This window comes from Paludisphaera rhizosphaerae, from assembly GCF_011065895.1.
Lineage (GTDB): Bacteria > Planctomycetota > Planctomycetia > Isosphaerales > Isosphaeraceae > Paludisphaera > Paludisphaera rhizosphaerae.
Genome location: NZ_JAALCR010000015.1, coordinates 1 through 56349 on the forward strand (window position 1 = coordinate 1; position 56349 = coordinate 56349).

General features: G+C 65.5%; 55 protein-coding genes and 1 pseudogene (1 of these 56 only partly in view). 35 read left to right on the plus strand and 21 right to left on the minus strand.

Annotation, left to right across the window (positions count from 1 at the left end; genetic code table 11):
* The 5 genes from G5C50_RS19225 to G5C50_RS19245 all read left to right on the plus strand — a co-directional run.
* Positions 1-1180 (plus strand): DUF3987 domain-containing protein (locus G5C50_RS19225; RefSeq protein WP_165071960.1); only part of this gene is annotated, 1180 nt, incomplete at its 5' end.
* A gap of 58 nt (positions 1181-1238) precedes the next feature.
* The gene (locus G5C50_RS19230) at positions 1239-1556 is read left to right on the plus strand and encodes a hypothetical protein (RefSeq protein WP_165071962.1); all 318 of its coding nucleotides are present in this window, start codon (positions 1239-1241) and stop codon (positions 1554-1556) included.
* 62 nt (positions 1557-1618) lie between these two features.
* The gene (locus G5C50_RS19235) at positions 1619-2164 is read left to right on the plus strand and encodes an NUMOD4 motif-containing HNH endonuclease (RefSeq protein ID WP_165071964.1); all 546 of its coding nucleotides are present in this window, start codon (positions 1619-1621) and stop codon (positions 2162-2164) included.
* Positions 2165-2971: 807 nt separating this feature from the next.
* Positions 2972-3514 carry a hypothetical protein gene (locus tag G5C50_RS19240; protein WP_165071966.1) on the plus strand — a complete coding sequence of 181 codons (543 nt, stop codon included), beginning with the start codon at positions 2972-2974 and terminating at the stop codon, positions 3512-3514.
* A gap of 244 nt (positions 3515-3758) precedes the next feature.
* On the plus strand, positions 3759-4037 hold the full coding sequence (locus G5C50_RS19245) for a hypothetical protein (RefSeq protein WP_165071968.1): 279 nt from the start codon (positions 3759-3761) through the stop codon (positions 4035-4037).
* On the opposite strand, the gene G5C50_RS19250 is transcribed toward G5C50_RS19245, so the two are convergent.
* Entirely contained in the window at positions 4000-5223 is a 1224-nt protein-coding gene (locus tag G5C50_RS19250; RefSeq protein WP_165071970.1) for a tyrosine-type recombinase/integrase, read from the minus strand. The two genes, G5C50_RS19245 and G5C50_RS19250, sit on opposite strands and share 38 nt — an antisense overlap.
* Before the next feature lie 388 nt (positions 5224-5611).
* Between G5C50_RS19250 and G5C50_RS19255 the strand changes: the two genes are divergently transcribed.
* From G5C50_RS19255 to G5C50_RS19285, 7 genes are all read left to right on the plus strand, one after another.
* Positions 5612-6172 (plus strand): hypothetical protein, encoded by a 561-nt coding sequence (locus G5C50_RS19255; protein WP_165071971.1) that lies wholly within the window; start codon positions 5612-5614, stop codon positions 6170-6172.
* Between the two features lie 23 nt (positions 6173-6195).
* On the plus strand, positions 6196-6687 hold the full coding sequence (locus tag G5C50_RS19260; RefSeq protein WP_165071973.1) for a YpsA SLOG family protein: 492 nt from the start codon (positions 6196-6198) through the stop codon (positions 6685-6687).
* Between the two features lie 87 nt (positions 6688-6774).
* The gene (locus G5C50_RS19265; protein WP_165071975.1) at positions 6775-8532 is read left to right on the plus strand and encodes a S26 family signal peptidase; all 1758 of its coding nucleotides are present in this window, start codon (positions 6775-6777) and stop codon (positions 8530-8532) included.
* 93 nt (positions 8533-8625) lie between these two features.
* Positions 8626-9270, plus strand: coding sequence for an RNA polymerase sigma factor (locus G5C50_RS19270; RefSeq protein WP_165071977.1), 645 nt, complete (start codon positions 8626-8628; stop codon positions 9268-9270).
* A 4-nt stretch (positions 9271-9274) separates the two neighbouring features.
* A complete protein-coding gene (locus tag G5C50_RS19275) occupies positions 9275-10243 on the plus strand; it encodes a hypothetical protein (protein ID WP_165071979.1) in 969 nt (322 codons plus the stop codon).
* 4 nt (positions 10244-10247) lie between these two features.
* Positions 10248-11678 (plus strand): arylsulfatase, encoded by a 1431-nt coding sequence (locus tag G5C50_RS19280; RefSeq protein ID WP_240907248.1) that lies wholly within the window; start codon positions 10248-10250, stop codon positions 11676-11678.
* A 123-nt stretch (positions 11679-11801) separates the two neighbouring features.
* Positions 11802-12377, plus strand: a complete 576-nt coding sequence (locus G5C50_RS19285; RefSeq protein WP_165071980.1) for a hypothetical protein — start codon at positions 11802-11804, stop codon at positions 12375-12377.
* A gap of 19 nt (positions 12378-12396) precedes the next feature.
* On the opposite strand, the gene G5C50_RS19290 is transcribed toward G5C50_RS19285, so the two are convergent.
* From G5C50_RS19290 to lysS, 6 genes are all read right to left on the minus strand, one after another.
* Positions 12397-12954, minus strand: coding sequence for an NUDIX hydrolase (locus G5C50_RS19290; protein ID WP_165071982.1), 558 nt, complete (start codon positions 12952-12954; stop codon positions 12397-12399).
* Position 12955: 1 nt separating this feature from the next.
* Entirely contained in the window at positions 12956-13417 is a 462-nt protein-coding gene (locus G5C50_RS19295) for a universal stress protein (protein WP_165071984.1), read from the minus strand.
* Positions 13418-13483: 66 nt separating this feature from the next.
* Entirely contained in the window at positions 13484-14386 is a 903-nt protein-coding gene (gene ilvE, locus G5C50_RS19300) for a branched-chain-amino-acid transaminase (RefSeq protein ID WP_165071986.1), read from the minus strand.
* 66 nt (positions 14387-14452) lie between these two features.
* Complete coding sequence (locus G5C50_RS19305) at positions 14453-15163, minus strand: ABC transporter ATP-binding protein (RefSeq protein ID WP_165071988.1); 711 nt, start codon at positions 15161-15163, stop codon at positions 14453-14455.
* Between the two features lie 56 nt (positions 15164-15219).
* Positions 15220-16641: an ABC transporter permease gene (locus tag G5C50_RS19310; RefSeq protein WP_165071990.1), complete on the minus strand. Its 1422-nt coding sequence runs from the start codon at positions 16639-16641 to the stop codon at positions 15220-15222.
* A 57-nt stretch (positions 16642-16698) separates the two neighbouring features.
* Positions 16699-18273 (minus strand): lysine--tRNA ligase, encoded by a 1575-nt coding sequence (lysS, locus tag G5C50_RS19315; RefSeq protein ID WP_165071992.1) that lies wholly within the window; start codon positions 18271-18273, stop codon positions 16699-16701.
* A 902-nt stretch (positions 18274-19175) separates the two neighbouring features.
* On the opposite strand from lysS, the gene G5C50_RS19320 reads away from it, so the two are divergent.
* The 7 genes and pseudogenes from G5C50_RS19320 (at position 19176) to G5C50_RS19345 (ending at position 25290) form a co-directional block, all read left to right on the plus strand.
* Positions 19176-20306 carry a metallophosphoesterase family protein gene (locus G5C50_RS19320; protein WP_165071994.1) on the plus strand — a complete coding sequence of 377 codons (1131 nt, stop codon included), beginning with the start codon at positions 19176-19178 and terminating at the stop codon, positions 20304-20306.
* A 51-nt stretch (positions 20307-20357) separates the two neighbouring features.
* Positions 20358-20411: pseudogene (locus tag G5C50_RS32975) on the plus strand (prepilin-type N-terminal cleavage/methylation domain-containing protein); the annotation flags it as partial.
* A complete protein-coding gene (locus G5C50_RS19325; RefSeq protein WP_255487506.1) occupies positions 20406-21416 on the plus strand; it encodes a DUF1559 family PulG-like putative transporter in 1011 nt (336 codons plus the stop codon). The pseudogene G5C50_RS32975 and the gene G5C50_RS19325, both read left to right, overlap by 6 nt.
* An 80-nt stretch (positions 21417-21496) precedes the next feature.
* Positions 21497-21691: a hypothetical protein gene (locus G5C50_RS19330; protein ID WP_165071996.1), complete on the plus strand. Its 195-nt coding sequence runs from the start codon at positions 21497-21499 to the stop codon at positions 21689-21691.
* Positions 21692-21786: 95 nt separating this feature from the next.
* Positions 21787-22716, plus strand: a complete 930-nt coding sequence (locus G5C50_RS19335; RefSeq protein ID WP_165071997.1) for a leucine-rich repeat domain-containing protein — start codon at positions 21787-21789, stop codon at positions 22714-22716.
* Positions 22717-22922: 206 nt separating this feature from the next.
* A complete protein-coding gene (locus G5C50_RS19340; RefSeq protein WP_165071999.1) occupies positions 22923-24260 on the plus strand; it encodes a di-heme oxidoredictase family protein in 1338 nt (445 codons plus the stop codon).
* A 193-nt stretch (positions 24261-24453) separates the two neighbouring features.
* A complete protein-coding gene (locus G5C50_RS19345) occupies positions 24454-25290 on the plus strand; it encodes a hypothetical protein (protein ID WP_165072001.1) in 837 nt (278 codons plus the stop codon).
* Positions 25291-25316: 26 nt separating this feature from the next.
* On the opposite strand, the gene G5C50_RS19350 is transcribed toward G5C50_RS19345, so the two are convergent.
* The 4 genes from G5C50_RS19350 to G5C50_RS19365 form a co-directional block, all read right to left on the minus strand.
* Positions 25317-26531, minus strand: coding sequence for a type III polyketide synthase (locus G5C50_RS19350; RefSeq protein WP_206107770.1), 1215 nt, complete (start codon positions 26529-26531; stop codon positions 25317-25319).
* Complete coding sequence (locus G5C50_RS19355) at positions 26468-27601, minus strand: NAD(P)/FAD-dependent oxidoreductase (protein WP_165072003.1); 1134 nt, start codon at positions 27599-27601, stop codon at positions 26468-26470. Before G5C50_RS19355 ends, G5C50_RS19350 begins: the two co-directional genes overlap by 64 nt.
* On the minus strand, positions 27601-28323 hold the full coding sequence (locus tag G5C50_RS19360) for a methyltransferase domain-containing protein (RefSeq protein ID WP_206107771.1): 723 nt from the start codon (positions 28321-28323) through the stop codon (positions 27601-27603). The genes G5C50_RS19355 and G5C50_RS19360 overlap by 1 nt, the downstream gene beginning before the upstream one ends.
* A gap of 169 nt (positions 28324-28492) precedes the next feature.
* Complete coding sequence (locus tag G5C50_RS19365; protein WP_165072005.1) at positions 28493-29041, minus strand: DUF2867 domain-containing protein; 549 nt, start codon at positions 29039-29041, stop codon at positions 28493-28495.
* Between the two features lie 291 nt (positions 29042-29332).
* Between G5C50_RS19365 and G5C50_RS19370 the strand changes: the two genes are divergently transcribed.
* Both G5C50_RS19370 and G5C50_RS19375 read left to right on the plus strand, forming a co-directional pair.
* On the plus strand, positions 29333-32389 hold the full coding sequence (locus G5C50_RS19370) for a PVC-type heme-binding CxxCH protein (RefSeq protein WP_240907255.1): 3057 nt from the start codon (positions 29333-29335) through the stop codon (positions 32387-32389).
* A 157-nt stretch (positions 32390-32546) separates the two neighbouring features.
* Entirely contained in the window at positions 32547-33554 is a 1008-nt protein-coding gene (locus tag G5C50_RS19375) for an aldo/keto reductase (RefSeq protein ID WP_165072007.1), read from the plus strand.
* A 27-nt stretch (positions 33555-33581) separates the two neighbouring features.
* On the opposite strand, the gene G5C50_RS19380 is transcribed toward G5C50_RS19375, so the two are convergent.
* The 3 genes from G5C50_RS19380 to G5C50_RS19390 are packed head-to-tail and all read right to left on the minus strand — an operon-like array spanning position 33582 to position 38040.
* Positions 33582-35030: a DUF1501 domain-containing protein gene (locus G5C50_RS19380; protein WP_165072009.1), complete on the minus strand. Its 1449-nt coding sequence runs from the start codon at positions 35028-35030 to the stop codon at positions 33582-33584.
* A gap of 38 nt (positions 35031-35068) precedes the next feature.
* Positions 35069-35743, minus strand: coding sequence for a Uma2 family endonuclease (locus G5C50_RS19385; protein ID WP_165072011.1), 675 nt, complete (start codon positions 35741-35743; stop codon positions 35069-35071).
* A 44-nt stretch (positions 35744-35787) separates the two neighbouring features.
* Positions 35788-38040 (minus strand): DUF1549 and DUF1553 domain-containing protein, encoded by a 2253-nt coding sequence (locus G5C50_RS19390; RefSeq protein WP_165072013.1) that lies wholly within the window; start codon positions 38038-38040, stop codon positions 35788-35790.
* A gap of 124 nt (positions 38041-38164) precedes the next feature.
* On the opposite strand from G5C50_RS19390, the gene G5C50_RS19395 reads away from it, so the two are divergent.
* Positions 38165-39253 (plus strand): ABC transporter ATP-binding protein, encoded by a 1089-nt coding sequence (locus tag G5C50_RS19395; protein ID WP_165072015.1) that lies wholly within the window; start codon positions 38165-38167, stop codon positions 39251-39253.
* Between the two features lie 11 nt (positions 39254-39264).
* Here the strand turns inward: G5C50_RS19395 and G5C50_RS19400 are convergent, their stop codons facing one another.
* From G5C50_RS19400 to G5C50_RS19410, 3 genes are read right to left on the minus strand one after another with little or no spacing between them, the layout of a single operon-like run.
* Positions 39265-40368, minus strand: coding sequence for a glycoside hydrolase family 18 protein (locus G5C50_RS19400; protein WP_165072017.1), 1104 nt, complete (start codon positions 40366-40368; stop codon positions 39265-39267).
* Positions 40369-40395: 27 nt separating this feature from the next.
* Positions 40396-41217: a rhomboid family intramembrane serine protease gene (locus tag G5C50_RS19405; RefSeq protein WP_165072019.1), complete on the minus strand. Its 822-nt coding sequence runs from the start codon at positions 41215-41217 to the stop codon at positions 40396-40398.
* 20 nt (positions 41218-41237) lie between these two features.
* Positions 41238-42185 (minus strand): hypothetical protein, encoded by a 948-nt coding sequence (locus G5C50_RS19410; protein ID WP_165072021.1) that lies wholly within the window; start codon positions 42183-42185, stop codon positions 41238-41240.
* Positions 42186-42405: 220 nt separating this feature from the next.
* Between G5C50_RS19410 and G5C50_RS19415 the strand changes: the two genes are divergently transcribed.
* The 4 genes from G5C50_RS19415 (at position 42406) to moaA (ending at position 46073) form a co-directional block, all read left to right on the plus strand.
* Positions 42406-43203: a hypothetical protein gene (locus tag G5C50_RS19415; protein WP_165072023.1), complete on the plus strand. Its 798-nt coding sequence runs from the start codon at positions 42406-42408 to the stop codon at positions 43201-43203.
* 511 nt (positions 43204-43714) lie between these two features.
* Positions 43715-44560 (plus strand): NTP transferase domain-containing protein, encoded by an 846-nt coding sequence (locus tag G5C50_RS19420; protein WP_206107772.1) that lies wholly within the window; start codon positions 43715-43717, stop codon positions 44558-44560.
* A gap of 21 nt (positions 44561-44581) precedes the next feature.
* The gene (locus G5C50_RS19425) at positions 44582-44998 is read left to right on the plus strand and encodes a molybdenum cofactor biosynthesis protein MoaE (RefSeq protein WP_165072027.1); all 417 of its coding nucleotides are present in this window, start codon (positions 44582-44584) and stop codon (positions 44996-44998) included.
* Positions 44999-45074: 76 nt separating this feature from the next.
* The gene (gene moaA, locus G5C50_RS19430) at positions 45075-46073 is read left to right on the plus strand and encodes a GTP 3',8-cyclase MoaA (RefSeq protein ID WP_165072029.1); all 999 of its coding nucleotides are present in this window, start codon (positions 45075-45077) and stop codon (positions 46071-46073) included.
* An 8-nt stretch (positions 46074-46081) separates the two neighbouring features.
* On the opposite strand, the gene G5C50_RS19435 is transcribed toward moaA, so the two are convergent.
* Positions 46082-47005, minus strand: coding sequence for an amidohydrolase family protein (locus G5C50_RS19435; RefSeq protein ID WP_165072030.1), 924 nt, complete (start codon positions 47003-47005; stop codon positions 46082-46084).
* Between the two features lie 20 nt (positions 47006-47025).
* Positions 47026-48165 (minus strand): o-succinylbenzoate synthase, encoded by a 1140-nt coding sequence (gene menC, locus G5C50_RS19440; RefSeq protein ID WP_240907259.1) that lies wholly within the window; start codon positions 48163-48165, stop codon positions 47026-47028.
* A gap of 188 nt (positions 48166-48353) precedes the next feature.
* On the opposite strand from menC, the gene G5C50_RS19445 reads away from it, so the two are divergent.
* The 4 genes from G5C50_RS19445 to G5C50_RS19460 all read left to right on the plus strand — a co-directional run bounded on the left by G5C50_RS19445 (position 48354) and on the right by G5C50_RS19460 (position 50295).
* Positions 48354-48779: a YkgJ family cysteine cluster protein gene (locus G5C50_RS19445; RefSeq protein WP_165072031.1), complete on the plus strand. Its 426-nt coding sequence runs from the start codon at positions 48354-48356 to the stop codon at positions 48777-48779.
* The gene (locus G5C50_RS19450; protein WP_165072032.1) at positions 48776-49273 is read left to right on the plus strand and encodes a hypothetical protein; all 498 of its coding nucleotides are present in this window, start codon (positions 48776-48778) and stop codon (positions 49271-49273) included. Before G5C50_RS19445 ends, G5C50_RS19450 begins: the two co-directional genes overlap by 4 nt.
* A gap of 140 nt (positions 49274-49413) precedes the next feature.
* Positions 49414-49797, plus strand: a complete 384-nt coding sequence (locus G5C50_RS19455) for an HU family DNA-binding protein (protein ID WP_165072312.1) — start codon at positions 49414-49416, stop codon at positions 49795-49797.
* Between the two features lie 264 nt (positions 49798-50061).
* Positions 50062-50295 carry a hypothetical protein gene (locus tag G5C50_RS19460; protein WP_165072034.1) on the plus strand — a complete coding sequence of 78 codons (234 nt, stop codon included), beginning with the start codon at positions 50062-50064 and terminating at the stop codon, positions 50293-50295.
* 83 nt (positions 50296-50378) lie between these two features.
* Here G5C50_RS19460 and G5C50_RS19465 read toward each other — a convergent pair whose 3' ends face one another.
* Entirely contained in the window at positions 50379-51284 is a 906-nt protein-coding gene (locus tag G5C50_RS19465; RefSeq protein WP_165072036.1) for an alpha/beta hydrolase, read from the minus strand.
* A gap of 295 nt (positions 51285-51579) precedes the next feature.
* Here G5C50_RS19465 and lpxA point away from each other — a divergent pair, with 295 nt between their 5' ends.
* Positions 51580-52404, plus strand: a complete 825-nt coding sequence (gene lpxA, locus G5C50_RS19470) for an acyl-ACP--UDP-N-acetylglucosamine O-acyltransferase (protein ID WP_165072038.1) — start codon at positions 51580-51582, stop codon at positions 52402-52404.
* Here the strand turns inward: lpxA and G5C50_RS19475 are convergent.
* Complete coding sequence (locus G5C50_RS19475; protein WP_165072040.1) at positions 52397-52711, minus strand: hypothetical protein; 315 nt, start codon at positions 52709-52711, stop codon at positions 52397-52399. The two genes, lpxA and G5C50_RS19475, sit on opposite strands and share 8 nt — an antisense overlap.
* 240 nt (positions 52712-52951) lie before the next feature.
* Here G5C50_RS19475 and G5C50_RS19480 point away from each other — a divergent pair, with 240 nt between their 5' ends.
* The 4 genes in view from G5C50_RS19480 to ribD are tightly spaced (at most 48 nt apart) and all read left to right on the plus strand, a layout consistent with a single transcriptional unit that may run on beyond the window.
* Positions 52952-53551, plus strand: coding sequence for a hypothetical protein (locus tag G5C50_RS19480; protein ID WP_165072042.1), 600 nt, complete (start codon positions 52952-52954; stop codon positions 53549-53551).
* Positions 53552-53599: 48 nt separating this feature from the next.
* Positions 53600-54112: an anti-sigma factor family protein gene (locus G5C50_RS19485; RefSeq protein WP_165072044.1), complete on the plus strand. Its 513-nt coding sequence runs from the start codon at positions 53600-53602 to the stop codon at positions 54110-54112.
* Positions 54109-55173: a hypothetical protein gene (locus tag G5C50_RS19490; protein WP_165072046.1), complete on the plus strand. Its 1065-nt coding sequence runs from the start codon at positions 54109-54111 to the stop codon at positions 55171-55173. The genes G5C50_RS19485 and G5C50_RS19490 overlap by 4 nt, the downstream gene beginning before the upstream one ends.
* Before the next feature lie 4 nt (positions 55174-55177).
* Positions 55178-56349: the 5' portion of a bifunctional diaminohydroxyphosphoribosylaminopyrimidine deaminase/5-amino-6-(5-phosphoribosylamino)uracil reductase RibD gene (gene ribD, locus G5C50_RS19495; protein ID WP_240907269.1), read on the plus strand. It continues 4 nt past the right edge of the window; only the first 1172 of its 1176 coding nucleotides appear in the window; the start codon lies at positions 55178-55180; its stop codon lies off the right edge, out of view.

The window sequence follows — 56349 nt, forward strand, 5'->3', positions numbered from 1 at the left end:
ACCAGGCCCCCTCGCGAGTCTCGTCGCCGATGCCCGGAACGGCGTCGGAGCGGACGGCCTCCTGGCTCGGGTCCAACTGCTCGTCTGGCCCGACGCCGTGCCGTACAAGCCTTGCGAGCGCTGGCCCGACCATGAAGCCAAACAGGAGGTCAGGAGGATCTTCCGCAAGATCGCCGAGGCCGACTACTCGTCTCGCGGCGGCCACGTCGACCAGTTCGGCGGCCCCCCCGCCTTCAGGTTCGACGCCGCAGCCCAGGCAATCTTCGACTCCTGGTTCGAGGCCCTGGAGGTCCGGCTTCGGAGCGGGGATATCGAAGATCCGGCGCTGAAGTCGGCCCTCAGCAAGTACCGCAGCCTGGTCCCGTCGCTGGCGTTGGTTTACCACCTGGTATCCCACGTCGACTCCGAGAAGATCCCGCCCGTCGACGTCGCCGCCGTCGAATCCGCGATCGGCTGGGCGGTTTACCTGGAAGCCCATGCTCGTCGCGTCTATGGCTGCTCCGGCGGCGCGTCGGTTTCGCCGGGAGCCAGGCTGGCCCGTCGCCTTTCGGAGCTCCCCGCCGGCTTCACGCGCCGGGACCTGCAGCGCAAGGGCTGGTCCGGCCTGCGGGGGCCGGAGGAGCTTGACAGAGCGATCCATGCCGCCTGCGAACGGCGTTGGATTCTCGCCTATCAGGCGGAATCGGGGACAGGAGGAGGCCGGCCGACCGTCCGCTACTGGCGCAACCCGCTCGAGTCGGTCTCCGCGGCATCGGCGGGCCCCCTGTTGGTCGCCTCCGACTTAGTCGGGGTCATGGCCGAGTGGGCAGCAGCCTCCGACGACCGGTCGGCCCAGATCACTCCGAAGGCAGCCGGCCTCTACCAGCTGCAGGCCTCCTCAGCCAAGTGCCATCAGGTTCACCACGATTTCCCGCTTGGGATGCCCGAGACCGAGCTACTTGCGTTGCTCGCCGATATGGAGGCCGAGTCGCGACGGCTCGGCCCTCGTGACGTGCAGGCGGAACTGGCTGAGGTCCGACGACGGGGGGACGCCGCTTTCGCCGCCGCCTGCGCCGAGGCCGAGGCCCGAATGGACGCCCTGAAGGCGGCGGCGGTCGCCAGCGCGGCCGCTGGCGTCGTCGTCGTCTGCCCGCCGCCTCCTCCGCCACCGCCCCCTCCGGCACCCGTTCCCGTCGTTTGACCCTCTTCACGTTCTCGGGCCGCCCGAAGGCGGCCCACCTCTAGGAAGGAGCAACAAGATGAGCCCGTCCGAAGCCTATGAAGCTGAAGCCGCCGTGGTCTGGCGCCGCGTCGTCGACGAGATCTCCACGCGCTACCCCGACGTCGAAATCTACGCCGGGATCGACGATCACAATGGCGTAAAGGGTTACGCCCGCATTATTTACCGCTCCGGACCGACGCCGATCCGGTCCGAAGTCGAGGTCGGTTGCGGCTGCACTCGGGACTGGATGGTCCGGATCATGACCAAGGCCGTCGAGGATCTGCGGCGGCAGCCTATCGAGGTTCAGCCTCCCACGACCTCGACCAAGGCGATCCGCCGGCAACAACCCTTCTGATCTGCTCCGAGTTCCCAGCCGCCCCAGGACGGGGCGGCCCCTACCGCACGGAGGCTATCCCAGTGATTTCCACGACTCGACTCCTGCCCACGACGTTCACCTTCCCCAAGCCCGCCGACGTCGAGACCTGGAAGCCGATCCCATCGGCCCCCGGCTACAGCGCCAGCAGCGAGGGCCAAATCCGCAATGACAAGAGCGGCCGCCTGCTCAAGCAGACCCTCCGAAAGGACGGGTACGTGCATCTCGGCCTGCGGGTCGATGGAGTCACGCGCCTGGTCCTGGTCCATCGGGCCGTCGCCGAGGCGTTCATCGGCCCCTGCCCGGAGCGTCAGGAGGTGGATCATCACAACGGCAACAAGGCCAACAACCGGCCCGACAATCTCAGCTACTGCACCCACAAGACCAACTTGAGACGGGCCGCCGCTCGGGGGCAACTCGCCCGTGGCGCCGAGAACCCTCGGTCCAAGCTGACCCCGGATGCCGCCCGGGAGATCAAGGCCGCCGCGATCTCTCCCGGCGACCTCACCAGGTTCGCCAACAAGTACGGGGTCACGGTTACGGCCGTCCGGGCTGTGAGGGCCAATAAGACCTGGGCCTGGGTGGGTTGATCCAGCTGTCATTTTCCCCCCGGCAATCGGGCCGGGGGATGATTAGCGGCAATCATCCTAACAGGATCCAAAGGTGAAAGCGCATGGCTTTCAATCCGTTGTTCCTCGGTTGCTGGCTTAGTCGTCAACCTGGCAAAGCACCAAGGTGACGATGTGAAGTTAGCGTCTTTAAAATTGCTAATGCTCCCGAATTTATATGGACATGACGCCTTAGGAGGTTCAATATCATCGACCGGTGTTCGCAAACGCCACTTAAAGTGGGTTCGCGGCGGCACTGTTGATTCGCAAGTCGTTTACAAACAGGGGAAAGCATCATGCTTGCAACAACCCGGCCTGCGATCCTTCAGCACGTATTCGGTTTGGCGCTTGGGCTTGCCGTGGGTACTATGAGCGGCCCCGTCGCGTTGGCCTTCTACCCTGACTGTCCGGGCTCAGTCGGCGACCTTGATGCTGATACCACTTTCGATGCCACAAATGTTAAGTGTAAAAGTACTGCAAAGCTGACATGTCCTGCTGGGGACGGGGAACAGTGCTGCTTCTTCTTCAGGACCGCACTCCAGGGTCCTTTCGGTGCGGGCTATCCTATAGAGGACGACAACATCGACTTGTATTGCAATGAGGGGACCGACGCGACACCACGCACAATTCGCGAAGTGTCGACCGCGAGAGTTTCCGGCAAATGGGAAGGACGTGTCCACTACTATACGGTCGACTGCACGAGTTACGACAAATCTTGGGAGTTCTCGGATAGCTCCGAGGTGACCATTCCGTGATCGGATTACGGACAGCAACACAGGAGGTTACACAATGCGTCGATTCTCGAAGTCGTTGATGGTCACAGTTGCCGTCGGCCTAGTCATGGGGCTGGCGATTCACAGTACAATCCTTGCCGAGAAGCAACCTGCGGCGAAAGCCCTACACCGAAAGGTGACTTTCGACGTAACCAATTCGAACTCGGAAGAAGGTCGGACGCCTGCCGTGAGCGGCAAGGGGAAATTCCCGATCCGACTCGAGGTCAAGGACATCGGGAAGTCGGACCGAGCACGGAGGTTGCAGGTCTTCGTCCAGATTTCTACCCCTGGCGGCGGCAAGCTTGCGTCGAAGGTCGGCGAGACGTTCTTTGTCGATGCCAACCCAAAGATCATGACGACGGGGCCGGATGAGGATCAAACCGCCCCTTTCGAATGGGACATTCCAATGTTGCCGGGCGACTATGTAGCCCGGGTATTCCTATGCGATCCTGACACGCCTTATGAAGGTCGAGAGCACGACGAGACTTTCCCAGATCCTGCCCTCTTCCCTGGCGCGCTCAAGGCGGGGAAAGCGGTCCTCGTCCACGTGGCTCCTTGATCGACTCTGCGCGGTATACGCTGTACCCGTAGCTTGGTTTTCGGAATCGATCCACAGGACCAACTCGCTAGTGCTGAATCAACAGCCCGGCCCCTCACCACGCGAGGAAGCCGGGCCTTTTCATGCGCCGATCCTGTGTCCCGTTCGACGGTGAGGCGAAGCAAATCGTGGGGGCCTGAGCGCGCAATCGGGCCGCAGGCAGATAGTTTGGTAATGGAGAGTAATCACCTAGGAGGAGTAAGAGGTGGCGAACGACTTGCTACGGATCGAGGACCTGGCCAAACGCTGGGAGGTGACCATCCGGCAGGCCCGTCGGACTGTATTGGAGGGGGCGGTCCCGATGATCGAGTTGCGTCGGACGGGCCGTAACGTCAGTTGGTCGACGACCCGATTCGACGCACGCGATGTTACGGCCTGGGAGGAGGCCCGGAAGAGGGCCAGGACGGCCGAGGTGGTCGAGGGCCCTCCCCCGCGTCGGGGCGTCGTCACTCGGCCCGCCCGTCGGTTCCTCGGCGACTATTGACCTTGAGGCGCTGGACCCTCGCCCCTCGCGCCGCCTCCGCCGCCGCCGCGAGGTGGTCCGTCGAAAGATGCAGGTAAGTCCTCGAGAGCATGGCCACGGACGTCCCCAACATTTCGGCTGCGGTCGCCGACTCCACTCCTCGTTCAATCAATCGGGTCGCGGCCAGATGCCGAAGCTGGTAGGCCCGTAACCTTCCCACCCCCTCCGCCGGGATCCGCCAGCCGGCCGCGATCGCGGCCCTCCGTAGATCCTTACCCGAGCAGACCAACCGGTTCGACGTCCAGGGCCGGCCGCCCAGCGACGTAAATATCAGGTCCCCCGGCTCGGGTTGAACTCGGTCGAACAACCTTCGCAATGGGCGGAGCAGGGCGGGCCCCAGGACGATCCTCCTGGCCTTGCCGGTCTTCCCGGAGTTCTTCCACTTCCTACGGACCAACAGCCCGTAGGAGGCTCCGGAAGGCGTTTTGCCGACCGACCAGGCCACCTCTCCCCAGGTCGCGGTCGCGATCTCCGAGGGCCTGGCCCCGGTCGCCGCGATCAGACGCTGGAGGAGCAGGTAGTTGCGACGTTCAGGGCTTGTCGCCGTGGACCTGAGGTAGCGCAGCCAGTCGGCGACGGTTTTGACTGGCGGGATCTCGACCTCCGGCTCGACGACTTTGGGGCCACTGTAGTCTTCGAATGGGAACGACCGAATCAGGCCCGTCCTCTTGGCCCAGCGCCACGCGGTTTTGACCCGCCGGACGGCCGTCCCGACGTAGGAGGTCGAGGCCGGGCCGCGACCGTTGGGAGCGCCTCGACGAAGCCATTGCTCGGCGACCGACCGGAGATCTTGTTCCCTGGCCTGGTCCGCGAGCAAGTCCCCGAACTTGGCTCCGCACGCCCGGAATCCACAAGCCGTCGTCAGTAAGCGCGTCGTGACGTCGAGGGTGACCGAGTCCATCGTCCCGACCGCGACCCGCTCCTGACAGTCGCCGAGGTACGCGTCGAACAGGTCGGCGACCGACGGCCCCCGAGAGACCGCCGCAAGCCCCTCCTCGATCCGTTTGACCTCGGCCTCGTACCAGGTCCAGGCCGCCGCCCGTTCTTTGGGGCCAATCTCTCGAGGGGCGGTCAACTTGCTCCCCTGAATGTTGGCCGCCCACCTCGATCGAGCCGTCCACCAGTAGGGTCCTCCAGGTCTCGCCATGTTATCTATCTTTCCAGGAATTCAGGAACAGAATTCAGGAACAGACAGTCTGTTTCCCTGCAAAAACAGCGTATCACGCGACCCTCCGAAGGTTGAAGACCAGGTTCGATTCCTGGCGAGGGCATGGGCGCACTCGCGCCCGGATTGCAGACGTCCCCGGGGTGTGACGGATTCGCACGCGACTTTGCGAAGGTCGTAGACCAGGTTCGACTCCTGGCGAGGACGCTTTCCTGGGCAGCGAAATCGCCGCATGGTGTTCGTCACGGGAGGTCGTCGGACTGTGTCTTCGCGTTCTCACCTCGTTCGATTTGACGCTTGACCTCGGCTGCGACGCGAATCATCCTTGGGGGCGGCTGAACCGTCCCTATCAAGAGGAGAGGGGTGTCCCTTGCCGATCCGTCCTGCGATCCTGTTCGTGGTTGGCCTGATCTTAGTTCCGATCGTGGTTGATGGTCAGGACGGGGATAAAAAGCCTCCGCCGCAACGCAAGGTCTACAGCCGTCACGTCGATCTCAAATTCAGGAATTCGCCAGGCGATTTGGCTCCACACGCCGTCACCGGCAAGGGGGGATTCCCCGTTCGCCTTGAGATTAACGACGAAGGTCGTTCGCCGGCAGCCCGCCGACTTCAGGTTCTCGTGACCGTCTTCAAGAAGGCCGATCCCACGCCCCTCAGAGCCAAGACTGGTGAGCGGATTCTGATCAAGGCCGACCCCCGCATCCTGACGACGCCCCCAGATCAGGACAGAAAGCATTCATTCGACCTCGACCTCCCCCTACCTCCAGGCGACTATGTCGCCCACGTCTTCATCTGCGATCCGGACCGACCTTATCGCGGTGGGAGAACCCATAAGACTTTTCCTGCCCCGGAGGAATTTCCGGGTGAGCTTCTGCACGCTACGTCGGTTGTGCTTCACGTCGACCCCGCCGACGAAGCGGCAAAGAAGTAACGACCTCCTTCAGCGGACGAGCCATGCCGACGCCCAGGCTCGAACGAGTGGTCTCCGGCGGCCAGACCGGCGTCGACCAGGCCGCCCTGCGCGCGGCGAAGGCGGCTGGGTTGGCGACGGGGGGTTGGATGCCGCTGGGCTTCCTCACGGAGGATGGACGCCGACCTGACATGGCGGACGCATACGGGATGAAGGCGGCGCGGACGCCGGATTCGCCGACACGGACGCGGATGAATGCGAAGGACTCCTCGGCCACGATCTGGCTGGGGCCGACGGGCTGCGCCGGGTGGGTGGCCACGGCGGCGGCGGTTCGTCGATATGGAAGGCCGATGCTCGTGGTCGAGCCCGGGGTGACGACGCCGAGGATGGTCGCCGACTTCCTGACAGCGAATCGCGTCCGGACTCTGAACATCGCCGGGCCTCGGGAGTCCACGAGTCCCGGCATCGGCGAGCGAGCCGAGGCGTTCCTGGCGCGACTGTTCCGGATGCTCGCCCAAGAGCCGACGTCGCTCTGACGCATCATGTCGCATATCCGAGTCCGACGCAGGCTGGTATCCTGTCGAGTACACGCAATCTCGATGACGATCCGGCGAAGGACTCACATGGGGCATGCAACAACCGCGACATCCCCCCAGGGGACGCCGCGCAATCAGGTTGAGGACGCCGCCGCGGCGGCCCGCCGGGAACGTCGGCGCAACCGTCGCGAGACGATCGAGTCGTTCGTCGTCGTCGTCGTGGGCTTCCTGGTCTGGAGCATCGAGGCCGAGGGCTTCGTGATCCCGACCGGCTCCATGGCCCCGACGCTCATGGGCCGACACAAGGAGGTCGTCTGCCCGGAATGCGGCTGGACCTATCGCGTCAACGCCGACTGCGAGGTCGACGCCTCGGGGAGCGGCGGCAAGACCGGCATCCGCGTGAACTGGGGAGTCTGTGAAAACTGTCGACGACCGACGAAGGTCGACGACCAGCCCAGCTTCGCCGGCGACCGGATCTACACGCTCAAGACCGATGCCTCGGTCCCCTTCCTGCCGATGCTCGGGCGTCTTGAGCCGCAGAGGTGGGACGTCACCGTCTTCCGGCTTCCCGAAGACCCCTCCGTCCGCTACATCAAGCGGCTCGTGGGGATGCCCGGCGAGGTCCTACGCATTCAGCGGGGCAACCTGTGGCGGAGTGATACCGAAGACGGTCCGTTCGAGATCCTGCGCCGTCCCCCCGCGCAGTCGTTGCAGGTGAACATCCCCGTCTACGACGACGCGTTCCGCTCTCGGACGACGGCCGCCGACCCGACATGGCGACGGTGGACGGGCTGGGACGAACCCTCGCCGGGCTCCTACCGTGCAGAGGCGGGGCCCGACGTCTGGCAAGACCTCCGATACCACCATCTCGTCCCCTCGCCCGAACAGTGGGAAGCTCTCGCCGAGGGGCGTCGACTGGATGCGCCTCCTCGCCCGACGCTGATCACCGACTTCTGCTCGTTCAACACCGACCTCGCTCCCGAGAAGCTTCAGCAGGTCCGAATGGCCTCGCGGCCCTGGTTTCAGCCCCACTGGGTGGGCGACCTGGCCCTCTCGCTCCGGCTTCAGGCCTCGCGGCCGTCCGGCTCGTTCCGAATCGAGCTGATCGAGGGGGGCGTCTCGAATCGCTGCGAGATCGACCTGGAGACGGGGCAGGCCCAGATCTTCCGGGACGACGATCCGCTCGGACCTGCCGTGGAAACGGCCGTGAAGGGGGCGGGGGCTCACGACCTGACTTTCGCCAACATCGACGATCGACTGACCCTGTGGGTCGACGGCTCCCGTCCTTTCGGCGACGGACTGGCGTATGATTCGGGAGGAGCGGAAGCCCTGCCAGCGCCGACCGCCGCCGACCTGGAGCCGGCGCGCGTGGCCGTTCGGGGCTCGGAAGTCGCTGTCAGTCGATTGGTCCTGAAACGAGACGTGTATTACACCCAGGACCCTCGCGACCCGGACTCGGACGAGTTGGCGAGCTATCGGCTCCGTCCTCCCGTGGAATTGTTCGACCTCCTGGCCGATCCGGATCGCTACGCGACCCTCAAGTGGCGGAAGCCGCGCGAGTATCCGATCGAGGAGGGGAGGTACATGATGCTGGGGGACAACAGCCCCTGGAGCGCGGACGGCCGAGTCTGGACGCGGTCCGATCAGACGACGCCGACGGCTCCCAACCGCGGCTGGGACTCTTCAGGGCGTGAAAGCTGGGAAGTCCCGCGGTCGCTGGTTCTGGGACGGGCGTTCAGCGTTTACTGGCCGCATCTTCAGCCCATGTGGCCCAGGCTCCGGTTCAACCCCGACCTCATCCTGCCGGCGAGGCCTAACGTGGAGGCCGTTCGCTGGATATACTGACGACGCCCAGCCGGCGAGGACGGTCCCTCCAAATTGAGAAGCTGGACGCCATCGGAAGTTCCTTCGAACCAACGCTCGCGGCGGTGCGTAACCATGGTTAAGGTCATCGGCATGGATACCACGCAGGGGCTCGCCCATCAAACGGACGAGGACCTGATGCGCCGGTATCGCGACACCGGTGACGAGAAGGTCTACAACGAACTGGTCCATCGTTACGAACGCGAGCTCTACCGCTATCTGGCCCGCTACACGGGCGACCCGTCGACGGCGGAGGACGTGTTTCAGAACACGTTCCTCCAGATCCATTTAAAACGCGGATTATACGAAGACGATCGTCCGTTCCGCCCCTGGCTTTATGCGATCGCCACGCATCAGGCCGTGGACGCCCTCCGGAAAGCGGGCCGACGCCCGACCGTAAGCCTGGATCAGAAGCTGTCTCCCTCTCAGGGGGAGTCGGACGCCGGTTCGTTGCTGGACATGCTCGTCAACGACGATACCGGGCCCCTGGCGGACCTGCAGGAACAGGAACGACGCGAATGGGTGCGGGAGAGTGTGGAAAAGCTTCCCGACGCGTTGCGGCAGACCCTGATCCTCGCCTACCATCAAGATCTGAAGTATCGGGAAATCGCCGGTATCCTCAAGATTCCCGTGGGCACCGTGAAATCGCGGCTCCACGCGGCTCTCGCCAAGCTCCAGCAGATGGCGAAGGTCGCGCAGCGGGACGGGAAAGAAGATTGACCCCATGAACTCCGACGAACTGCTCGATTTCGCCCTCGGCCAGCTCGAAGACCCGCGGCGGAGGGCCTGCGAAGAGGCCTGCCGATGCGACCCGGACCTGGCGGCCCGGGTGCAGAAAACCCGCCGAGCCCTCGACCTGCTGGCCGATGACGGGGCGATGTTCAGCCCGCCTCCCGGGTTGGCGAACCGGACGCTGGCGTTCGTCGCGCAAAGCCCGTCGACTCACTCGATCCTGGACTACGTCCCGGCTCGCGTCCCTTTTCGCTGGGCCGACTTCGCCGTGGCCGCCAGCATCTTCATCGCCGGCCTGCTGACGCTGATGCCGGCCGTGCAGCGGTCTCGCGAGCGGATGAACCAGGCTGGGTGCGTGTTCAACCTCCAGCAGATCGGCAGCAGCCTGGCCCAGTACGCCACGCTGCACCCGTCGTATCCCGCTCCCCCAAGTCATCGCGCCGACGCTCAAAGCGGCCTGTTCGTCGCCCTTCTGCGCGACGCCGGCGTCCTGCCGGACGTTTCCGTGCTCGACTGCCCCTACAACGGCAAGTGCGACCTTCAGCACGCCCGCGGGCTCGCCTCGTTCGAGAAGGCCGACGACCTTCGCAAGACAGACCCCGCGGCGTACGCCAAGGCGGTTTGCTGGGACTACGGATACAACCCGGGCTACCGCCACGCCTCCGGCCAGTACGGCCCGATCGACGCGCGGCCAGCCTCCATGATTCCGGTGGTGGCCGATCAGCCTCCCGACGACGCTCTGCTGGGCGACGTGGACCACAACAGCCCGAACCACTACGGCGCGGGTCAGAACGTGCTGTACAGCGACGGCGCCGTCCGGTGGCATCGCAGCCGACTCGTTGGGCCGCACGACCATGACGTCTTCCTGAACAACAACCGCAAGATGGAGCCGGGCCTCGACGAGCGCGACTCCGTCATCCTTCCCCGCGAAGTCCCCTTCAACAACTCCGAGGCACGTTGACGCCATGACGATCCGGCGATGGGTCCTCCTCCTCATGTGGGCGGCGGCCCTCGCCCCCTCGTCCCGGTTCGCGGCGACGTCCGCCTCGGCCGCGCCGCCGAACATCGTGATCGTCATGCCCGACGACGTCGGGTATGGCGATTTCAGCGTTAATGGCAGTCCGATCGTCAAGACGCCGCACGTCGACGCCTTCGCCCGCGAGGCTCTGCGGTTCCAGAGTTTTCACGTCAGCCCCACCTGCGCGCCGACTCGCGCCGCGTTGATGACCGGCCGCCACGAGTTCAAGTCGGGCGTGACCCACACGATCAACGAACGCGAGCGGCTCAACCTGGGTGCGACGACGCTCGCCCAGGTTTTGAAGACGAACGGCTACGCGACGGGGATCTTCGGCAAGTGGCACCTCGGCGATGAGGCCGACCACCAGCCCGAGCGCCGCGGCTTCGATGAGGTCTTCATCCACGGCGCGGGCGGAATCGGTCAGAGCTATCCCGGCAGTTGCGGCGACGCCCCGGGCAACAGCTACTTCAGCCCGGCCATCCGCCACAACGGCGTCTTCGAGAAGACCCAGGGCTACTGCACCGACGTCTTCTTCAACCACGCGATCGAGTGGATCGACGCCCGGCGCAAGGCTGGGCCCTTCTTCGCCTACATCACCCCCAACGCCGCTCACGTCCCGCTCCAGTGCCCCGAGGGCTACGCCAATCGCCACGCCGGCGAAGTGCCGGAGGACGTCGCCAAGTTCTACGGGATGATCGAGAACATCGATGACAACTTCGGCCGACTCCTCGACGCCTTGAAGCGGTGGGATCTCGAACGCGACACGCTCGTCCTGTTCCTGACCGACAACGGGGGAACGCTGGGTGTGAAGACCTTCAACGCCGGCATGCGGGGTCAGAAGGTCACGCCGTACGATGGCGGCACCCGCGTACCCGCCTTCTGGCGATGGCCCGCCGGCATTCAGGGGAACCGCGTCGTCCCGGCCCTCGCGGCGCACGTCGACGTCTTCCCGACCCTGGCCGAAGTCATCGGCGCGAAGCTCAACGAGCCCGTAAAGGACCAGGTCGAGGGCCGCAGCCTGGTCACGTTCTTCCGCGAGCAGCCCGTCGAATGGCCGAACCGCGTGCTCGTCACGCACGTCGGCCGCTGGCCTCACGGTCAACGAGACGCCTTCAAGTACAAGGGCGTCTCGATCCGCGACGAGCGTTTCGCCCTGGTTAACAACGCCGAGCTGTTCGACCTCCAGGCCGACCCCGGCCAAAAGACCAACGTCATCGCCGCCCACCCCGACGTCGTCGACCGGCTCCGTCGCGAATACGAGGCGTGGTGGCAGTCGATCCTGCCCGCTCTTCCCGAGAACGAGGACGCCATCGGTCCCAAGGTGAACCCGTACCACGAGTGGTACTGGAAGCAGTTCGGAGGCGGGCCGCAGGGCTAACGTTCCTCGGTATGTCGACTTCAACTGGAAATCTTCGTAGAACGGCAGAACCTTCTCCATATCGTCCTTGTCTCTGTCATGTGGTCCAAGTGGACGATTGAATAGAGGTGGGATGTGGATAGTTTGAAGAAGCGACTCGAATACCTTGGTATGGCCGATTTCGACTATCTGGCTGCCCGCTTGCTTATGATTCACGGGCTTGTGACGGTGGCTTTACCGAAGGCTGCTGAGGCAGTCGAGAAGCTCATGAAATTGTTCCTCGTTCTTGAGGCCAAAATTAGCCGCAACGAAAACCTGACGGCTAAGGATTTGAAGGGATATGGGCACGACCTCGAGCGGCTTTTTGCTCAGTTCAAGACCAAAGTCCCAGTTACCTTCGGTGGCGAATGGGACGATTATGTCAAGTGTCTCCAGGAGTCCTATACATATCGGTATCCGGAGCACTGGACTCAGTATCGAGCGGAACTAGACCTCGACAAGCTCGATTTTGTGTATGTACACATGAGAAACAATATTATTCTTAATTTCCCATTAGAGGAGCGTCAGAGGGTGCGTCACTTCGGCACCTTCCTCTACGACGCTTACACCGCTGAAGCTTTCGACCTTATAGGTCGCCTTGGCGGCAAGAATCCTGGTGAGATCCTTCGTCTATCCAATCAACAGTTCGCGTTATTGGATATTGATGCTAGCAGGATTTAGAATTGTCTCGTGAGCTAACCTATCTTCGATATGTCCGTCGCAGGTGGTCGCAGAAGAGGATCGACAGCATCGATTTGGCGTCGCGGATGTGGCCGTCGTGGACCATGGCGACGGCGTCCTTCCAGGGGACGATCTTGGTTTCCAGGCGTTCGTCGGGCTGGTGGTCGGTGGGGCCGGGGGTGAGTTCCTCGCAGAGGTAGAGGAACATCCGCTCGGTCATGACGCCGGGGGTGACGTGCCACCAGCGGAGGAAGGTGATCCTGCCGGCGCGGAAGCCGGTTTCCTCGGCCAGTTCGCGAGGGGCGGTCTGGTCGGGGGTCTCGCCCTCGTCGATCGTGCCGGCGGGGACCTCCAGCAGCGTCTCGCCGATGGCGTGGCGGTAGTTGTAGACCAGGCAGACGTGATCGGCGTCGACCATCGGCACGAGCGCCACCGCGCCCCGATGGAGGACGACCTCGCGCTCGGAAAGCCCGCCATCCGAGAGGCGGACGGGCTGCATGGCCAGGTCGAGCTTGGTCCCGCGATAGATGACCCGTCGCGGGGGGAGCGGCTCGGCGTCGTCGGCTGCTTCCGACATGTCAGGAGGACTCCGCCGGGGCGGATCGTATCGAGAGCACGGGGCAGGGGGCTTCCCGGACGATCCGTTCGGCCACCGAGCCGAGCAGGACGTGGCTTAACCCCGTCCGGCCGTGGGTTGCGATGACGATCAGGTCGACCTGGTTCTCGGCCGCGTAGTCGACGACGGCCTCGGCCGGCGCTCCCCAGCAGACGGCGGTCGTGACGCTCTTGGGCGTTCCCCACTCCGGCTTGATCTGATTCTTGAGCGTCTCCGCCGCCCGCTTCTCGTCTTCCTCGTAGAACTGGGGAGGCATGACGGGCATCAGGAGCGGGTCGGGCCCGGTGGGGACGATCTCGGAGAGGACGTGGATGACGTGCAACTCCGCCCCGAAGCGCTCCGCCAGCCCGCAGGCGTACCGTAAGGCTTCATGAGAGTGGGAGCTGAAGTCAGACGGCGCAAGGATGCGGGTGAAGCCGATCATGCGACGGTTTCCGGCGAGGATTGACCGAGCGCCGCCCCCCTCCGTAGAGGGGCGGCCGTCGGTGATTCAAACGCGGCCGGCGCCGTTGCCGACCTCGACGTACTGGTCTCGCCCCTCGTGGACGAGGCTGACGAACCGCTGGCGAAGCTCGCGGAAGACGGGGCCGGGCTTGCCCGTGCCGATCGGGCGGGCGTCGCACTCGACGACGGGGATCAGCTCGGCGGCGGTTCCGGTCAGGAAGCACTCATCGGCCGTGTAGACGTCGTATCGGTCCATCGTCCGTTCGACGACCCGATAGCCAGCCTGACGGGCCAGCTCGATGACGGCCTCGCGGGTGATCCCTTCAAGGATGCCGGAGTCGACCGAGGGCGTGTGGATCTCAGCGTTTCGGACGACGAAGATGTTGTCGCCCGTGCACTCGGCGACCTCGCCCTTGTGGTTGAGCATCAGGGCTTCCAGGCAGCCGGCCTGGGCGCCCTCCATCTTGGCGAGGATGTTGTTCAGATAGTTGAGCGACTTCACCCGCGGATTGACCGTGTTCGGGTGGCTGCGGATGGTCGCCGCGGTGACGATCTTCAGCCCATGCTCGTAGAGCTCCTCCGGGTACAGGCTGATGGCGTCGGTGATGATGATGATCTGGGGATCCGTCGTCTTGCGCGGGTCCAGACCGAGGCTGCCGGAGCCCCGGGTGACGACGACCCGGATATAGGCGTCGGTCAGCTTGTTCGCAGCCAGCGTATCGACGATGGCTGCGGCCATCGCCTCGCGACTCATCGGGATCCGTAGGTGGATCGCCGTCGCCGAGGCGTAGAGCCGATCGACGTGGTCCTTGAGCCGGAAGACGCGACCGGAATAGGACCGGATCCCCTCGAACACGCCGTCGCCGTAGAGGAGACCGTGATCGAAGACGCTGATCTTCGCGTCTGCCTTATCGTATAGCTTGCCGCCGATGTAAACCTTGGGGCTCATACGGCCCTCCGCACCCGCGCCGCGTCGGGGCCGCGACAACCACGCACCCTGGTATCGGTTTTGGTCTCAGACCAGCGCGGGAACCCACTCCTCGATGCGCCCCTCGGCAAGCCTCACGACCCGGTCGGCCTGGTGGGCGATCTGTTGATCATGCGTGACCAATATCATAGTCAGCCCCCGCTCTCGGTTCAAGTCGCGGAGGAGTTCCAACACGCCGTGACCGGTGGCGGCGTCAAGATTGCCGGTCGGCTCGTCCGCGAGGAGGACCTCGGGTTTGCCGACGAGCGCCCGGGCGATGGCCGCACGCTGCATTTCGCCGCCGGAAAGCTCGGTCGGCTTGTGGGTTAGGCGATGGCCCAGGCCCACTCGCTCAAGCATTTCCTGCGCGTCGCGGCGGATCGTTTTCCGTTGCCGAAAGTATGCTAGCACACCATTCCTGATGAGGTGCGGCATCATCACATTTTCGAGGGCCGAAAGCTCGGGCAGCAGGTGGTAGAACTGGAAGATGAACCCGAACGTCCGGTTGCGGAGCTGGTCGCGCTCGCGGTCGGGGCGATCGTCGATCCGGCGGCCGTCCAGAACGACCTCGCCGGCGTCGGGCTGGTCGAGCAGGCCGAGCAGGTGCAGCATGGTGCTCTTGCCCGAGCCGCTGGCCCCGATCACCGCCACAAGCTCCCCGCGCTCCGCCTCGACGTCGACGCCGTGGAGAACGGGGACCTCCAACTTGCCCTTCCGATAGCTCTTGGACAGGCCGTAAGCCGCGATATGAGTCGTCATCGTCCGGGTCTTCCGTGTGGGACGTGAAGGGTCGGGTAAGGGACGCCTCGAACGGGTCACTCGTAGCGGAGGGCTCGGACGGGGTGCATCTTCGCCGCTCGTCGGGCCGGCCAGATGCTCGCGCCGACGGCGATCAGCATGGCCCCGGCGACGATCGCGGCGACGGTGTGGGGCTCGACCAGCGTCGGGATCCGGTCGAAGTAGTAGATCGAGTCGTCGAACACCTTGTGCTTGAGGATGATGCTCAGGAGTTTCTCGATCTCATTGATGTACGCGACGAACAGCAGGCCGCCGATCATCCCCACGCCGCTCCCCACGGCCCCTAGCAGCAGGCCGTAGCCGAGGAAGATGTTCCGGACGCCCGAGGTCGACGCCCCCAGCGCCTTCATGATGCCGATGTCGCGGGTCTTCTCCACCACGATCATCGAGAAGATCGCCAGGATGCCGAAGCCCGCGACGGCGATGATGAAGAACAGCAGGATGTTCAGGATGCTCTGCTCCACGGCCACCGCCGCCAGCAGCGGCCCCTGCTTCTGCTCCCAGGTCGAGACGTGGAAGTACGCGCTCGGCGAGAGCTTGTGGAGGCTGAGCTGGAGCTTGTCCGCCAGGGCGTCGATGTCGGCGCCGTCGCGAACCTTCACCTGGATCGAGTTGACCGCTCCCCGGCCGTCGGCGCGGATCAGGTTCCGAGCGCGCTGAAGGTCGCGGATCGGGACGTAGACGTGGGTTGAGTCGTATTCGCTCATCCCGCTCTTGAAGTAGCCGACGACCGTGAAGGCGTCCATTCCCGGCTCGGGCACCTTGCCCTGCTTGGGGAAGGCGAGGGAGATCTTGGAGCCCTCCGCCGCCAGGTAGAGATCCTGCTTGCCGTGGCCGAGGTGATAGGTCGCGATTGCGTAACCGACGATGGCCCCCTGCATTGGAACCTGGTCGGCCTGTTCCTTCTCAATGAGTTGCCTCATGAAGGCGTCGTCCGGCTCGCTCTGGAGGGCGCGGAGCCGCTGGCCGGCCGGCGACTTCGCGCGGACCTCCTCGGTGACCTCGAACGATGGGGGAATTTGCCGACCCTCCTCATTGAAGAGGTGCTCGGCGAAGTCCCCCGTCTTGGCCCGCTCCGTCGGCTCGACGCCGATGATCTGGACGGGGTGGGTGCGCACGTCCTGCGAGCCGGGGCCGAACCGGTAGGAGAGCATCCCGGGGGTCTCGACCGTCGGGGCCGTCGCCAGGACGTCCTTGCCGCCGACCTCCTTGATCCGGGCCATGACCTCCTCAAAGTTGTAGAACCCGTCGAAGGAGGCGGATTCCACGATGAGGTCGGCCAGAACGCCGTGGAGGCGGTCGCGCATCTTGTCGGCGAACCCGGCCATGACCGAGTTCACCACGATCATCGTGGCCACGCCCAGCATGACGCTGATGACGCTCGCCAGCGCGATGTATCGGGTTCGGAGATACCGCCAGCAGAGCAGGTACTTGTACACGAGGCTACTCCTTCCTGGAACCAGCCTGTCGCGCGGGGCTTGGACGATCGTGAGCGGTCAGATCTCAGACGAATCCTCTTCGAGTTCGTCCGCTGGCCGGGTTACAGAGCCTGTGCCGTGGGCCGTGGTCTTACCCGCCACAATTTCCGCACCCCCCGCAACAATCGGGCGCATCAGCGGGAAGAGGACCACGTCGCGGATGCTCGCCTTGTTCAGGAGGAGCATGCAGAGCCGGTCGATGCCGATCCCCAGGCCGCCGGCCGGGGGCATCGCATTTTTGAGGGCCTGCACGAAGTCCTCGTCCATCTTGGCCATCGAGTCCTCTTCCTTCTGCCCGGCGAGCTGGCTGCGGAAGAGATCCTCTTGCAGGTACGGGTCGTTCAACTCGGTGTAGGCGTTGGCCAGCTCGATGCCGTCGACGAACAGCTCGAACCGCTCGGCCAGCCGCGGGTCGGACGCCTTCCGCTTGGTCAGCGGGCAGATCGCCGCCGGGTAGTCGATGACGAAGACCGGGCCGATCAGGGCGTCCTCGACGGTCGCCTCGAACAGGTCGCTGATGATCACGTCTCGGTCGCGGCCGTTGGTCTCGATCCCCTTCTCGGCGGCGCGAGCCTTCACGGCCTCGAAGTCCTCGGGGTCGACCTGGGCGTGTTCCTTCAGGAGGTCCAGATACGCGCGGCGAGGCCAGGGGGGGGTGAAGTCGATGGTCTTCTCACCCCACGACCGCTGATAGCCGCCGCCGACCGCCTGGATCGCGGCGCAGATGAGACCTTCGGTCAGGTCCATCATCGAGTGATAGTCGCCGTACGCCTGGTAGGCTTCCATCATCGTGAATTCGGGGTTGTGCTTGGGGCTGATCCCCTCGTTGCGGTAGACGCGGCCGATCTCGAAGACCCGTTCCATGCCGCCGACGAGGAGCCGCTTGAGGTACAGCTCCGGGGCGATCCGCATGAAGAGATCGATGTCGAGCGTGTTGTGGTGCGTCACGAACGGCCGGGCCGCGGCGCCGCCGGCGATGGACTGCATCGTCGGGGTCTCGACCTCGATGAACCCACGCTCCTCCATCACCTTGCGGAAGGTGCGGACGATCGTCGACCGGCCCAGGAAGGTCTGGAGCGACTCCGGGTTGGTGAAGAGGTCGACGTACCGCTGGCGATACCGCCGCTCCTGGTCGGTCAACCCGTGCCACTTCTCCGGAGGGGGGGCCAGGCTCTTACCCAGGAAGGTGAGGTCGGTCGCGAAGACCGTCAACTCGCCCGTCTTGGTGTAGCCGAGCGTGCCGTCGACGCCGATCAGGTCGCCGAGGTCCAGCAGGTCGACGAGGGCCCAGCAGGCGTCGCCGACCTGCTTCTTGCCGATGAAGACCTGGATGCGTTCGGTCCAGTCGCGAACTTCGAGGAAGACGACCTTCCCCTGTCCGCGCCTGAGCATGATCCGGCCGGCGACCCGGACGGCCGGGCCGGGCTCGGGCGTCTCGCCCTCGGCGGGTTTCGGCGGATCGATGGCGCGTACGGACGCAATGGACCTATGGTCGTCGAACCGGCGACCCCAGGGATCGATCCCCAGGTCGGCGATCTTCCGCAACTTCTCGGCCCGCACCGCTTCCAGGCCGTCCCGCGACTCTTCGGACATCTCGACGCCTTAACCCTTCGCTTTTTTCGACTTCGGAAAACTTGAGGCAAATTGTAGTGATTGGGCCGATCGGGTCAATCGCAACCGTCGTCCGGGGAGGCCCAGGCGCCGCTGGCGGAACGCCCGGGAATGCTCCTGGCGTCGAACTCCCTGGCCTCGTTCGGCTTCGTTCGCGGGCAGTGGGGAGACCCGGTGAGAAACGTAATCGATGTGTCGGACGAGATTTGCGCTGTGGGGTCGCCGTTCGAGAATTGGCTTTGTTCGCTCACTTTCTTCGCCCGTCTCAGGCATCCCTGAGGCGACGGGCCGACTCCGCCCATGGGTTGCGATCCGACAGGATCCTGAGCGACCGCTACGGTTCGTAACCCTCGAACTCCGAGCCGTCGACCACGGTTGAAATCATCCCGTTGGATCCCGCGAGCCGCGATGCGAACGGCCGAACTCGCGATCGGGTCCGTTTCGGCTTCGTTCGCCGTGGTCGCCCAGACGGTCATGGATGAGTAAAGCCTTTGATTCATGGTGTTTATGTTGACGTTGCCGATGACGGCGGCGGCTTCGTTCGACTGAAACCCGAGACACGGGCGCTCCGGTTCGACACCCCGCGCTGTTCCCGAGGTTCGCTTGGACCCGTCGACCCCTACAGCCTGCGAATCGAGGTCCTTCCGATAGGTATCATGGTTCCAAAATCGATTTCGTGTTCGGGAACTCGGAGCCGGAACGCATTCAACGAGGCCGCCTCTGTCTGTGAACCTGGGAGCGATCAAGCAATGTTGGACAAAATTCTAAAAGTAGTGAAAACGAACTTGTTGTGAGTGGAAATAGCTGCCTCGCGGTGTTAGTTTCCATGCAAAGGCCGCCCGCTCACTTCCCACAGCGGGGCCTTTCCTTCGGCGAGCCAGTCGATGGACGCAACGGAACTCGAGAGATTCTTCTTCCGCCCCCCGGCCGAGAGCGCCGTGGTCAGGACGGCGCAACGTCGCCTGAGCAGCGACCTCTTCCGCGCTCCCAGGCTTCAGACGGACCGGTCGCCCTACCATCTCGATCTTGCCGACGTGCTGCCGACCCGCGCGCGGGCCGTCGCCGAGGCGAAGAAGCTTGTGTTCCACACGGTCGGAGACACGGGCGGCGTGAACGGCAACGGCGCGCAGATCAACGTCGCCGATCACATGGCGCATCAGATCAACAATTCGACCCTGCCCGATCAACCGTCGTTCCTCTTTCATCTCGGGGACGTCGTCTACTACCACGGGCAGGACGAGGCCTATCACGACCAGTTCTACAATCCGTACCAGGACTATCCCGCGCCGATCTTTGCGATCCCTGGGAATCACGACGGCGACACCGAGGATCCCGAAGAGACGCTCGGGCCGTTCCTCAAGCACTTTTGCGCGCGGACGCCCAGCCATGAGCCGGAAGCCGGCCATTCGGACCGTCCGACGATGATCCAGCCGAACTGCTACTGGCGGCTCAACACCCCCGTCGCCACGATCGTCGGCCTCTACTCAAACGTCTCGGGCGAGCTCGACAACACCGACAAGGGGGAGACGACGCAGCGAGACTGGCTCGTCGACCAACTCCGCACGGCCCCGGCCGACCGCTGTCTCATCGTCGCCGTGCATCACCCGGTGTACTCCTTCGGCAAGCATGGCAGCACGCTTCGGGTGCGTCAGGCTCTTGAGTTCGCCATCACAACGAGTGGACGGCCGCCGGACGCGGTGCTGACGGGCCACGATCATTGCTACCAGCGTTTCACCCTGAAACGCGACGGCCGGCGCATCCCCTTCATCGTCGCCGGGGCGGGGGGCTTCGCGACTTACAGCGACCTGACCAAGGTTCGCGAGGACACCGACCCTCCGCCGGGCGTCAAGCTCGAAGCCTTCGACGACGACCACCCGGGCTTCCTCCGGATCACCGTGGAGGCCGACAGTCTCATCGGCGAGTACTTCACGGTGCCCAAGGCCGGCAAGGAGAAGGATCCGGAGAAGCTTCGGGACAGCTTCAAGCTCGACCTCAGGACGCACAAGTTCGTATGAAACTCGGTCCGTTCCTCATGTCCGCAGTCAGGCGGGCCCGCTCGCAGCGGCTTTACGCTGATTGAGTTGCTAGTCGTGATCGCCATCATTGCGGTCCTGATCGCCCTTCTTCTCCCGGCCGTCCAGGCTGCACGCGAGGCTGCTCGACGCGCTCAGTGCGTCAACAACCTCAAGCAGATCGGCCTTGGGCTGCACAACTACGTGTCGCAGCAGAACTGCTTCCCGCCGCTTTGCGGCAACATGTGGGCTCAAGGCATCAGCGCCAGCCCCGGCTGGGGCAACTGGCCGTTGGGTTGGGGTGTCATGCTGATGCCCATGATGGAGGGCCAGACCCTCGCTAATGCGGCGAACTTCTGCTACGGGGCCGACCAGCAGGAGAACTATCAGACGGTCTGTCGGGCGCGGGTGGCGACGTTCATCTGCCCGTCGGAGAGCCAGGCCGCGGGCCCGTGGCAGTCGCAGACGTGGACGAACTACTGCGCCAACGTCGGCGGCCCTGGGGCGCTGGGCACCTGGAGTGGCGTGATCGTGCCGATGCGGGAGACCGCCACGGACAAGATCGGGACCAACTACCCCACCAAGGCCGGGACGGTCACCATCGCCGCCCTGACCGACGGTACGTCGAACACCGTGGCCATCAGCGAACGGCTGATCGGACTTTCCTCGGGCAACTACACCGTCAACTCACCCCAGGCGAAGCGGGTCGTTTTCGGCCCCGTGACCGCAGGCACGGCCGACTCGGGCAATCTCGCCCAGGCCCAGGCCTTCGTCCAGAGCTGCCGGTCGTTGCCGGGCAGCAGCACCACGGCCGGCACGACGAACAATGTTTGGATTGCCGGGGCGGTCTGGTCGGCCTCGCACGGCAACACCTTGCGGTTCAACGCTTTCACTCATGTGAACACGCCGAACGGGCTCTCCTGCATGGCCGAGAACTACCCCCCGGGCCAGGCCATCGACGCCATGACCCCCAGCAGCAACCACTCCGGCGGCGTCAACGCCTGCCTGGCGGACGGCTCGGTCCGCTTCATCAAGGACTCGATCAGCATCCCGACCTGGTGGGCCCTGGGCTCGCGGTCGGGCGGCGAGGTCATCAGCGCCGACGCGTATTGACAGCGGATTGAGGCGTGTGGAGAGCCGGCCGGGTCCGGTTCTCCACGCTTCGTAGACATCTAATCATGAGGATTTGCTTGATGTCTCTCGTGCGTATTGCGACGGTGGGCTGCCTGTTCCTGGCGGCCGGCATCTGCGGCTGCGGCGACGGCACGAACTCCGGCGGTCAGCCCGCCCCTGCCGCCGACGCGCCCAACGCCGGCGTGGAGGCGTCCAAGAGCATCATGAACATGCAGCCTCCTTCGCCCGCCAAGGCCGGCAAGAAGGCTCACTGACGGAAGCCCGCCCCCTGTGGGCGGTTCGTCGTCGAACTCGGCGAGGCGGTGCTTTTCCGCCTCGCCGAGACTCGCGCGCGAAGGTTGCAAGCAACATGATGCTTGAGCACCGCCAGCCGACCTCGGGGCCCGATATGGACGATGGCCAGCCCCCGCCGAAACGTCGCCTTCGACTCAGCGTCCGGGCTCTGCTCCTTGTGGTCGTCCTCGTGGGAGGCGCGCTCGGTTGGCTTGCGTTCAAGATTCGCGAGGCCCGCGCCCAGGCCGCGATTGTAGCCGCAATCCATAGGGCTGGAGGAGGCGCGGGATACGGCTGGAGACGGGACGTCGGGGGATATTACTACGACGACTCGACTTTCTGCGTGCCGCGCTGGCTGGTCGACCTGATCGGCGAGGATTACTTCGCGGACGTGACTCTCGTGAGCTTCAGGAGATGGTCCAGCCTCAACGGCCCTCCCCGTGATCTCGAGCCGGTCATGGCCGAGATCGGCCGACTCCAGCGACTTGAAATCCTGGACCTAACGAATTCCGGCGTCAGCGACGAGGCCCTCTCACATCTTAAGGGTCTGCCGAATCTCCAGATTCTGTGGCTCGAAGGGACGGGGGTCGGGGACGCCGGCCTGTCGCACCTTGCCGATTTGATCCATCTGCGTTCGCTCTCGCTGGATAAAACGAGCATCCGCGGGCCCGAACTGGCGCATCTCTCGAGCCTCAGGGAACTCGAACTGCTCACCCTGAGAGATTCGGCCCTCACCGATCAGGGGATGCCCCACCTGGCGGTTCTGACAGGGTTGAAGCGTCTCGACCTGGAACAGACTGCCGTCACCGACGCCGGGGTCTCACTCCTTGTCGATCTGCCGCTCCTGCAATGGCTCATCGTTCGACAAACCCAGGTGGGAGAAGCGGGCCTTCTGGAGCTGAAGGAATCGCGCTCGCTGCTCGGCGTGACCGTGAATCCCGCGCTTTTTCTGGGCGGAAACGAGGAGCGACTGAGGGAAGCCGTCTCGCCGTTGCTCATCAATTGACCGCCTTCGAGGTGCTTCGCCTCAAACCGCTGAGGGAGCCAGTTATTCCCCTCAACGGCGAATCATACGGCTTCCTGCAATCGTCGACTGAGGTTGGGGCTTGAACTCTCCGTGTCCAGGCATTACAGTTGTCGAAGTACATCTGTCGGAGAGTCGGTCCCCTCATCTTGACGCCCGTTCGGGCGAGACGTGTTGGGAGGGTTGCGATGCACGAGTCGTCGTTGGCGCGAACCCGCCGTCGGGTTGGGGTGGGTATGTTCTGGCTGGGCGCGCTCGCGGTCGCCTGGATGGCGACGCCGGGGGTGCCTGTGATCTTCGCCCCGCGAGCCTCGGCCGAGATCCGGGCGGCGGGCCTGGAGTTGTTCGCGCACGAGTGGCAGCCTCACGATCCGCTGGCCCAGGGCGACGGGCTCGGGCCGGTCTTCAACGCCCGGTCGTGCGTCGAGTGCCACTTTCAGGGGGGCGCCGGAGGAGGAGGCGACAACCAGCATAACGTCATGGGATTCGAGGCGTTCCCGACCCAGGATCGGCCCGAGGTTAAAGGGGGCCTGATCCATCGCTTCGCCGTCGCCAACAACCTCCTCGACAGCCAAACCGAGTTGAGCAAGTGCTTCCCTGTCATCCCCAACGGGATTCGGGTCGAGGGCGGGTGCCAGGTCTTCACCCGGGACTTCGACCCGGTCCACACCGAGGCCGTGAACTCCACCGCGCTCTTCGGGGCGGGTTGGATCGACCGGATCTCCGGCAAGACGATCCGCTACCAGAACCTGAAGGCCGCGACGGCGGCGATCGGCAACGAGGTCCGTGGCCAGCTCGGAGGGATCGGCACGGGGAGGCCGCGAGTGCTCGCCGACGGTCGCGTGGGCAAGTTCGGCTGGAAGGCCCAATTCGCCACGCTGGAGGAGTTCGTGGCGGCCGCCTGCGCCAATGAGATCGGCCTGGGGAGCCCCCACATGGCACAGGCGAAACCGATGGTCAGCCTGAAGTATCCGGAGGTCGAGCGCGACCTGACCGACGGCCAGTTCCGTTCGCTGGTCGCCTTCGTCGATACGATCCCTCGCCCGGTCGAGATCGCACCTGAAGGTCGTCCCCAGCAGCTTCGAGCCGAGCGTGGCAAGGCTCTATTCGGCGAGATCGGCTGCGCGGTCTGCCACATCCCAGACATGGCGGGCGTCCCGGGAGTCTACACCGACTTCCTGCTGCACCGGCTCGACGACCGATCCAGGTCGAGCGGGTATCGCGAGACGCCCCCGGTCCCGCTGCCGGAGGACTATCCGCTCCCCGCGGAGTGGAAGACGCCCGCCCTGTGGGGCGTGGCCGACTCCGCCCCCTATTTCCACGACGGCGGCTCGCCGACCCTGGATGCCGCCATCCAGCGCCATCACGGCGACGCCGAACCGGTCACTGTGGCGTACCGGAATCTCTCCGACGTCGATCGAGCTGCTCTGATCGGCTTCCTCAAGACGCTCCGCGCCCCGACCGACGCCGAGCCGGCCCTCATCCCGCCGACGGCGGCGAAGCCGCAACTGGCCTCGAACCGCTGATCAGCCCATCCGAGGGGCATCATCCGAGGGGAGTCGCCTGGCTCCCTCGGATGCGTTGGAGAAAGACCCCGCGCACGGGGGGAATTCGGCAAAGCCCAACGCATGTTCTAGTGTTGAACTAGACCCTGTCGAGGGCTTTCCTATTTCCACGCCCGTTCGCGGCGATGTCTCCATACACCCCAGGATGTCTCCCATGAGAAGCCTGCCCAGAACTCGCAAGCCCCGCATCTCCGTGGAGTCGCTGGAAGGACGCGCCCTCCTCAGCGGCTTCGACTCGATCTTCGCTGAACTGGCCCGCTCGAAGGCGGCCATCGTGCAGAGGATTGCAACATCGGGTGTGAAGGTGGACACGGGGGCGGCGGCCGGGATCATGAGCGCCCTGGGGGGCGGCGCCGGCAGTGAGTGGGCGACCCTGATCAAGCGACAGGTCCGGAATTCTCAGGCGGTCGTCCGGCAGTTCGTGTCGGGTCAACTGACGGCCTACTCGACGACCGGGATCACGTTTCGAACGCCGCACGAGCAGTCCCAGTTCACCGGCCAGCCCTACGACCAACTCCTGCCGCTGGCGGCCGGCGGGGCGGTCTTCCGGGGGAACGTGCTGGAGTTCGCCACGATCCTGCGTGGGGAGTTCCGCGACCCGAACACCTCGTACTACGTCTTCGCCGTCGACCGCGGCGCGGGGGCCTCGCGTGGTGCGGTCTTCGCATCACGCCCCGGCATCACGCCCGACGCCCTGGTGACGATCACCGTCGGCCCTTACGGCTCATCCGCCTCAGGCCAGATCCAGGACCTGACCGACGGTTCGGTCCAGACGATCGATCCGTCGCGGATCGCCATCCGGGGGGCGACGCTCCGGGTCTTCCTTGACGCCGGCCAACTCCCGACGCGTGGGGCCCAGCTCAACCGCTATCGGTTCGCCATGTGGACCCAGACTCAGCCCGGTTCCGACATCGCCAACGTCGCCAGCTTCGCTCCCGACGCGTCCATGATCCCGATCGCCGTTCTCAAGAACGTCTCCGTCCGTCGCTGACCGCTCCATACCGCCGAGGGGCCCGTTCAGACGAGCAGGGCTCCCTCGGCCGCCAGGCCCGGCCCGAACCCCAGCGCCACGCAGGGCCGGGGGGCGTCGCGACGGATCAACTCGTCGAGGATGAACAGGACCGTCGCCGACGACATGTTGCCGTGACGGGCGAGGACCGACCGCGAGGCATCGGTGGCGTCCGCCTCCAATCCGAGCGCCTCCTGCACGCCGACGAGGACGCGCGGCCCCCCGGGGTGGACGGCCCACGAGGCCACATCTTTTATCGCCAGCCCGCGCCCTTGGAGCCACGTCTCCAACCATGGGGCGAGGTGTTTCTGGATCAGGCCCGGGACGCGCGTCGAGAGGACCATCTCGAAGCCGTGGTCGCGGACGAACCATGACATCGCCTGCTCGGAGTTCGGGAACAGGCAGGCGGCGTTGGCGGCCACGCGCCATCGCCGCGATCGATCGCCGCCCAGCGAGCCCGCCAGCACGGCGGCCGCGGAGCCGTCGGCGAAGAGGGCGTTTCCGACCATCCGCTTGGGGTTCCAGCCGTAGGAGTAATGGAGGCTGCAGAGTTCCACGGAGCAGAGGAGCACGCGAGCCTCGGGCTCGGCCGCGATCAGGCCCCGCGCCACGCGGAGCGCGTTCAACGCCCCGTGGCAGCCCATGAATCCGACGTTGGTTCGCTCCACCGTCGCCGGCAGTCCGAGCGCCTTCATGAGCCCGAAATCGACCCCCGGCGCGGCCATGCCCGTGCAGGAAACGGTGATCAAATGCGTGATTGACCCCGGGTCGACGCCGGATCGCTCCAGCGCCTGGCGGCTCGACTCGGTCGCCAGCGGCAGGGCCTCGACCTCGAACCGTTCCATGCGGCAGGCCGTCGAGGGCCCCGGGTCGCCGATCCCCTTGGAGATGAACGGCGAGTCGTATTCGCCTTCGCCGTAGACGATCCGCCGGAATTCCTCGGGTCGGTAGACGACCTGCCGCGTTTCGACCCCCGATTGGCGGTAGAGCGAAACCAGCAGCTCGCCCTGGTCGTCGTCCTCCGCACAGAGGGCGCGGGCGGCGTCGACCGACTCGGATCGAGTGATATTCAGGGCGGGAGTCGCGGTCCCGATCGCGAGTAGCTCGATATGCATGGCGACCTCGGCGGGGCTTTCGAACGGCATGTCGAAGGCGATGTTCAGGGGGCTTTGTGCATAACCGATAGCAAGGGCCGCGCGAGCGACGGCCGGTATTCCAGGCACCGGACCAGGGTCCGCGTCATCCAGGGCGTGCGGAGGGCTCGGGAAGCGGCCCGGCAGACGAGTTGTCGACGCGCGATCCGCGTCCGATAAACGTGGGACCAGCGGGCTGCCGGGGAGTCCTCGAGGCCGGAGATGGACTCGGCGAGAATCGTCGCGAGCGCCTCGCCGCCGGTTAGGGCCCAGGCCATCCCCTCGCCGGTGAACGGCTCGACGTAGCCGGCGGAGTCGCCGACTCGCAGCACGCCCGATTCGACGAGCCGATCGGGCGACCGAGTCAGCAGCGCCGTCCCCTTCCAGGGCAGGGCGTCGACCCGCGGCACGGCGGGGAACCGGCTCTTTCCCAGGATCGACGCGGCGAGCGCCCCAATGCCGCCGGCCTCACGCACGGCGACCGGATTGAGCGCCGCCGCCAGGTCCAGCCGACCGTCTTCCAGGACGACCAGTCCCACGTACCCCTCGCGGCCGCAGGCCATGTAGATCCGGCCAGGTTGGAACCCCGCGGGGGGATGCGCGACGATCGCTCCGGCCCCGAGCTTGGCCTTTGGCGAAGCGGAGGTCCGGCTTCCAGCCGCGAAAAGACTGTCGGCCAATCCCGTCGCCGAGACGACGAACCGAGCGGCGACCTCGAACGACCGGCCCTCGCCGTTGAGGCGAAGGCGACTGCACCCCGGTGACGATCCGACGATCAGCCGTGCCGAGGTCCTTGGCTGAAACTCGGCCCCCGCCGCGACGGCCGCGTCCACCAACGCGGCGTCGAACGATTCGCGCGAGACGGCGACGCCGAGGTCGTGATCGACTGCGGCGCGGCGGTGACACGTCGCCAGCTCGATGCCCGTCAGAGGAACTGCGCGGAGGCGCGCGGTCAGCTCGCCCAGGCCTGTCCTGCCGAGCGCCGCCAGGGCGCGGGGATTGAGGCAGCAGCCGCAGACCTTGGTCCGGGGAAACTCGGCCCGATCGACGAGGAGTACGCGAACGCCGCGTCGCGCGAGTTCGCGCGCGGTCATCGCACCGGCTGGGCCGGCTCCAGCGACGACCACATCATAAGAGGGGAGGCCCGCGCCAATCGTCATCAGGACCGTCCCACCAGGAGAAAGCGGCAGGGCCAGCGGGGGATGACTTCGGGAGCCGACCAGCCAGCCTCCAGAGCCATCCGGCGGACCTCGTCGCGGGTGAACGCTCCCTCCACGGACAGAGGGCCGTCGACGTGGGCGACGGTCGATCGCGAGAGGATTCGGATGCCCGCATACGCCAGCAGCCAGCCGAGCCGTCCGCGCTCCAGGTCGTCGACCAGGACCAGCGATCCCGCCTCACGCATGGCCCGGAGCAAGGCGACGGCTGCCGGCGGGTCCAGGTGGTGGAGGAAGAGGGAGCACGTCAGGACGTCGAAGCCGGCAGGGAGCGGACCTGTCAGAGCGTCGTGTCGAAAGAAAGAAGCCTCGACCCCGGCGCGGCTCGCCTGTTCCGAGGCGTGCTGGATCGCGAACGGGCTCACGTCGCAGCCAGAGACCTCCAGCGGCAGGCCCTCGCGGCGAGCCCGGCGAGCGATCCGGACGGCGAAGTCGCCGCCGCCGCTCGCCACGTCGAGCAGCCGCACGGCCTCTCCGGGAGACATAGCAGCGCGCTGCCGGCAGAAGGCCTGGACCTGCGGCCAAACCGCCCGACTTCCCAGGCTGAAAGCGTTGACTCGACGAAGCGCCTCCAGGGCCTGCCGATGCTCCGCTGGGTCGAGGCCCGGTTGGTCCATCAATTCGGGCTGACGACGCCGCGTTCGGAGGTCGGGAGGGAGCGTCATGGCTGCCATGCTCACAGATGGATCGGGCCTTCTGAGAACCCTAGTATGGGGCACGGAGCAAGCCCCCGACAGAGGGACGCGAAGTCCCAGTCCTCTGGGTCTTGCGCATCGCTCCGGCGACCGGGCCGGGTGTGAGAAAGCGAGGCTGGAATGGCTGTGGCTGCGGTCGTCACCCGGTTGTTCCTCTTCCCCACCGCCGCTCGGCCGCTCTCACAATTCCTCTGGCCATCCGTTGAAAGACCAGCCAGTGAGCAGGGTATGAGGCGAAGTAATAGAGCTGTCCCCAGAAGGGGATGGGCCGGAAGTAGACGGCCAGCCGCAGTTCCGACCTGTCGCCGTCGGGGTACACCAGGAATTCCAGCCAGGCCGTCCCTGGATTCCTCATCTCGGCCCTGAGGAGCAGCCTTCCAGGACCGGTCCTCTCGACGCGCCAGAAGTCGACCGGGTCTCCGAGACGCAAGTCGACCGGACTACGACGGCCTTTGCGCATACCCACGCCGCCGAGCAGGCGGTCGATCGCGCCGCGAAAGCGCCAGAGGGCGTCTGTGCCGTGCCATCCAGTCTCGCCCCCGAGACGCCGAACGCAATCGAACAGGATCTTGGATGGGGCGGAGCAGGGGATACGGTGCACGTCCTTGAGCGGAATCGCCGACGGATCGAACCGCCGAGAACGCGTTTCTTCCCGACGAGTCGTCGAGGGGTCTTCGGTCGTGGTCATGCCTGGGCTCTCCTCGCCGCGCGATTCGGCGGCGGTGGAGAGCGTTGCAGATCTGGGGCCGCGATCTCCGATGATCTGGAAAAGCAACGGCTGAAACGACGAAGCCCCAGAGGCCTGAATCCCGGACTCGCTTTGCCTCGACCGTCCACGTCCTTCCTCGGGCGCTGGGAGGAGGGTGACTCGTCCGAAGGCTTGCGGCCCCTTGATTTCCGTCGTCGGTTGGTCATGCTGGAGGGCGATTTCGACGGCTGTCGCCCACCACCTTGTCCCTCCCCGCGTCGGAGCGTCGTGATGTCGCAATTGAGGAAGTTCGGTCCCATGTGCATGGGGCTGGCGATCGCCGTTTGGGGGACGTCGCGCGTCGACGCCCAGCAGCCCGCCCCGGTCGAGAACGTGTCGACCTTCCCCCACCGATCGCCCCAGGACGAGCGCAAGGCGCTCCACGTCCCGCCGGGGTTCGAGATTCAGTTGGTGGCCGCCGAGCCCGACATCCAGAAGCCCCTCAACCTGGCGTTCGACGACAAGGGGAGGCTCTGGATTACCGACACGATCGAGTACCCCTGGCCGGCCAAGGACGGCGACAAGCCCCGAGACACGGTCAAGATCCTCTCCGACTTCGGACCGGACGGCCGCGCGCGCAAGATCGAGACCTTCGCCGATGGGCTGAACATCCCCATCGGCCTTCTGCCGAAGCCCTCGGCGCGCGAGGCGCTCGTCCACAGCATCCCCAACATCTACCTGCTGAAGGACGCCGACGGCGACGGCAAGGCCGAGATCAAGGAACCGCTGTACGGGATCTTCGGCAACCGCGACACCCACGGCATGACCAACGCTTTCAGCTGGGGATACGACGGCTGGATCTACGCCTGCCACGGGTTCTCGAACACCTCGGAGGTCTCGGGAGCCGACAAGAAGGCGATCACGATGAACTCGGGCAACACCTACCGGATGCGGCCCGACGGCTCCCACGCCGAGTACGTCACCCACGGCCAGGTCAACCCGTTCGGCCTGGCGTTCGACGAAAGGGGCTACCTCTACTCGTGCGACTGCCACAGCAAGCCGCTCTATCAACTGATCCGGGGCGGCTACTACCCGAGCTTCGGCAAGCCCCATGACGGCCTCGGCTTCGCGCCTGAAATGGTCACCCACGACCACGGCTCGACGGCCATCTCGGGGATCGTCTACTACGCCTCGGACCAGTTCCCCGAGGCCTACCGCGGCACCACGTTCATCGGCAACGTGGTCACCAATCGGATCAACCACGACAAGCTCGAGTGGACCGGCACCAGCCCGAAGGGGATCGAACAGCCCGACTTCGTCTGGAGCGAGGACAACTGGTTCCGCCCCGTCGACCTGGAACTGGGCCCCGACGGCGATCTGTATGTGGCCGACTTCTACAACCGGATCATCGGCCATTACGAGGTGCCGTTGACTCACCCCGGCCGCGACCGCGACAGCGGCCGCGTCTGGAGGATCGTCTATAAGGGGGACGGCTCCAAACCCGTCTCCTCGCCTCAGGCCGTCGACCGGACCACGGCCGGCGTCGATTCGCTGATCGCCGACCTCGCCAGCCCGACGCTCCCCGTCCGCACGTCGGCGACGAATCAACTGGTCGAACGGGGCGGTGCCGAGGCGGCTGGGAAGCTCCGTGGGCTGGTCTCCCAACCCGGCGCGCCGGCGCAGCAGGTGGTCCACGCCCTCTGGGCCCTCGAACGGCTGGGCAAGCTGGACGACGAGCTATTGGTCAAGATTTGGAAGGGCTTCAGCGACCAGGCCATCCGGATTCACGTCCTCCGAGTCCTGGCTGATCGACCGTCCCTCTCCCCGATCGCTCGGGCGATCGCCCTGGAGTCGACCGACGACGCCCACATCACGCGAGCGAGGGCCGAGGTTCTCGGAGCGCACCCGAATCCGGCCTTCGTCGCCGAGCTCCTTGGCCTCTGGCGGAAGACCGATCCGAAAGACACGCATCTAATCCACGTCATTCGGATCGCCTTGCGTGATCAATTGATCGATCCTGCCGTCTGGCCGCAGATCGCCGCAGCGCCGTTGGACGATCGCGATCGGGCCGACCTGGCCGACGTGGCGGTGGGGACGCCGAACGCAGCGGCCGCATCGTTCCTGCTCGCTCACCTAAGGAGTTTTGCGGAGAGTCCGGGGAACGTCTCCCGCTATTTGCATCACGTGGCCCGCTACGGGGAAGAAGCGGTCATTCCCTCGGTCTCGTCGTGGGTCCTCGCCGATCAAGCCTCGGCTCCGCGAAAGCTGGACCTCATCAAGGAGGTTCAGCAGGGACTGCAGGAGCGTGGCGCGGGCCTTCCCGATGAACTTCGGAAGGCCGCGGTCTCGATCGTGACGAAGGCTTTGACCGGGGCGAACGCCGGGCAGATCAAGCGTGGGATCGCGGCCATCGGGGATTTCCAGCTTAAGGAGTGCATCCCCTCTCTGGAGTCGGCCTTCGCTCGAACCGATCTTGCCGACGACGTGCGGGCCTCCACCCTGGCGGGGATCGCGGCGCTCGACATGCCGCTGGGCCTGGCGAAGTTGAAGAAGGCTCTCGACGACGGGACGCTCTCGCCTTCACTCCGTGAGGCGACCGCGATCTCGCTGGCGAATATCGACAAGCCCGAGGCGCGGGCCGCCGTTCTCGGCTCTCTGGCGACGGCGCCCGAGCGGATCCAGTCGACGGCCGCCGCGGCGCTCGTGCGTCGCAAGGACGGAGCTGCGGCTCTGCTTGAGGCGATCGCCGCCGGCAAGGCGTCGGCCCGGTTGCTCCAGCAGCGTCCGATCGTCATCGGACTGGAGAATGCGGGGATCGCGGACGTCGGCGACCGGATCGCCAAGCTCCTCGCCGGCCTTCCGCCAGCCGACGCCCAGGTCCGCGACCTGCTCGACAAGCGTCGCGAAGGCTTCCAGAAGGCGGCCTGCGACTCGACCGCCGGGGCCAAGACCTTCGAGGTCCGTTGCGGCGTCTGCCATCAGGTCGAGGGGAAGGGGGCGAAGGTCGGCCCGCAACTCGACGGCGTCGGCGGCCGGGGACTGGAGCGTCTGCTGGAGGATGTGCTCGACCCGAACCGTAACGTCGACCAGATGTTCAGGACCACCGTCCTGGCCCTGAAGGACGGCCGGGTCGTCTCCGGGATGCTGCTCCGCGAAGAAGGAAAGGTCCTCGTCATCGCCGACTCCCAGGGGAAGGAGACCCGCGTCCCGGCTGATGAAGTCGAGGAGCGCAAGATCGTCCAACTCTCCCCCATGCCGGGCGACCTCGCCCAGCAGATCCCCGAGGCTGAGTTCTACAACCTGATCTCTTACCTTCTAGGTCGACGCGAGGACAAGCCGGCGAAGTGACGGGGGGGCTGGATCGCCTCCGTAGAATCGTCGAAAGGCGTTCGACCGCGCGTCGGCGGTGCAGGAGTTGCACTCATCGAGCCGGTCGGACGCGTCGGGCTTGAGAAACCGGGTGGAATCCACTCGATCGCGAATTACGGGAAAAGGAGTCGACGTGATGTCTTCCAACCAACCCAACCGTCGGGACGTGCTTCAGGTCGGGGCCGCGGGGCTCGCCGCGCTTTCGCTCGGCGGAGCCTCGATGGGGGCTCAGGAGAAGAACGAGCAGGGGGTGCCGCTTCGTCCCCTGGGCAAGACGGGTGTGAAGGTGTCGCTCCTGGGGCTCGGCGGCCACCACTCGACGCGGGCGAAGGAGGAGAAGGACTCGCTGCGACTCATCCAGCGCGCCGTGGACGAGGGAGTGACGTTCCTCGACAACGCCTGGGACTACCACAACGGCGGCGCCGAGGAGCGGATGGGCAAGGCCCTGGAAGAGGGGAAGATCCGCGACAAGGTCTTCCTCATGACCAAGGTCTGCGGACGCACCGCCAAGGAGGCCCAGTCGAACCTGGAAGACAGCCTTCGAAGGCTTCGGACTGACCACATCGACCTCTGGCAGTTCCACGAGATCAACTACGAGAACGACCCGGACCGCATCTTCGCGGCCGAGGCCGCCATCGAAGTCGCGCTCAAGGCGAAGGAGCAGGGGAAGGTCCGGTTCATCGGATTCACCGGCCATCGGAACCCGGAAGTCCACCTCAAGATGCTTCAGAAGCCCTACGATTGGGCCACCGTCCAGATGCCGCTGAACGTCCTGGACGGCACGTTCCGAAGCTTCCAGAAGCAGGTTCTGCCCGTGCTGGTCGAGCGCGGCATCGGCGCGATCGCGATGAAGACCCTGGGCGGCAACGGCGGGATCGTCAGCAATGCCAAGGTGCCCGTCGAGCGGGCCCTTGGCTATGTGTTCTCAATGCCGATCTCGACGCTCGTCTCGGGGATGGAGTCGGAGAAGATCCTGGAGCAAAACCTCAAGATCGTCCGTAGCTACCAGCCGATGTCGCACGACGAGATGATCGCCCTGGAGACCGAATACAAAGCGGCCGCCGCCGACGGCCGCTACGAGGGCTTCAAGACGACCAAGAACTACGACGGCCCCGTCCACAAGAAGCAGCAGCAAGAGGCGTGAGCCCACCGGCTCAACCTCCGGCCGGGTTCAGGCGAGGAGACCCGTCAGGACCCGGCCGCCGACGTCCGTCAGGCGTTCGTCGCGACCGCCGTGCAAGTAGGTTAGCTTCAGGTGGTCGATCCCCATCAGGTGGAGGATCGTCGCGTGCAGGTCGTTGACGTGGGCGCGCTCCGAGATCGCCTTCAGGCCGACCTCATCCGTCTCCCCCACGATCGACCCACCCTTCACGCCCCCGCCGGCCATCCACATGGAGAAGCCGGCGGCGTTGTGGTCGCGGCCTCGCCCTCCGCCCTGTCGGACCGGGGTGCGGCCGAATTCGCCCCCCCAGATGACGAGCGTTTCGTCGAGCAGACCTCGTGACTTGAGATCGGTCAACAGGGCGGCGACCGGCTGATCGGTCATGCCGCACATCTTTTCATGGTTGGCGTCGACGTCGTCGTGTGCGTCCCACTGCACGGCGACCGGACCGCCTCCTGAGTAGAGTTGGACGAATCGCACCCCGCGCTCGACGAGTCGCCGGGCCAGCAGGCAGCGGGCGCCGAAATCGGCGGTTCGCTCGTTGTCGAGTCCGTACATGGACTTGGTCAGCTCCGATTCGCGCGAGAGGTCGACGGCCTCGGGCGCGGCGCTCTGCATGCGGAAGGCGAGTTCGTAGGAAGCCATCCGGGCTGAAAGCTCGTCGTCGGCCGGGTCGAGGCCTCGCTCGTTCATGCCTTTCAGCAGGTCCAGCATCCGGCGTCGGCGACTCGGGTCGAACCCGTCCGAAGGCTTGAGGTTGACGATCGGCGCGGGGCCGCTGCGGAAGAGGGTCCCCTGATGATGGGCCGGGAGGAAGCCCGCCCCCCAGCAAGGAGCGCCCCCTTCGGGAGTCCCCTCGGGCTGGGTCATGACGACGTACGACGGCAGGTCGTCGCTTTCCGACCCGAGGCCGTACGTGACCCAACTCCCCAGGCTGGGGAAGCCGGTCAGCACGCGGCCGGTCATCATCTGGTACATGGCCGGGGCGTGGACGACGCTGTCGGCGACGCAGGATCGGATCAGGGCGATGTCGTCGGCGTGCTTGTGGAGGTTCGGCACGAGGTCCGACATGTCCATCCCCGACTCACCGTACCGCCCCCACTTCCGCTTCGAGGCCAGGCAGAGCGGGTCGTTCTCTAGGAACTGGCCACGGACCTTGCCGAAGCTCGGCGGCAGCGGCTGGCCGTCCAGCTTCGCGAGCGCCGGCTTGGGATCAAAGAGATCCATCTGGCTCGGCCCGCCGGTCATGTACAGGAAGATGCAGCGCTTCGCCGTCGCCGGCCGTCGCGCCTCCAGGACGGCGGACGGAATCGCCGCGTCGCCCGCCTTCGCCTCACGCTCTAGCAACGAGGCCATCGCCAGCATCCCGAAGCCGCCCCCCGCGCGCCGGAGCCATTCGCGGCGGTCGAGCGTCGGCGAGGCCCAGGGGCCGGGGCATTGGTTGAGGTTGCTGGGCATGGGATCGAGTCTCGAGGAGTAGTGGAAACGGGCTTGTCTCAGGAAACAGCAGGGCCGTTTTGAAACTCATCAATTTCGCCGAAGAGTTCGGCCAGCGACAGGCGGAAGCCAGGGAGGATCTCAGCCAGCTCGATCACGTCGTTCTCCGCGTAGACCCGAGGAGTTTCCGGCTCATCTCGATCATAAACGGCGATCGATCGCCGCTCAGGGTCAACGATCCATACCGAGAGCGTCCCGCCGTCGAAGTACAGCCCGCGTTTTCGCTCCATCTCCGCTTTCGTGTTGCTGATGCTGAGGATCTCTACGGCGAGGTCGGGAGCGACCGCCATGATCGGTCCGCTGCCCGTGGGACATCGGGCCCAACTCAGGAAGGCGACGTCAGGGATTAGGACGACTTCAGGGGCGAGGAGATAAGGGCCGTCGGATCCCGAGACGATGCCGAGTCGTCCAGCCCTGGCAAACGCTCTCATCATCGCGGCGATTGCGACGCCGAGGAAGGACTCAATGTATCCCATTCCCTTCTCCACCAGCACGCCGTCGATCAGTTCGCAGAGAATCCGTCCTCGTCCGAGAACGGCGATCGCGTCGTCTTCGGTGGCCGTTCCGGGAGTCGGCGTCATCAGGATGCGTGCGGGGGGAACGTCGTGCAGGCCGTCCAGGGCTTGCAGGACGTCTTCCAGCCTCGTCACTCGTGTTTCCAGGTCGATGGACATGGCGGTCTCTTCTTGGTGGCCATGCAGAGCCGTCGAGAAATCGATCAGGGGATATACAGGAACTCGTTGCAGTTCATCAGCGCCAGGGCGAGGTCCTCCCAGGCGGCGGCCTCTCCGTGGACGGCGGCTTGCTCGGAGATGAACGCCAGAGCTTGGGCGGTCTCATCCTCGGTCGGGAAGCGGAGGAGGGTTCGCGTGTAGGCCTGGCGGACACGGGCCGGCCGATCGGTCGAGGCCTCGCACGATAGACGCTGAGCCAGGGCTCGGGCGCGGCCTCGGGCCATCTCGCTGTTGAGCAGGTTGAGGGCCTGGAGGGCGTGGGTGCTGGAATCGCGGCGCGGGCAGGCGGTCTGGTTGTCGGGCGCGTCGAAGGATTCGAGCAGAGGGGGGCGGACGTTGCGCTTCTTGTAGAGGTAGATCGACCGTCGAACGTGCTGGGCCGGGTCGGGGTCGACGGGCCAGAGGTCGACCTCCTCGGCTTCAGTGAAGATCAGGTCCTTCACTTCCTTTTCCAGCGGCGCGAGGACGCCGGGGCCGCCCATCTTGAGATTCAACTCGCCGGAGGCCGCGAGCATGGCGTCGCGGAGGGCCTCGGCGTCGATCCGACGGCGGTTCATGCGGCCGAGAAGAGAGTTCTCCTCGTCCTGTTCGGTGAGTATGGCGATCGGCCGGCTGGACTGACGGTAGGCCGCTGACGTGACCATCAGCCGATGGATCGGCTTGAGTCGCCAACCCTCGGCGATCAGACGCTCGGCCAGCCAGTCGAGCAGCTCGGGGTGTGAGGGGGGCTCGCCTCGGACGCCGAAGTCGCTGGGCGTCGATACCAGTCCCTGGCCGAAGTGGTTCTGCCAGAGCCGGTTGACGATCACCCGCGCGACCAGAGGGTTGCCCGTCTCGCTCAGCCATTTCGCCAACGCCGCGCGTCGGCCGGTCGTCTTCTCGCCGGGGTGGATCGAGTCCGAGTCGAAGGAGGCTTCTTCCTGGCAAGCCAGAATCACGCCCGGGGGCCGAGGCTCGACGCGCGGGCCCTTGACGAGCGGATCGCCGCGACGGAGGACGAACGAGTCTGGGGCCTTCGCCGAGCCGTCGGTCAACGCCAGCGCGTGGGCGGGGGGACGGGGAAGCGTGCGCGCGATCTCATGGATTCGGATCTTGAGCGACTCGCGCCGGGCGTGGTCGGCAGGGTTCTTCGCGACCGCGGCGGCGACGTCCTCCCAGGTCACTCGAATCGAGTTCGCGAGGCCCGAGGCCCGCCGTTTCTGGGCCGGCGTCCGATCCTTCTCCGGGATCGCCAGGATGGCTCGTTCCTCGTCCGAGAGCATGGCCTTTCGCTGGGCTGCGATCGCGGCGCGGTAGGGGGCTTCGAGCTCGGCCTTCTCCTTGGTCAGCGGCGCGGTCTTTTCATCGACGGCCTTCTTCGCCTCCTCAAAGGCCTTAACCTCGTCGGGGGAGGCGATTGACGGCTCGGAAAGCTCGCCGGCGGCGAAAAACGCCTGGAGGCGGTAGTAGTCGGTGCTGGGGATGGCATCGAACTTGTGGTCGTGGCAGCGGGCGCAGGCGACCGTCAGGCCCAGGACGACCGATCCGACGGTGGAGGTGATCTCCGTGAGTTCATTCTGCCTGCGGACTTCGGGGACGATGTTTCCCCCGACGACCTCGCGAGGTCCGGCGCGGAGGAAACCCGTGGCGATCAACGCATGGTGATCGCCGGGCGCGATCTCGTCGCCCGCGATCTGCAGGGAGATGAATCGGTCGTAGGGCATGTCCGCGTTGATCGCCGCGATCAGCCAGTCGCGGTAGCGCCAGGCGTCGGGACGCTCGGCGTCCAACTCGAAGCCGTTCGTGTCCGCATAGTGGGCCAGGTCCAGCCAGTGCTGGGCCCAACGTTCGCCGAATCGGGGGCTGGACAACAGGCGGTCGACGACTTTTTCGTAGGCATCCGGCTGGTCGTCGCCCAGGAAGGACGCGACGTCCTCCGGCGTCGGCGGCAGGCCGGTCAAGTCATGGAAGAGGCGGCGGAGCAGCGCGACGCGGCCGGCTTCGGGGGAATGCGGGAGTTCGGCCGTTTCGAGGTCGGCGAGGATGTATCGGTCAATCGGGTTGCGAACCCAGCCGTTCTCCTTAACCTCCGGCGGCGTTCCCGGCTCCAGGGGCTGGTAGGCCCAGTGGTCGCGCTGGTCGGCGCGGTACTTCTCGATCTTCGCCAGCGGAGCAGGGGGTTCGGGCTCGTCGCCCAGGGCGAAACCGACGATCGCCAGTCCCAGGACAGAGGGGATCCAGACTCTTCGACGCGGCATCACTCCGACCTCCGGTTCAACTCTTCCCCTCGGCATCATGGTATTGTGAGAGACGGTCGCCGGCCGGGCAAGCAACAAATGTTGAACGATGCGCCGGCCAGCGCTCGGACGGGTGGAGTCGGACATGGCGTCGATTGAATTTCGCGAAGTCTCGCGGCGCTATGGGGCGAACCCCCCGGCGGTCGACTCCCTCGCCTTCGACGTCGCCGATGGTGAACGTCTGGTAATCTTGGGGCCTTCGGGATCCGGGAAGACGACGCTTCTCCGCCTGATCGCCGGACTGGATCAGCCGACGACCGGGGAGATCCTTTTCGACGGCAAACGGATCGACGGCGTCCCCCCGCATCGCCGCGACGTCGGCATGGTCTTTCAGGAGCCTTCGCTCCATCCGTTCCTGGACGTGGCCGGGAACCTGGAGTTCGGCCTGCGGGCTCGGGGCGTCCCGCGTGAGGAGCGTCGCCGGCGGGTTGCGGAGGTCGCCTCCATGCTCCGCCTTGATGGACTGCTGAACCGCCGTCCCGCAGCGCTTTCGGGGGGGGAGCGTCAGCGAGCGGCCATCGGCCGGGCCGTTGTGCGACGTCCGGCCGTCCTGTTGCTGGACGAGCCGTTCTCGAGTCTCGACTTGCCCCTCCGCACGGCGCTGAGACGCGACCTCGTCGACCTCCACGATCGCCTGGGAATGACCCTGATCCACGTCACCCACGATCAGGGAGAAGCCCTGACCCTGGGGCGTAGGATCGCCGTGATGAACCACGGCCGACTGATCCAGACGGGAACCCCGAACGAGGTCTACGATCGCCCCGCGTCTCCGTTCGTCGCCCGTTTCGTCGGCGACCCTCCCATGAATCTGATCCCCACCGAGGTCGCCGTCGACTCGACGACCGGGATGCGGCGGGTCAGGTTCCTCCCGGGGGCCGCTCCATCGTCGACCGACGCGATGACGAACGTCGAAGAGGGCCGGATCCTGATGGGGATTCGGCCCGAACTCATCTCCGTGCTGAGGGGCGGCGACGAAGGTTCCTCCCTCCCGGACCGGGCGACGTTCGACGCCGTGGTGGGTCGGTTGGAATACCGGGGCGACTCCGTGCTGGCCACGCTCGACCTCTCCGGAATCCCGGTGGTCGCCCGGGTTTCCAGAGATGGCGAGTTCCGAGAGGGCGATCGAGTGGTCGCGATCGTCGATCTGGACCGGGTCTGCCTGTTTTCCGAGTGACGTCGAGTGGGCTACTTCGCGGCGGCGGACCAGGCGTCGTGGGCGGCCTTCTGGAGCGGGTTGGAGCCGTCGGGAAGGCGGTCGCCGTCGACTTGCCAGAAGAAGACGCCGCGGAAGCCCTTGGACATGGCCCACTCGGTCTTGATCCGCATCGATTCGGGGTCGTCGTAGCCGGCGACCTTGGTTCCGTCGGGCGAGGTCAGCCAGGGAACCTTGGTCTCGTCGTCCCAGGTGCGGGTCCAGCCTTCCTGGAGCCGCTTCGGCACGTCCTTGTAGGTGACGTCGAAGGGCCGAGGAGCGTCCTTGGCGCGGGGGGAGTACGGCTCGGGGGTCGGGAAGCCGCGGCCGTAGAGGGCCAGGCCGACGGCCAATCGGTCGGCGGGAACTCCGCGCTTCTCCAGGAAGTAGAGCATCGAACGCTCGGTCGACCGGCCGTTGGGGCCTTCCTTGGAGGAGGCGAAGAGGGGCGAGTTATGGCCGGCTCGCGGCGACCAGGCGCCGGCGTAGTCGTAGGTCATCACGTTGATCCAGTCCATCGTCTCCAGCAGGAAGGCCGTGTCGAGCTTGTCGATGGTTCCGTAGTTCGAGGACGCCGCCATCGTGACGAACATCTTCCGCCCCTTCGTGGCCCCGATCGCGTCGAGTCGCTTGCGGAAGGTCCGGGTCATCCGCTCAAAACCAGGTGTCTCGGAAGGGGCGTCGGGGTATTCCCAGTCCAGGTCGATCCCGTCGTAGTCGTACTCATCCACCAACTTCAAGACGGCCTCGACGTAGCGGGATTCGGCCTCGGGGTTGGCCACGATTTGACGGAACTGGTCGTCCCATCCCCAACCGCCGAGCGAGACCAGAACCTTCACGCCGGCCGCGTGGGCGTCTCGCGTGAGGTCGTGGCTAGGGACCCCTCGGCGATTGGCGTTGATCCGGCCCTCGCCGTCGGCGGTGACGAAGGCGTGGCAGATGTGGGTGTAGAGCTTGTAATCCGGATTCTTGGGGTTTCCGTACAGATAGCCGACGAACACCTTGTCCCGTCGTGCTTCCTCAGCGCGGGTCGATTGGGGGGCGAGGGCGGGACCAAGCAGGGCGAGGAATGCGAGGCCGGACGTGAAGCGGGTCATCGGCGCGTCTCCAGGGGGGCGTCGGGATCAACGAAGTCGCGGCAGAAAGTAGACAGCGGTCGAGATGAGGACGGTCAGGGCCGTGATCCACTCGAGGCGGCCGATCGTCGACCGCTCGTGCTCGAGACGATCCACGAGGATCGCCGGCGGCAGGATCGCGCCCAGGACGAACCCCCCCAGCAGGCCGCCGAGGTGGCAGGAGTTCGAGACGACCTGGCTGAGAAGCCCGAGCGTCAGAGTGTAGACCGACCAGATCCCCAGCACCACGCCGACCCGGCGGTCGCGGATCTCGATCTTGTCGCGATGCGCCCAGGCCAGAGCGATGATCGCTCCCGCCAGGCCGAAGATCGCGCCGGAGGCTCCCACGGTGGGCGTGGGCGTCATCATCGTGAGCAGGGACCCGGTCACGCAGCAGGCCGTGTAGAGGAACAGGTAGGACCGTCGGCCGAAGGCGTGCTCGCAGGCCATCCCCAGGATGAACAGCATCGCCATGTTGCCGAAGAGGTGGTCGCCGCTCGCGTGCATGAACCCGGAGGAGACCAGCCGCCAGAACTCGCCCTTCAGGACGGCGTCGCGCTGCATGGCCCCGGTCTCGACGACGCGCTGGACGTTGTCCAGGCCCCCGATCTGGATCTGCCTCCCGAAGATCAGCGCGCAGGCCAGGATGATCAGGATCGTCGCCGGCGGCATGGGGCTCATGCCGGCCTCCAGGTCGATCCTCTCGCGATGGAGCATGTCCTCGCTGAGGTCGAGGATCTCCCCATCGTCGTCGACCGCGGGGGCCTCGTCGTCGTCGAAGGCGGGGGGCGTCTCGTCCGGCTCCTGCGGGAGGGCGTCTTCGGGCGTCATCGCGGCTCGGCTCCTCTGGATCAACGGCGTTCGCCGGTGTCGAGGAGCACGCCGAGGGCGATACCGATGCGGCGGTCCAGTTGCGGCGGCCGATCGCGGGACATGTCCAGGACGTAGCTGTCGACCAGGGTGAACTTGCGATTGAATTCGCCCCGGACCTGCTCATTCCCGTCGGGCGTTTGCACCACGAAGATGAAGTTCGTCCGAAGCGCCCCGAAGAGCGGGCCGAGGAACCGCCGGAGAAGCGAGAGGATCAGGGAGTCCTCTCGGGCGATGAAGAGCGGTCGACCGTCGGCGTCGGAGACGGACCACTTTTTGCGGAAGATGTTGGAAAGCTGATTCTTGCGCACCCGGGCCAGGATCCTGGCGTCGGGCCGCTGGACGGTGAACGTCGTGGTGAAGACCTCGAACTTGTGGTCCTGCAAAACGTCGAGCAGGGGCTCCGCTTTGGTCTCGTCGGAATAGAAGTGGATGTGTCGCTTGGGGGTGATCCGAAACGCCAACACGAATGTGAGGATGGCGCCGATGATCCCGACCAGAATTCCGACCGGGCCTCCGACCCAGCGCACGCCCGTCGCCTGGGCCAGGCCGATCGCGCATGCCGCCGCCAGAGCCGCGGAGACGATCAGGAGGATCGCCGCAATCAACGCGGCCCCAATCTGCCTGAGCAGGTGGGCTGGACGCTCCACATAGAGGATCGGCCGCTTGGATTCGTCGCTGATCACGTACTTCGAGGAGATCGCCATCACCTTCTGACGCATCAGGAACCGGTCGCGCTGGAACGCCGGGTGCAGGGCGATCCGCTCGCCCCCCTCCTCGTCGAACGGCTCGGCGGAGGCGTAAACCACCTCCTCGATGGGGACGACCATCACGTTGTCGCAGTCCGGGCAGCGGAGCTTCTTGCCGGCGAACTCATCCTTAAGAGTGTAGGACCGCTCGCAATCGGAACACGTCACGGTGATGGGCACGGCTTCGGCTCCGCGGGGGTGAGGCGATCACGAACCGCCCTATGCTGTGGGTCGAAACCGCCGAGGGTTGATGATGTTCCCGGAATGCAACAGATGCAAGTCGTCACCCACGATGCGATTTTTGGGAGGGACTGCGATCCTTTTGACCTCGACCTCGGGTTCATTAAGATATAGTTAGAAAAGACGGCTCGAGCCGGGCTTTCTCTCGGAGGGGACGATCATGCGTGTCGGCGGTTCCATCGGGTGGCTGCGGGCGCTGGCGGTCGGTTTCATCGTGGCGTTCGCGCCGACGGTTCAGGCGGACGAACCCAAGAAGAAGGCGGAAGGCATCCTGTCCGACCTTGGGGTCGTGCTGGAGAAGACGCGTTACATCTACGCCGACGACGAGAAGGCGCTGATGGAGAAGTACGAAGAAGCCAAGGCCGCCCGTGAACAGGCCCGCGTCGCCATGGGCAAGATCGAGCAGGGGCAGATGATCCAGCAGGGGATTCTCGCCCTTCAGGCGGAGGAGCAGCAGATTCAGGCGGAGATCGGCGCGATCCGGGCGCAGTCGGCCGGTATGAGCTACGGGCGACGTCGCGGCGGCAATTACTACCGCAACGAGGCGAACGCGATGATCCGTGAAGAAGAGGCGATGCGCAACCAGATCAAGTCCCAGATCACGCAGGCCAACAAGCAAAAACCCTCCGCCAAGCAGCAACAGTCCGATCAGATCGCGGCCCGAGCCGCCATGGAGCGGGCCCAGCAAGTTCTGAAGGACGTCAACGACGCCTACGATTCCCTGGAGGAACGCTACAATCAGGCCCGCGCCAAGCCGGGCGTGATTCAGGCCCTTGAGGACGCCGGTTACGCCAAGAAGGTGAGCCTGCGGCTTGGGCCCTCCGAGGAGTCGGATAAGATCGGCAAGTGGGTCAAGGGGATCTTGAAGATCCGCCCGAAGAGGTCGACGGTTCCAGCCGCGAAGCCGGCCGCCGACAAGCCAGCCGCCGAGGCGGGGAAGTCCACGAAAAGCGAATAAGCGCTTCGAGACTCCCGGCGTCTTGGCGAGCGTGAGCCGACGTGCAGGCGATTCAGACCCGCAGGCGACTCGACCTTCCATCGAGGAGCCTGCGGCGTCGCGTTCGAACCGTGAGGCCGATGGCGCCGAGCTCTTACAGCAGAAAGCTCTGAGGTTCGGGCGCGACCGTGCTGTGGTAGCGGCATTCGACGTCGCCCAGGATGGGGCTCCTCAGTGGTCACGGAGAGGAGATACTCTCCTACGGGTCGAGGACGCGGGATCGCGCCGATGCCAGGGGCGAAAAGGACCGACGTCGCGTAGACTGTCGTGCCGTCGTCCAGATCGAAGCGGTACTCGGGCGTCGAATAGACGATCGGCGTGCTGAAGTAAGTCGGCCCGTACCTGTACGCGGCTCGCTCCGTTCTTTTGAGGCCTTTCTTTGAGGCGTTATTGATGCGGGGGCCTTGGAACGGCAGCATCGAGTGGGTCGAGGGTTCGTCGACTTCGGACGGAAGGAGGGCTTTTGAGCGACGTGACAGTAGCAGCGATCATCCCCGCGGCCGGCGAGAGTCGCCGCATGGGCCGGGCGAAGCTTCTGATCGAGTTCGGAGGGCGACCCCTCATCGCTCGCGTCGTCAACGCCTTGCGCGAAGGAGGAGCGGGGCCGATCGTGGTCGTCACGCCGCCGTTCGAGGCCCCCGAAGGGCCGCCGATCGCCGAGGCTGCGGCACAAGTCGGCGCGAGGGTGCTGACGCCCGAGAGGCGTCCTGGCGACATGCGCGAGTCGGTCGAGTTGGCACTGGCCGCCCTGAATGAACTCCGGGACAAGGCCCCCGGAGGGGTGCTCCTCGCGCCGGCCGATAGTCCGAGGCTCAAGGCGGCGACGGTCGGGCGGCTCATCGACGCCTGGCTAGGCCGTCCGGAATCCATCTTCATCCCCACGTTCGGCGGTCGACGCGGGCATCCGATCGTCCTCCCATGGCGAATCGCGATCTCGATCCCGAACCTCCCCGGCGGGGTCGGCGTCAACGCCCTGATCTCAGAGCACGCCGCCGACGTTCAGGAGATCCCGTTCGACGACGATGCGGTTCTCGTCGATCTGGATACCCCCGACGACCTGGACCGCCTTCGCCGGACGAGATCGGTTCGACTCTTCGCGATCGCCCGCCAACTGGCCGGAGTTCCGGAAGTCGTCGTCGAGTTGCCGGAGTCGGCGACGGTCGTCGACCTGCGCCGGGCGCTGATTCAGCAGCATCCCGCCCTGGCGGGGATCGCGGAGCGGGTGCGGATCGCGGTCGGCGATGAGTATGCTGGAGACGACGCCGTCATTCCAGCCGACGTTCCGCTGGCCCTGATCCCCCCCGTCAGCGGCGGCTAGTCGTTATCGTCCGAGGTCGCCGTGGTTGAGATCACCAAATTGCCGTTGGACTGCGCCAGGATCACCGAGAGCGTCCGGCACCCCAACGCCGGGGCCGTCTGCACCTTTCTGGGAACCGTTCGCGAGATGACGGGAGACCTTCGTACGGTTCATCTCGAGTACGAGGCGTATCCCGAGATGGCTGCGAAGAAGCTCGCCGAATTGGAAGCTGAGGCCCGCCGTAAATGGCCGGTGATCGGTCTGGCCCTTTCGCATCGGGTCGGGCGACTGGAGTTGGGGGACGTCAGCGTGGTCGTCGCCGTGAGCTGCCCCCATCGGGGGGACGCCTTTGAGGCATGTCGTTGGCTCATCGACACGCTCAAGGAAGTCGTCCCCATCTGGAAGCGGGAAAAATGGGACGACGGTCGCGAGGAATGGATCCATCCCGGAATGAGCTGATCGCGACTCTCAGCTTGTCGGTGCGTTACAATGGGGCGACGGCACCTTGTCATCCCCTTCCGAGACGCGACCGATCATGAGCTTGAAGCCCCGCCTGATCGATTCCTTCGGTCGCGTGCACAACAACCTGCGCGTCAGCGTGACCGACCGCTGCAACCTGCGGTGCGTCTACTGCATGCCGGAGCAGGTCGAGTTCATGCCGCGGGAACGACTCCTGAGCTTCGAGGAAATCGCTCGCTTCGTCGCGGTCGTCGCCCCGCTGGGCGTTGACAAGATCCGGCTCACGGGGGGCGAACCCCTGCTGAGGAAGGATCTGGACGTCCTGGTCCGGATGCTGGTCGCGATCGAGGGCGTCTCCGACGTCGGCATGACGACCAACGGCATGCTCCTGGCGCCAATCGCCGGAAGGCTCCGGGAAGCCGGGCTGGAGCGTCTCAACATCAGCCTGGACACCCTCGATTCCGTCCGCTTCGAGCGACTCGCGCGCCGGCGCGGCCTGGACGACGCCATCGCCGGCGTTCACGCCGCCAAACGCGAGGGGTTCGACCCGATCAAGCTGAACGCCGTCGTGATCCGCGGCTTCAACGAGGACGACGTCGCGCCGCTCGCCCGGTTCGCCCGCGAGCTTGGCGTGGAGATGCGATTCATCGAGTACATGCCGCTGGACGCAGGCCACCTCTGGGAGCGTGAGAAGGTCTTCTACGCTCAGGAGATCCTCGACGTCATCGCTCGCGAGGTCGCTCCGCTCGCCCCGGCCGCCGATCAGGACCCCCGCGCGCCGGCCCTGGCGTACGACTATCTCGACGGCGGCGGTCGAGTCGGCCTGATCTCGTCGGTGAGCCGTCCCTTCTGCGGGAGCTGCAACCGGCTCCGGCTGACCTCCGACGGCAAGCTTCGCAACTGCCTGTTCGCGCTGGAGGAGACGGACGTCCGGGAGATGCTCCGCTCAGAGGCGCCCGAGGAGGCTGTCGCGCAGGCCGTCGCCGCCTCGGTCGCCGCCAAGTGGGAAGGGCACGAGATCAACACGGCCCGCTTCATCCAGCCTGACCGACCGATGTACTCGATCGGCGGCTAGAGACGGGCTCAAGAGAGCCGGTAGGCCCGAATCGCGTTGTCGTGGAACAGCTTCCGCCGGCGGTCTTCGGGAAGGTCGGCGACGATCTGGGTGAGGGCGTTCACCCAGTCCTTGAGCGGTGCGCCAATCGTGCAGACGGGCCAGTCGCCGCCGAAGAGGACGCGGTCGGGTCCGAAGGCCTCCAGCATGTGGCGGACGACGGGGGCCAGGTCGTCCGGCTTCCAGGGCCGATCCTTGGCCTGAGAGACGATCCCGGACACCTTGCCCACCACGTTCGGGAAAGCAGCGATGCGGTCGATATCGCGCTTCCAGGTCGTGAGGTCGCCGAAAACCGGCGGATTGCCGCAATGGTCCAGGACGAACGGCGTCCCCGGCGCGGCCTGGATCAATTTGGCCCCGTCGGCAAGGTCGGCGTGCCTCATGCAGAGATCGAAGCTCAGGCCCAGTTCGCCCAGCTTCTGGATTCCTCGGACGAAGGCGTCCTGAAGGCAGTAGCCGGCCGGGGTCGACCCGTGCAGCACCTGGCGCAGACCCTTGACGGCCGGATCTTTCGACAGGGGTTCGATGTAGGCGGCGAAGCCCTCGTCAGCCGGCCGTCCTCCGATCACCGCGCCGGTGATGGCGTTCCCCGGATCTCGGCAGAGATCGATCGCCAGCTTGGCTTCCAGAGGATGATCGGCCGGGGCCACGTCGACCTCAAGGTAGACGGCTTTGACGACGTCGAGACCCGCGGCGGCTTCTCGATACTCGGCCCAACGCGCGTTGTGGTTGAGTGTGGTGTTGTTCTTGAGCCAGGGGAGTCGGATCTTTTCCAGGTCCCAGATGTGGACGTGCGAGTCGACGAGGGGCAGGGGGGCTGAAGCCCCCGAGGCCAGGGCGGCGGTTGCGACGGCTGCTGCGCCGGCGAGGAACTCGCGACGAGTGCTCTGCATGGAACGGGCTCCCGATCGTCTCAAGCGGTTGTCGTACGGGTGAATTCGCGGCGGTCGACCTGATAGCGGCGGATTTTCTGTGGATCCACCTGCACGCCGACGCCGGGTCGGGCGGGGACCGTGAAGACGCCGGGAGACGACATCTCGAACGGCGGCGCCGCGTAGTCGTCGACGAACCAGCGGGCGCTGGGTTGCACGTCGGACGGATACTTGCAGTTGGCCAGCGTCCCCAGATGGACGTTGAACGTCTGGCCGAGTCCGAACTCAGCCGTCGAGCCGACCCAGCAGGCCACGCCGTGCTGGAAGCAGAGGTCGTGCATCGCCCTGGCGGCGCCAAGTCCGCCGGTGCGCTGGACCTTCAGGTTGACGATCCTGCAGGCCCCGAGCCGAATCGCCTCAGCCGTCCGTTCCGGGGTGTCCGCCGATTCGTCGAGGCAGATCGGCGTGGTCAGCGACTTCTGGAGGTCCGCCATCTCGGCGAGCGCCTCGGTCGCGAACGGCTGTTCGATCATGAGCAGGTCAAGCTCGTCAAGCTCACGAAAGAGTTCGGCGTCGGCCGGGGAGTATTCTCCCCCGCAGTCGACCATCAGCTCGACATCCTCGAAGTGCCGTCGGACCGCCTTGACGAACTCCAGGTCGCGGCCGGGGGAGATGCGCAGCTTCACCCGGCGGTATCCCTCCGCGAGATGGGCCTCGACGGCCCCCAGCAGATCAACGACCGAGGGATAGAGTCCCAGCGCCAGCCCGGACTCAACCCCCATGCTGATCTGGGTTTCGTCCGCGCCCAGGAGCTGGGCGACGGTGACTCGGTGCTCCTGCCCCAGGAGATCCCAGAGGGCGGTTTCCGCGCCCGCCGTCGCGATCGGCCCGACCCCCCAGGAGCCGGCGATTTCGCCGATCCGTTCGGTGCAATCCACCGACGCGCCGAGAAGCTTAGGAGCCACGACGTTCGTCAACTCGTTCCAGGAGGAGTCGACCAGATGGGGCTGGCTCGGGGCGGGAGAGCTCTCGCCATGGGCAAGGCCTCCGGCGGACTCCAGCGTCACCAGGACGGCTTCCTTCACACCCGCCTCGACCATCGCTTCAGGCCAGGACGACTTCAGCGGAATCTGGATCCGCGTCACGACGACGCGTTCGATCGGGCTGGTGGATGTGAACACAGGGATCCTCCGTCTAGTCCGAAAGCCGTCGGGGCTGGCCGCCGGTCCCGCACGGGACCTGTCAGCTTATCACAACCCCTGCCTTTTCATACCCTTGGACACGTAGGAATTGCCCGTAGGACGGGCGGTCGGTACACTGTGCAGATGAATCGCCAGGGCGACGGAAACCTCAGAGACCAGGACTTTTCATGAGCAGCCGTCGAGCCAAAGAACCCTGGTACAAGGACGGCCTCTCCTTCGAGTGCACCAAATGCGGCGCATGTTGCACCGGCGCGCCCGGATACGTCTGGGTGACGCCTGAAGAGATCGCCGCGTTGGCGGAACATCGGGGCGAAACGCTCGACGAATTCTCGATGCAGTTCGTGCGCAAGGTCGGTCGCCGCTACAGTTTGATCGAGCGGCCGGGCGGTGATTGCATCTTCTGGGAGCGTGGGGTCGGCTGCACCGTCTATCCGGCTCGCCCGGTTCAATGCCGGACCTGGCCGTTCTGGCCTGAGAACGTCGAGACTCCGGAGGACTGGCGGCACGTCACCGAGATCTGCCCTGGATCCGGCAAGGGGCGTCATTACTCGGCCGACGAGATCATCACGTCCATCGGGATGGTCCGGACATGAGCCCAGAAGACCTCAATCCCCAATCCGAGGCGTCGTCGCTCGCGGCGGAGGCTCGGGGGCCGCTGGCGATCCTCTATGGGGAGCTGGACGCAGCCGTCGCCCGACTCGGCCCGACCTGCGCGGTCAGCGGGCGTTGCTGTCGGTTCGAGGAGTACGGCCACACCCTCTTTCTCTCCTCGCCCGAGGCGGCGGTGCTCATCGCCGACGCCCCGGCTCCCGTTCGGGCTCTTGACGCGGGCCTAACCTGTCCCTGGCAGGATGAAAAGGGGCGTTGCACGGCGAGGGAGGCCCGCCCGCTGGGGTGTCGGGTCTATTTCTGCGACCCCGTTTTTCAGGAACACGCCCCGCGCCTGTCCGAGGAATTTCTGAGTCGCCTCAAGGCGATCGTCGACCAGCACGAGTGGCCCTGGGGGTACGCCCCGCTCCACCGTCACCTCGCCCTGGCCGTGGACTGCGGCGAGTTGTCCCCGCCGGTCCCTTCCGAACACGCGTGAAATGGGCCGAGCCGACGTCGTCAGAGTCGGCCTGCGCAGGTGTTCGGATTGTTTTTTCTTGACACTACTCCATACGGCCAATACAGTTGAGACGCTCTGGGCCGCCCCGCGACCGACCGCGCCCCGTGGAGATCGCCATCGTGACGAAAAAAGAGATTGTGAAGAGAATCTCCGAGGACATCGGGCTTACGCAGCTCAAAACCAAGGACATCGTCCAGCGCACCCTGGACGCCATCATCCAGACTCTTGTCACCGAGGGCCGGATCGAGCTGCGGAATTTCGGCGTTTTCGAGGTTAAGCGTCGGGCTCCCCGCAAGGCGCGCAACCCTCGCACCGGCGACAAGGTGTACGTCCCCTCCAAGAACGTCGTCACCTTCAAGCCGGGCAAAGAGATGGAAGAATTGGTGCGAAAGATGAATCCGGACAATCTTCCCCTGTTGGAAGAAGGTGCGGATGCCGATCTAGAAGGCAACGGAACCGTCGAACCGGTTTCCGAGCCCCAGGCGCGTAGCTCGAAGGAGTGAGGCCAACGCCTCCCGCCCCCGTCGCACGCGTCGTCCATTCCTCCCTCGTTTCACGCGGGTTTGGGGAATTCCAGGACGATCCAGGGTCTCGGAGCCGATGAACGGTACCAGGGTGGACTTACGGTCCCCCTCGACACTCTGAGCGAACGGGATGATAGGCTCGCCCCGCGGGAGGAACCCGGCGGCGAGCCCACGGATCAGAACCATGCAAGGATTGTGTGGAGCGACTGGTCCGCGCGTTACCGTAGGCGGGAGGATCCCGACATGCGAAAACTTCTGGCGGCCATGGCTATTCTGGTCGCCTCCCTCGCCCTTTTCGAGGGCTGTGCGCCGGTGCCGCTGCCACGGTATGCGGCCTATAAACCTCGGCGCGTGGAGCAACTCCTCAACGAGTCCGAGAACCTCCGCCAAGCGGGCGACGACTGGGAGCGCTTCTGGATGCTCGACCAGCCGTCGCACATGACGCCGTTCCGGACCCACGGCGGCCTTGGGCCCTGATCCAACGCCTGACCTCCTGAACGCAATCGCATAACCGAGGCCGACTCCTCCAACCGGGGGAGTCGGCCTCGGTCGCGCGCGGATCAGGGAGCCAAATGCCTACGGAAAAACTGGCCAACCTGCTCTACATAGTTCTCCGGGTCGGTCTCATAGGCTTTGACGTGTTCGACGCCGGGCAAGATCGTGGTCGCGCAAGCCGCCCCAAGAGATCGGCTCAGTGAAAGGGCCTGTTCAACGGGGACGATCGAGTCCGACTCGCCGTGGATCAGAAACACCGGCCGGTTCCCCCATGCCGACGCCGCCTCGGTCGGGACGAGTTCTTCCGCACGAAGGCCGTACAGCATTCGTGCGCAGGCGAGGATTCCCGGGTTGAACCATCGGGGAAGTCCGCTGTGCAAGGGGAGTTGCGTGTCGAGCAGGCCGGGGAGGTCGCCGTAAGGGCTGTCCACCACGGCGGTCCGAATCGACGGATTGTCGGCCGCCTCCAGGAGCAGCGTCGCGGCTCCCATCGAGTAGCCCAGCCAGCCGATCCGGTTCTCGGCGTATCCCATGCGCCGGGCCCATGCGAGAACGGCCCGTAAATCCAGGCGCTCTTGAATTCCCAGAGTCAGCCGCGACGGGTCGCTTTCGCCGTGGCCGCGGAAGTCGAAGAGCAAGACGTCGAATCCCAGCGTGTGGAGATCGCGGCCGAGTTCGGCCACCTCCAGTCGGCTGTTCCACATCCCATGGACGAGCACGATCAACGGCTGCCGCTCGCCCGACGTCAACCGCCAGCCGCGCAAGGTGAGGCCGTCCTGGGTTCGAGTCGACCAGGGTTCGGCGTCGTCGCTGAGTCGGCAGACGTCGACGTCCAGAAGGTGATTCGTCGGTCTCGTCAGCCGCTCGGCCGTGATCCAGCAGATCGATATGTAGAGACTGATCAGGAGTAGCACCGTTGCGGGGACCACGGTGACGAAGATTCGTCTCCGCAAGCTCTTCGCCGTCGCCATATCAGTCCCTCCGTGCATGACTCCGGTCTGAGGGTGCGACGCGGGCCGACTCGCGCTTAAGCCTAACGGCGACACAACTTGCAAGCCAGGCGAATCCATCGGCGCCAGGCTCGTGGGGGCGTCGCAGTTCGGATTCCCGGACTTCCAGAAATCGGGTACGTTTCCACCCTCACTTCGCGAGGCGTCGTCACGCCCGGTGCATTTATATCAAGGCCTACAACTCCGACGACCGATGATGACGGTGGTCGACGCAATGCGATGGGACTTGGTGGACGCCGAGGAGCAGGAGGCGGGCATGGCGCTGATCGAATCGGAATTGGTTCATGCAACGGCTATCATCGACCCTGAGGCCGTCCTCGCGCCGGACGTCCAGGTCGGCCCCTACGCCATAATCGAGGGGCCTGTCCGCATCGGAGCCGGATGCGTCATCGAGGCCCACGCCTGTCTCAGCGGGCCGTTGACGATGGGGCGGAACAACTTTGTGGGGCATGGCGCCGTGCTGGGCAAGAGCCCTCAGCATCGCGGTTACCGCGACGAGCCCACGAGTGTCCGGATTGGTAGCCACAACGTCTTCCGCGAATTCGTCACGGTTCACCGCGGCACGGTGCAGGGGAATGGCCAGACGATCATCGGCGACCATAACCTGTTCATGTGCAGTTCCCACCTTGGCCACGACGTCCAGGTCGCCGACGGTTGCACGATCGTCAACAATGCGCTGATCGCGGGGCACGCGGTTCTGTTCGACGCCTGCATCCTGTCCGGCAACACGGCCGTCCAGCAGCGAGTTCGCGTGGGACGCCTGGCGATGCTCGGCGGGATGGGGGCCTCCTCGAAGGACATCCCTCCCTTCGTGCTCCAGCAGGGCTACAACTGCGTGACCGGGCTCAACCTTGTGGGGCTCCGTCGCGCCGGGGTCACGAATCAGGCGATCAACGCCCTTCGGCAGGCCTACCGGATCCTCTATCGCGAGGGACGCCCGATCTCCGCGGCCCTGGAGCGAATCGGCCAGGACCTTGGCGAGTTCGCCGAGGTCGCCGAGTTCGTCGAGTTCATCCGCGAATCCAAAATCGGGATCAACCCGGCTCGCTCCAGCGATCGCGAGAACTACGACGTCAGTTGACTCCGCCCGTCGGCCGTCGCCGCGGCCGTTCGGCCTCGCCGGGGGCCTGACTGGACTCGATCCGGCTTCGGATTCGGGCGAGCTCCTGGTCATCCAGCTCGCCCTCGAGTCGGGCTTGCTGGAAGGCCTCCATCAGCTCGTCCTTGGTGGCCGGATCGAGTTCCTCGTGGGCTTCCTCCCACGAGCGATAGGCCCAGACGGCGGCGACTGCCATCGCCACCACCAGTCCCGCCAGCCCCGCGTAGTAGTAGGACGGGGTCGCGGCTTGCGTCCCTAAAGTCGACGCCGCAAGAATCCAGTTGGCCACGGCCTTTCCTCCTCGTCGAGATCAGCTTGCGCCGACCTGGGCGGTCGATCTTCCTGTTTCGAGGAATCACCCCTGCTTGTCCAGCCGGCGAGTCCGATTATACTAGAGAGAAGCCCTGGCGCGGGGGCCCTTGCGCCTCACGCGGGGTTCGACTCCGGCCTGGTCCGGCCGTTGGTCGATTACGGAACTTCAGGAAGAGGATTCGCACGGTCCGTCGACCCGAAGGAATAGAGGTGCCCCATGGTTCACCCTCGACATCGCCGGTTCGCCCTGCTGCTCCTGGTGTTGGGGGCGGCTCTCGTCCCCACGTCAACCCGAGCGCAGAGCACCTTCGGAAACATCTCGGCCGACCCGTTCGCATTCTACTACGCCTACTATCTGCCCAACCAGCAGATGCAGGCGATGAGGCCTCGCCCCGACGACTCCATCAACCAGGCGGTCCAGCAGCGCCAGTACTACGCTGCCTCGCAAAAGCCGTCGCTCTACGATCCGATCTCTCCGTATACCTCGGAGCCCTACGACCCGACCAAGCCCTACTCTCGCGACAAGAGCAGGGAACGGGTCGCGAATCCCTACCGGTTCGCCACCAATCCGTCGAACGCCAACGGGACTGGGCCGTCGCTCTACTATGGTAGGGCCTCGCAGTATTTCCCCACGATGCGAGCGGGTTTCGGTCCGAATTCAAGCGTCCCGTCCGGCTCCCGTCGTCTTGGCGGCGGTGGACGCCCTCAGGTCTCCGGGTTCAGTGCGATCCCCGGCGGCGCTGGGGCCACCAACGCGGGCATGGGCGGCATGGGTGGGTTCGGCGGCATGGGCGGCGGGATGGGCTTCCCAGGCTGACGGCCTGGGGCGCCGTGGACGACGCCTTTCGCATCTGAGAGCCGCAGCATGAGTTCAGGCCATGACCAGCAACGCCTACGGCCCGAAGACCGGGCCAACCTCGTCGCGTACATCGACGGCGAGTTGACGGAAGCCGAGTCTCGCAACCTCTCGACCAAGCTGACGCACAGTCCGACCGCTCGGCGAGAGGTTGACCTGCTCAAGAAGACCTGGGACGCTCTCGACAAATTGGAGCGGCCCCAGGTCTCTGAGCAGTTCCACGATCGAACGCTCACGTACATTCGGTCCCTCGAAGTCAAGAAGGCGACGCGTTTCGCGCCCCTTGCGGCGCCAGCCGCCGCCATCCTGAAGTTGGCGGCGTGCGTCCTGCTCGCCGGAGCGGCTGGGGTTGGCGGCTATCTCGCGGCGTGCAATCTGTGGCCCGATCCTGACGCCCGAGTGATTCGCGACTTGACGCTGGCCGAGCACCTGGACGAATACCTGGAGGTCGGTGGTTTCGAGATGCTCGACGCCCTCAAGAACTCTCCCGATTTCGGCACCAACCGCGCGAGTGTTCCATGAGCGGCGAAGCCAGGGATTCCATCCCGTTCCGTCTCGCTGCAATGGCTCTGGGCTTCGTTGTGGTGGTGCTCGTGGGGGCGTCGAACCTTGAGCTTGATCGCTCGTGGTTTTTGCGCAAGTCCCCGGCCGAGCGTGATCGGCTTCGCGAATCTCTTCGTCGCTTCGACATGATGCTGAACAACGACGAGCAACGCGCCGTCCGCTCGATCGATGAACGGCTCAACAATCTGCCCGAAGACGAGCGCGACGATTATCTGATCGTCCTTCGCCGCTACCACAACTGGTTGAAGAGCCTCCCTGAACGCGACCGAGACGCCCTGCTGGCCATGCCCGCGGACGTGCGGCTCAAGCGAATCCAGGAGCTGACGGCCAAGTATCCACCTCCCGGCGGCGGCTCAAACGCGTCGCTGGACTTCATCCAGATCGGCGGCACCGGTGCGTTCGAGGTGGCGGCGCTCTGCAAGGTCTGGCTGTCGTTGAATGCGACCGAGCGCGCTCGAATCGACGGGATGACCGCGGGGGTCCGTAAGGACGAACTCATCAAGAAGCGGAAAGAACTCAAGATCCCTCGGGAATTGAAGCCCGCCGACTTCGACGAGGACCACTGGATCGCCGAGACCGAGACGCGCTTCCGCGAACTTCGCGGCTTGAACGTCGGTCCCAAGGACTGGTTGAGCAAGATCGAGAGCAAACTCGAGCAGGCCGAGGCCAACACGCCTGAGAACACCACGCGGCCCCGGCCCTATCTCCACCGGTTCGCCGTCAACCTGTACGTCCAGGAACACAAGCTCCAACACCCGGTGGATCCGACTCGACTGGCGCAGTTCTTCGACGCCGTTCCGCCATGGATCCGTTCGACGTTCGTTCCCTTCTCCGGAGACGACGTCCGCCGTCGGCTGTCCATCCTCTACCGGATCCTCTATCCGTATCCCGAGGAATTCCGCGCGCTCGGTCCGCCCCAGCCGGTGCAGCCGCCGAAGCCTTCGACGCCGGCCACGCAGTCCAAGGCGGCGCCTACGCCGCCGCCGGCTCCCAAACCGGCCAACCAGGCTCCTTTCTAACGCCATGCAAGCTGATTTGGAGACCGGCGATCCTGACATGCTCTGGATGACGCGGGCCGTGCGCGAGGCGGTTCGCGGTCGGGGGGCCGTCGAGCCTAACCCGATGGTCGGGGCCGCCGTGGTCCGCGACGGGCAGTTGGTCTCCGTTGGACATCATCGCCGGTTCGGGGGGCCACATGCGGAAGTCGATGCGCTGGAGGAGGCCGGCGCAGCGGCGCGGGGAGCGACGCTCTACGTCACTCTCGAACCTTGCTGCCATCAGGGTAAGACGCCTCCTTGTACGGACGCGATCCTCCGCGCCGGGATTGCACGAGTCGTCGCCGCTCATCGAGATCCCTTCCCGAAGGTCGCCGGCGGTGGATTCGCCCGTCTACGCGACGCCGGCATTGAGGTCAGGGTCGGTGTCGGTCAGGAACAGGCCATCGACCTGAATCGGCCCTATTTGAAGCGAGTGGTCACCGGCCTCCCCTACGTCATCGCCAAATGGGCCATGACGCTGGACGGAAAAACGGCCGTGGCCGGAGGCGACAGCCGCTGGATCTCCTCGGCGGAGTCACGGGCTCTGGTCCACAAGGTTCGCGGGTGTATGGACGCGATCCTCATCGGCGTCGGGACCGCGATCACCGACGACCCGCAACTGACCGTCCGTCCGCCCGGCCCGAGGACTCCGACGCGAATCGTTCTCGACTCCCACTGTCGGCTTCCCGTCGACTCGGTCCTCGTCCGCACCGCTCGCGAGACGCCCACGCTCGTCGTAACCGGGGCTTCGGCCGACGTTGAGGCGATCGACCGACTCCGCGGCCTGGGATGCGAGGTGCTTTCGTTCCCCAACGTCGAGCGTCCGCCCGTGGGTGAACTTCTCGCCGAACTTGGCTCACGAGGAATGACGAACGTCCTCGTCGAGGGGGGAGGGACCGTCATGGGGGCGTTCTTCGAGGCGGGAGCGGTCGACGAGGTGGACGTGTTCATCGCGCCCTTGATCGAGGGAGGCGATCACCCCCGGACCGCGGTTCGAGGCGTGGGACGCACCTTGATGGAGCAGGCCATGCGCCTGAACAACGTCCGAAGGACGATCACAACCCCTGACGTTCGCATCCAGGGGGAAACTCATGCCGTCTGGCGGGATGAGGTCCAAAGGATTCTGGGGAGTCCGCCAGAAGGCGAGGCCAAGCCGGC

Coding starts and splice junctions, on each gene's coding strand:
- G5C50_RS19230 (WP_165071962.1), top strand. CDS start 1,239: ATGAGCCCGTCCGAAGCCTATGAAGCTGAAGCCGCCGTGGTCTGGCGC.
- G5C50_RS19240 (WP_165071966.1), top strand. CDS start 2,972: ATGCGTCGATTCTCGAAGTCGTTGATGGTCACAGTTGCCGTCGGCCTA.
- G5C50_RS19250 (WP_165071970.1), bottom strand. CDS start 5,223: ATGGCGAGACCTGGAGGACCCTACTGGTGGACGGCTCGATCGAGGTGG.
- G5C50_RS19260 (WP_165071973.1), top strand. CDS start 6,196: ATGCCGACGCCCAGGCTCGAACGAGTGGTCTCCGGCGGCCAGACCGGC.
- G5C50_RS19265 (WP_165071975.1), top strand. CDS start 6,775: ATGGGGCATGCAACAACCGCGACATCCCCCCAGGGGACGCCGCGCAAT.
- G5C50_RS19270 (WP_165071977.1), top strand. CDS start 8,626: ATGGTTAAGGTCATCGGCATGGATACCACGCAGGGGCTCGCCCATCAA.
- G5C50_RS19275 (WP_165071979.1), top strand. CDS start 9,275: ATGAACTCCGACGAACTGCTCGATTTCGCCCTCGGCCAGCTCGAAGAC.
- G5C50_RS19280 (WP_240907248.1), top strand. CDS start 10,248: ATGACGATCCGGCGATGGGTCCTCCTCCTCATGTGGGCGGCGGCCCTC.
- G5C50_RS19290 (WP_165071982.1), bottom strand. CDS start 12,954: ATGTCGGAAGCAGCCGACGACGCCGAGCCGCTCCCCCCGCGACGGGTC.
- G5C50_RS19295 (WP_165071984.1), bottom strand. CDS start 13,417: ATGATCGGCTTCACCCGCATCCTTGCGCCGTCTGACTTCAGCTCCCAC.
- ilvE (WP_165071986.1), bottom strand. CDS start 14,386: ATGAGCCCCAAGGTTTACATCGGCGGCAAGCTATACGATAAGGCAGAC.
- G5C50_RS19305 (WP_165071988.1), bottom strand. CDS start 15,163: ATGACGACTCATATCGCGGCTTACGGCCTGTCCAAGAGCTATCGGAAG.
- lysS (WP_165071992.1), bottom strand. CDS start 18,273: ATGTCCGAAGAGTCGCGGGACGGCCTGGAAGCGGTGCGGGCCGAGAAG.
- G5C50_RS19320 (WP_165071994.1), top strand. CDS start 19,176: ATGGACGCAACGGAACTCGAGAGATTCTTCTTCCGCCCCCCGGCCGAG.
- G5C50_RS19330 (WP_165071996.1), top strand. CDS start 21,497: ATGTCTCTCGTGCGTATTGCGACGGTGGGCTGCCTGTTCCTGGCGGCC.
- G5C50_RS19335 (WP_165071997.1), top strand. CDS start 21,787: ATGATGCTTGAGCACCGCCAGCCGACCTCGGGGCCCGATATGGACGAT.
- G5C50_RS19340 (WP_165071999.1), top strand. CDS start 22,923: ATGCACGAGTCGTCGTTGGCGCGAACCCGCCGTCGGGTTGGGGTGGGT.
- G5C50_RS19345 (WP_165072001.1), top strand. CDS start 24,454: ATGAGAAGCCTGCCCAGAACTCGCAAGCCCCGCATCTCCGTGGAGTCG.
- G5C50_RS19355 (WP_165072003.1), bottom strand. CDS start 27,601: ATGACGATTGGCGCGGGCCTCCCCTCTTATGATGTGGTCGTCGCTGGA.
- G5C50_RS19360 (WP_206107771.1), bottom strand. CDS start 28,323: ATGACGCTCCCTCCCGACCTCCGAACGCGGCGTCGTCAGCCCGAATTG.
- G5C50_RS19365 (WP_165072005.1), bottom strand. CDS start 29,041: ATGACCACGACCGAAGACCCCTCGACGACTCGTCGGGAAGAAACGCGT.
- G5C50_RS19370 (WP_240907255.1), top strand. CDS start 29,333: ATGTCGCAATTGAGGAAGTTCGGTCCCATGTGCATGGGGCTGGCGATC.
- G5C50_RS19375 (WP_165072007.1), top strand. CDS start 32,547: ATGTCTTCCAACCAACCCAACCGTCGGGACGTGCTTCAGGTCGGGGCC.
- G5C50_RS19380 (WP_165072009.1), bottom strand. CDS start 35,030: ATGCCCAGCAACCTCAACCAATGCCCCGGCCCCTGGGCCTCGCCGACG.
- G5C50_RS19385 (WP_165072011.1), bottom strand. CDS start 35,743: ATGTCCATCGACCTGGAAACACGAGTGACGAGGCTGGAAGACGTCCTG.
- G5C50_RS19390 (WP_165072013.1), bottom strand. CDS start 38,040: ATGCCGCGTCGAAGAGTCTGGATCCCCTCTGTCCTGGGACTGGCGATC.
- G5C50_RS19395 (WP_165072015.1), top strand. CDS start 38,165: ATGGCGTCGATTGAATTTCGCGAAGTCTCGCGGCGCTATGGGGCGAAC.
- G5C50_RS19400 (WP_165072017.1), bottom strand. CDS start 40,368: ATGACCCGCTTCACGTCCGGCCTCGCATTCCTCGCCCTGCTTGGTCCC.
- G5C50_RS19405 (WP_165072019.1), bottom strand. CDS start 41,217: ATGACGCCCGAAGACGCCCTCCCGCAGGAGCCGGACGAGACGCCCCCC.
- G5C50_RS19415 (WP_165072023.1), top strand. CDS start 42,406: ATGCGTGTCGGCGGTTCCATCGGGTGGCTGCGGGCGCTGGCGGTCGGT.
- moaA (WP_165072029.1), top strand. CDS start 45,075: ATGAGCTTGAAGCCCCGCCTGATCGATTCCTTCGGTCGCGTGCACAAC.
- G5C50_RS19435 (WP_165072030.1), bottom strand. CDS start 47,005: ATGCAGAGCACTCGTCGCGAGTTCCTCGCCGGCGCAGCAGCCGTCGCA.
- G5C50_RS19445 (WP_165072031.1), top strand. CDS start 48,354: ATGAGCAGCCGTCGAGCCAAAGAACCCTGGTACAAGGACGGCCTCTCC.
- G5C50_RS19450 (WP_165072032.1), top strand. CDS start 48,776: ATGAGCCCAGAAGACCTCAATCCCCAATCCGAGGCGTCGTCGCTCGCG.
- G5C50_RS19460 (WP_165072034.1), top strand. CDS start 50,062: ATGCGAAAACTTCTGGCGGCCATGGCTATTCTGGTCGCCTCCCTCGCC.
- G5C50_RS19465 (WP_165072036.1), bottom strand. CDS start 51,284: ATGGCGACGGCGAAGAGCTTGCGGAGACGAATCTTCGTCACCGTGGTC.
- lpxA (WP_165072038.1), top strand. CDS start 51,580: ATGGCGCTGATCGAATCGGAATTGGTTCATGCAACGGCTATCATCGAC.
- G5C50_RS19480 (WP_165072042.1), top strand. CDS start 52,952: ATGGTTCACCCTCGACATCGCCGGTTCGCCCTGCTGCTCCTGGTGTTG.
- G5C50_RS19485 (WP_165072044.1), top strand. CDS start 53,600: ATGAGTTCAGGCCATGACCAGCAACGCCTACGGCCCGAAGACCGGGCC.
- G5C50_RS19490 (WP_165072046.1), top strand. CDS start 54,109: ATGAGCGGCGAAGCCAGGGATTCCATCCCGTTCCGTCTCGCTGCAATG.